This window comes from Ruegeria sp. CG3 (assembly GCF_056537205.1).
Genome location: NZ_JBQFRC010000004.1, coordinates 113,849 through 171,519 on the forward strand (window position 1 = coordinate 113,849; position 57,671 = coordinate 171,519).

A 57,671-nucleotide genomic window follows, 5' to 3' on the forward strand; every position below is an offset into this window, starting at 1 on the left:
TCGGAAGCCATGTCCGCACTGACGACACAGATCGACCAACTGACAGAGGTGGCGGATGCGCGCTCGACTGCGCGGCTGGCCACGCTCAAGACCCGTATGGAAAACTTCACCGCCAGCGTCACCTTCGTCGGCCAGGTGAAGGCGGGCAAATCTTCGATCGTCAACATTCTGGCCGGTCGGCCCGGTCTGCTTCCGTCGGATGTGAACCCGTGGACCTCGGTTGTGACCACCCTGAACATCAACACCCGCATGCCCGGTGAATACAGATCCAAGTTCACCTTCTTCGAGCAGGAAGAATGGGACAATCTGATGGTCGGCGGTGGCCGTTTGGGCGAACTGGCCAATCGCGCAGGCGCCGACGACGAGATGGAGGACATCCGCCGTCAGATCGCGCAGATGAAGGCCAAGTCCGAGGAACGCCTGGGCAAGCACTTCGACCTGATCCTGGGCCAAAGCCACCAGTACGACTACTTCGACGAAGAGCTGATCCAGCGCTATGTCTGCTTGGGTGACGAAGACGATCCGGACATAAATCCGAAGACGGGCCGGTTCGCCGACGTGACCAAAGCAGCGGAATTGTACATGGACATTCCGCAGTACCCGATCGCGCTGAAACTGTGCGACACGCCGGGCGTCAACGACACGTTCATGGTGCGCGAACAGATCACTCTGCGCAGCCTGCGCGGATCGGAGGTCTGCGTCGTGGTCCTGGCGGCAAGCCAGGCGCTGACCACGATGGACATGGCGCTGATGCGGATCATCGCGCAGTTCGAGAACCGGCAGATTGTTCTGTTCGTCAACCGGATCGACGAACTGACCGACCCGGTCAAGCAAGTCCCCGAAATTCGCGACCGAATTCAGGATACGCTCAAGCAAAACGGTATCGACACAAGCACCAGTGTTGTTTTCGGCAGTGCGTTGTGGGCCGAGGCCGCGCTGACCGGCAACCCGGACATTCTCACCGACGATTCCCGCCAGGCCCTCAACACGTTCTATCTGGCCGCCGGTTTTGGTGATCAGGCCGCATCGCTGGACAAGATCTGGGCCCTTTCTGGTCTGCCTGACCTGCTGTTGGCCATGAACGAACGTATCGCCCAAGGCGCAGGCACGCGCCTTCTGGACCGTGTCCGTCATCGCGCCCGCAACATCGCAAGTCAGATTCGCGCCACCTCGGTCGCCAAGAGCCTGTCGGGCGGAGACGGTGTTGTTCGCGATCTGGACGGCGTATCACCTGAAGATGCGATCGCCACCGTCGCGGCCGAATATGACAAGAAAGCTGCCGCCCTGACGACGTCCCTGCGCGACAAGGTGTTGGAACGTTTGGCTTCGGCCGAGGCAAACTTCGTCAAACGTGCAACGGACTCGTTGATCGCGCATCTCGAGCAGAACGGCGAACAGGGCACCTGGCAATACGACCCGGCCGGGCTTCGCACCCTTCAGAAGGCCGCCTATTTCAGCTTTGCCCGCGCAATGCGCAAGGACGCCGGCGCGCTGTATTCCGCAGCCGCCGCGGATGTCGAGGTCCTGTATCAGAAGCTTCTGGGTAATCACTTGGGCGAATTCAGCATCGAGGCGCCCATTGTGCCGCGCGTACCGCCGCCATTGGGCATTGGCCGAACGATCGCGCTGGACCTTCAAAGCACATGGTGGCGACGCTGGTGGCAACGCCGGAAAGGGTTTGAAGCCTATGCGGCGGACTACACCCGCCTGATCGCATCAGAAGCCAATTCGATCACCAAGGATCTCGAAGAAACCCAGATCGCAGCCGTTCTGGAAAATGTTCGGGCCGTCCTGTCGGATTTCATGCGCGAGCAGCAGGAAACCCTTCTGAGCATCTCGCAATCCGCAGAAAAGGCACCGGGCACCGCCCCAGACCTGATGGCCGGACTGGAGCCGAAGAAATCTCGTGACGAAATCCTCGGCGACATCCTCAAAGACCTCAGCAACGAAGCAGCGTAAGAAAGCCATGGCAAAAGATTCACAAATCCGCTTCGTCTCTCCTCGGGCATGGGAACGCATCGAGCAGTGGTCCCGCCGCAAACCGGTTTTTGCGCTGATGGGAGAGTTCAGCGCCGGAAAGTCCACGCTCATGAACTTCCTGCTGCGCAAGCAGGCCCTACCGACGCAGGTGACGGCCACCCAGCTGCCGCCGGTCTGGTTCAGTTGGGGCAACAAACCGGCTTACGTTCAGCGCCATGACGGGACCACTTCTCCGATTGGTTTGGACGAATTGGACAAGGTGGGCGTCAACGACGCGCAGTTCATCCGCATCTATCTTGAAGCGGACATTCTCGAGGCCGTCGACCTGATCGACACGCCCGGCATTTCAGACCCCAAAATTCAGGCCGATGTCTGGCGCCGTGCGGTGGGTCAGGCCAACGGGGTGCTGTGGTGTACCCACTCGACCCAAGCCTGGCGTGAGACCGAACGCGCCACGTGGGTTTCGTTGCCTGAACGGCTTCAGCACAACTCGCTTCTGTTGGTCACGCGCGCGGACGCATTGGATCTGAAAGACCGCCAGAAAGTGCTGCGCCGCATCAACCGCGAAGCGGGGCACCTGTTCAATCGGACAATCCTGTTTTCCGCCCGTGACGCGATCATCGCGCGTGACAAAACGGGCGACGCCGAGCTGTGGTCGCGCAGCGGCGGCGGCAAGATGATCGACAGCTTTCTTGAGATCACCGAGCAGATCATGGACAGCCGTGCGGAAAAGCTTGCCCGCTACCAGATCGACAAAAGCCTCGCCGGCACGCCCCCGGTTCAACCGGTGCGGCCCGAACGATCCGATCGCCAGACCGCGGCCGAAGAGCCCGCGCCTTTCAAATTGACCAACCCGCTGGATCAGGATGATGGATTCGAGGCGGTCCGGAACTCGGACGATGTGATCGCAACCTTCCCGGTTCGACCGGCCCGAGTGGAGCGCCGCGGTGAGTCAACCGAACGCGAGCGGATCAACCCGGATGACGCCGACCGTTTGCGCGCCGAAATGACGCCGGTGCCCGATGACGATTTGCGAGCCCTGTTCCGGGACGAGGATGAGGATCGGCTCAGCGTCGCGGCAGCTTCGACTGCGGTGACTCCGCTGGACGACGAAGACTTTGACGATATCGATGACGATACGCTCGACGTCGAGGACGACGAAATGCTGGTCGCAGACGCCGATGACCAGACCAACGATCAGGGTGCCCAGGACGAAGACCTGCTGGCCACGCTGTCAGAACGTTTGGTTGGCGAGCCCCCCGCGCCGGCAGCAGACGAACAGGACGAGACCCCGGCACCCAGTGTCGAAGACTCGGTCTCGTCCATTGCTTCGCTGTTGTCCCAGCAACAGGGTGACGATGCCACGACCTATGAACCTGAGCCGGAATCGAACGGCTTGATTTCGGCCCAGACCCCTGAAGACCAGGAACCCGAAGTGCCTTGTGAGCAGGTCGGCGAAGGCGAAACCTCGCTGGAACACCTTTTGAGCGTGCCGGCAGGAGCTCCGCTCAGCGCGGCGGCGATGTGGCGGGAAATCGCGGCCAGTGAAGATATCCCCCAAGACGTGGGCGGGCTGCACGCCGTGTTCCAGGCCTTTCTTGAGGAGTTCGACAAGATCGCTCACGAGCACACCGGGCGCGACGAACAGGACAGGATTCAACCGGTGCCAAATCCGAAAGACAGGGCGGAGTGGCATGTGTTGTAACCGGGCCTCAAGGGACACGCGGGAAACGATAAACCGTTTCCCGTCCCGAACCGCAATGATACTCAGCGGCGCGACGGTTTCGAACCGCTGCGCCTTTGGGATTAATAAGGGATAACAGAGCTTTAGATGACGATTGACGCCGCATTGACCACCGCCATGGAGACCATTCCCGACTGCATCGCAGCGGGATATGTCGACATGGAAACGGGCATGCTTCTGGGCATGTCGGCAGCCGGGACCGAGGATGGCGCGGCCTTGGAAACCCTCGCCGTTGCGGTGGCAAATCTGTTTCAGGGCCGGGGCGTTCAAGCATTCGAAGCGCTGTTGGCCTCGGCCGGACTACAAGATCCGGAGAACCCGGGATTTGGGGAAATCTCGGTGTTTTCGAACGACCGGCTACACATCTTCATGCGGACCCGGGCCTATCCGGAACACGTGGTCTGCTACATCTGCCGCGACAGCGCGAATATCGGGCTGACGCTTACGAAATCACATCTCAGCCTGGGGCCGGTAGCGGCCGCAGTTTAGACGGGACCAGAGGGGGTCACGGCATGATGGCGACAGACATAATCGACATGCTCGAAAACATCGGGCGGTCTGCGACGCCCCGTTTGTCGCCGGCCGTTCGGTTGACCGGGGACACGGCCGAGGCCCGGCGGGCCAGCATACTGAACCTGATCCGGGGAACGGTTCTTCCAAGACGCTTGGAGTTCAACGCCCAGAACGGAACGATCCTGGCGATCGAGGTGAACAGCTCACGGATCACGGATGTTTATTCGGCAAGCACCGGCGCCCTTCCGGATTTCGAAACCGAACCGCGCGAAGCGCTGATCGAAAAGCTGGCGCGGCTCGTGTCCGACCTGGCAGCGATCGCCCCTCCGATCGAAGTGGTGTCTCTGAAACCGGACGGGCCGCTGGAGGCGGATGACGTCGGCATCACTTTCAGCGAGATGCAGAAAGCCTGTGCCGAGCTCGTTCTGCCGTCAGAGCCGCGGGTTTCGGTTGTCCCGGATCCCGTCGAGGACACGAAAGAGCAGGACAGCGCTGAAAGTGCAGAACTCAGTGTAGCCGCGGCTTTCTTCGACGGCGCCGAGCGGTTCGCCATGGGACGTCTGCTGACAAGTGCCGAGGGGGCGACCCACCAGTTCGATGGCCTGTGCGCCGATGGCCAGCCTCTTCACCCTTCGGATGATCTGTTGACCCGGTTCGCACAGGACCTGGCGGGATGGGATGCGGACAATACCGGGCTGCTCGAACAGCCGCAACTGATCGTCATGCGGCCGTCAGGTGGCAAGGGCGCGGGTGTCGCTCTGGTCCGGGATGGTCGCAATACAGCCGCCGCCGTACATGACGCGCGCAAGCTGGGTGCCGTCGTCAACCTGTGGAAATCTCTGCGGGAGTCGGTCTGATGACACCGCTTTCGCGACAGTTGAAGTTAAGTTTTAAGCAAATCTTGGGTACCAGTTTTTAGGGTAGTGTTATGAGTGAAACCAACCGCCGGGAATTGATCCGGATCGCCAGCGAAATGAAAGAGGTGAGCAATGACGAGACCTGTCAGTTCATCTCTCGCATCGTTGACGATCTCAGCGGCCTGAAACCATCGATTGCATTCGTCGGGCAGATCAAGGCCGGGAAGTCCCGCCTGATCAACGGCTTTACGGGACAGGCAGAATTTCTGCCGTCGGACGTGAACCCGTGGACGACCGTGATCACCGACATGCATTTCGGTCATCCCTCCGGGCGCACATCGGGGGCCGAATTCCATTTCTTCGACAACCGCCAATGGCAGGCGCTGATCGCCGAAGGCGAAGAACTGCGCAACATGTTCCCCGACGATGAGGACAGCTATAAGCGCGAGATGATCGAGGAGCAGGTCGAGGCGATGAAAAACCGCGCTCGTCTGCGCCTGGGTGACAGTTTCGAACAGCTGATGGGCCAGCATCACGACCTCGAAGAACTGACGTCTGATGACCTTGCCCGCTATGTCTGTGCCGGGGATGATCCGACCGACGAAGCCGAACATGATCCGGGCTCGGACCGGGGTTTGTACAGCGACATTACCCGCAAGGCCGAGGTGTATTTCGATCTGGGCCACTTCCCGTTCCCGCTGACCGTGACCGACACGCCCGGCGTCAATGATCCGCTGTTGATCCGCGAAGAGATCTCGCGCCAGTACCTCAAGGAATCCGACTTTTTCGTCGTGGTTCTGTCCGCGCACCAGGCCCTGTCGCGCGCCGATTTGAAACTGTTCCGGCTGATGCAGGCGCTTGAGCTGGGTCAGATCGTGGTTTTCATCAACCGGGTCGACGAATTGGGCGGCGGTGCGGAAGACGCGGCGAAAGTACGCGCCGACGTTTTGGACGGGTTGGAAAAGGCGCTGGGGAAGTCCAGCATCGACGTTCTGATGGGCAGCGCTCAGTGGGCGCATTACGCACTGACCGGGGACGAAACCGGCGTCAACCACGATCACATCCTCGCCTGGCTGCGGGCGCATCCCGAACAGATGAAGCAATACCTTGCCGGCGTCGAAGAGATCAAACGCGGCCCCGGCCCCATCAGTCGCGAGGCGGTTCTGCGGTATGCTGCGATGATTGCCTCGGGCTTGCCCGACCTGCGCCGGCATGTCACCACCGCGCTGACTGACGGCCCACGCAACGAACAACTGCGTATGGCGTGGCAACATCTGAACGGCTTTGCCCAGGGCGAGCTGGAGCGCAGCAAGGCCCGCCTCCGCGCGCTGGAAGAAGATGGCCAACCTTCGGACGATGCGGCTGGCGAGAATGACAAGACCCTCGCCGAGTTGCGCAAGCTGGTATCGGACAAAACCGCAGAAATCACCCGCGACATGGATGATGTTCTGGCAAACTTGCGTGGTGTGATGGATGACACCGTGGCCGAAGCCGTCGTATCGGTTGTGCGCGGACCCGACGGGCAATCCCCGTTGCTTGCCAAAGGTGGCGCAACCGAACTGAACTTTACACCGTTGCGCGAACGCATGCGCGAACTGGTGCAGGGTGCGACTCAGGTCATTCGCCAGCGGATGCTCAGCGAACTCTATGCCATCGACATGCAGGCCAACGCGTCTCTGCGGTCCCTGCCGGGCTGGCAGGAGCCGACCGACAGCCGTATGAACACCAGTGCCGTGCGCTGGTTCCGTCCAGACACCACCGCTCTGACCCGGGGTATTACGGTCGAGTTGCGGGTGAACTGGTTGTCGCGTCTGATTTCGCGGAAATCCGTCGTCTCTCGCGCCGAGCGCATGATCGTGCAGGAATTCGAGATGATCGGAGATGACCTGATCGATACCGCGCGCGAGAACCTGCTGGAGCGCTTGAAAACCGCTCTGGACCATTTCCTGGCCCTGCTCGCCGGGCATCTTGAAAACCGCACCGCGACGGGCGAGACATGCGAGCGCACCCAGGCGCAGGTCGATTTCGACCGCGCACGCCGGATCGCGGACGAATTGCAATCGACCTTTGGCGCTGAACACAGCGACGAACGACAAGCGGAGGCCGCCGAGTGATTGAATTTCCCGGAACCGAGACGGAAGTGCGTCAGCTTGACCGTTTTCTGACCGCAACCGAACGCCTTCCGTCCACGCCCGAGTTGGACGGCATGCGCGCGCGGGCACAGTCCCACGCCGAGCGGTTGTCAAACGCGGTCTCAATCGGTTTTGCAGGGGAATTCGGCGCCGGGAAGTCCAGTCTTGCCAACATGCTCGCCGGAGCTGACATCCTGCCCACGGGTCCGCAACATCTGAAATTGCCTCTGGTGATTGTCACCTATGCGGACACGCCTGAAACGACCGTTGGGTGGTGGGACCGCGAGCCAAAGGTTTATTCCGGCATCGCCCTGGAAAAGGCCGCGGCCGACAATCCTGATTTTATCTCGGTGGGGCTGAACACCCCTGCCCTGCGCGAAATCTCGTTGTTCGACCTGCCCGGCTCCGGTGCGCTGGACGACACTTACAAACAAACGCTTGATTTGTTGAAATTCGTCGATTGCGCCATCTGGTGCACGAACGGAACCAACGCTTGGCGCGAGACCGAGCGCCATTTGTGGGCACAAGTCCCGCAAAACCTGCGCGACAACAGCTTGCTAGCCGTCACTCACACGGACCTGCCCCCTGTCCGCGACGCCCTCGATCGCGTTCTGTCGCGGTTGGAGAAGGAGAAGTCGGGCATGTTCCGCGCGATCGTACCGATCGGGACACCAGTTGCCGTTCGCGCCATGGCGCAAGAGCCGGAACCGGACTTCGCCTTGTGGGAAACCTGCGGCGGCCAGAACCTTGCGGAGAAGGTGCTTGAAATTGCATCGCATCGCCGCCGAACGGATCTGGAGGCCGCGCGGCAGGACCTTGCCGCTGACTTCCTGCCGTTCTTGGAGACATCGACCGGCGCGGGCGAAGCCGCAGCCTCGGACACCAGAACGGTACAGCCCAGTCTGGAATCTGCGCTGCCGCCGCTGGACAACCCGATCCTCGAAGACTGGCTGGCGGCGATCGCCAGCATTTACGAAGACCTGCGCGACAGTTCGGACATCGAACCGGCCGCCTTCCTGCAAAGCTGTCAGGAAATTGTCGAGGATTTTGCTGAACGGCTGGAAAACGGGTCCGAGATCGATCCCGAAGCCGACTGGATTCCGGGCGAGTTCGAAAAGGCCACCGACCTGCTTCTGCTGCTTCAATTCGAGAGCGGCGAAGGGCCACTCAAGGATGCGATCAGCATACTGGCGCAGCTCAGCGACAACCTGGCGTGGGCCGGCAGCACGGTCGCTTCGGCCCCTCCGAAGACCGGAACCTGAGTCATTCCCGCAAAGATTGAGCCGCGGCGCGGCGAATCGTTGACACTGGAATCATGATTCCATTGTTTCGAATCCGTGGACCATGGGTCGTCTGGCGCCCGGACTGAATCCTTTTTGTTCGCCGGGAAACACTACATATATGTACTCTATCAGCTTTTGGATCAATATATTGATCTGCGCCCGAAACCGTTCTCAGTGAAGCCACGAGGCGGCCCCATTAAAGTCAAATTTGAAACGTCTAACCGTTCTCAAGTGTCCTGCGGTTGTGTTGGTTGTGTGTTCGTGGGCTGATTGCCCGGTTATTTTGGCCGCAAGTTTTTGGAATGATGGGCGGGAAGAAATGAACCACAACCAGGCTGTCGGTGCATCGCACGACGAACCTCAAATTCAAGGTCTGCAACCGGGCGCGAAACTGCTGCGCGGCCAGTACGAAATTCTTCGCTTCCTCAGCAATGGCGGGTTCGGCATCACGTATTTGGCGCGTGACAGCCTGGAACGCGATGTGGTCATCAAGGAATGCTATCCGGGTGCCTTGTGCCGCCGCAACGGCGACCTGGTCGAACCCAATGATCCGGCCTTCAAGGACGACCTGCGCGCGATCATCGACCTGTTCATTCAGGAAGCCCGCAACCATGCTCGCCTGGTCCACCCCAATATCGTCGACGTGCACCAGGTCTTTGAAGACAACGATACTGCATATATCGCGATGGACCTGATCCGTGGATGCGATCTGCTGGATTACATCGAGGACCCCAAGACCGAAACCGGCCCGGACTTTATCGTCCAAGTCACCGAAAAGATGCTGTCCGCGGTGTCGTTCATCCACCAAAGCGGGATGCTGCATCGGGACATTTCGCCAGACAACATCCTGATCGACGAAAACGGCGAACCGATCCTGATCGACTTCGGCGCCGCGCGCGAGCAGGCTGCCAACCAATCGGCGGCCCTGTTGACGCTTCGGGTGATCAAGGATGGGTACTCGCCGCACGAGTTCTACGTGCGCGGCTCCGAGCAGGGTCCCAGCAGCGACTTGTATGTGTTGGCCGCAACGCTCTACCACGCGATCAGCGGCGAGCGCCCGATCGACGGCCAATCGCGCCTGAATGCCTTCAACAACGGACAGAAAGATCCCTATCAGCCGCTCACCGGCCGCTTCCAGGGTTACCCCGATGGCTTCCTTGAGGCGATCGACAAGGCCATGGAGGTCCACGCGACCGACCGCCTTCAATCCGCACTGGATTGGTTGCGGATGTTCCGCGGCCCCGGTGTCGAATTCGACAGCTTTGCCTATCGCCCCGTTTCGGTAATCGTGGCCTTGGACCGCAAGGACGAAGAGGCCGAAAAGGCCCGCATCAAAGCCGAAAGCGAAAACGCCGAAGCGGTTGTAACAGCCCTGCTTGCCGGCAATTCCGATCTGGCTCTTGGGCATGGCGAAAAAAACGACGACGGTCCGGCAAGTTTTGCCCAGAAGGACGAGCCCGCAGCGGCGGTGGATACGGTCGTCCAAAAAGGATCGGGCGGCAACGGCAAGTTGATCGCGGGTGTCGCCGCAATCGCGATTCTGGCCGCTGGTGGCTTCTTCGTGATGTCCGGCGGCTCGACCGAGACGGACCCGACACCGAGCCAGACCGCGACGCCCACCGAGACGGCCGAACCTGCCGAAACGCAGACGGCCGAACCAGTGATCGCGCCCGAAACAACCAAGGCAGAAGAAACCGCAGCAGCAACCGAAACAGAACAGCAGGTGGCAGAAGACCAGCCTGTCGAGCAGGCCGCAGCGGCTGTCACACCGCCGGCGGTGGAAGCACAGGAAGAAGCGGCTCAGCCCGAAGAACCCGTCGAAGTGGCGGCGGTTGCACCAAGCGCTCCGGTCAATCTGGCCGAGACCCAAGTCAGCTATGCCCATTGGGATGTCAAAATCCCGTTCTCGACTTCGCAGCGGCGCGCCTCGACCGGAAACATCATCGCCATCACCGGTGTGGATGCCGACCAGGACATGTCCACGATCGGTGAATGGGTTCAGCGAGGCGCAGCGATCTATACCCTGAACGGCAGCCCTGTGCGCGCCGGAACGACGCTTGCCGCACAGGTTCTGGACAACCTTCAGGTTGACCCGGACGGCTATATCCGTGTCGCGGCGCGGTATCGCCCCATCGGACAGACCCGCGCGCAGAACGGCCTGCTGGCCCTGCCCGCAATCCGCGAGTTCGGGCTGGCCAACGGTTACTCGTTCGAAGCCCGCGGCGCCGATTTGCCCGAATGGCAGACGGTTGTTGCCGGAGCACCGGCCGCAACGGCAGGTGGCCTGCAGACCGGCGACATTCTTGTCCGCGAGACTGTCTCGGGAACTGAGGTGATTGCTGCCGACAGTCTGGATACCGCGCTGAACGCGTTGGTTTCCGAAAACAAGCCCGAAGCACGGTTGGTTGTGCTTCGAAACGGGGCGGAAACAACCGCCGTGATGCCTTTGGCGCGGGAGTGATCAGGCCGGTACGTATGTGATCCGCCAGTTTGTGTTTGCTGAGGAGGATGCCGCGTTTTGGCCCTCCTGGTGGGGACCGGCCCGCCGCGGAAGATAAGAGTGTTTCAGGTTTCCAACTTCATAAGTGCCGCTGCGCCATGCGCAGAGGTTCGTAGCAGCCCCACGGGTCACCTAAGCCCGTGCAAGTAGTCAAAAGGTGTCGACACCATGTTCAAATACAAAAGCCCACTCAGCCGGCTTCTCGAGGGTGCCGGCAAAACCAAAGAAGCCGAAGGGTCGGAACCCGAAGTCGAAACGACAGACAAGGCCGAGCCGATTGCGGACTTCAATGCACTGCGCCAAGCTCTGGCTGGTGGAAACCTGAGCACGGACAGCTACGAGGAAACCGACGAGCTGATTCCGGAAGAGAAGATGCCCGATTTCGCCGAGACCGAACAGACGGTGGAAGAGGCAACAGAGAGCGAAGAAACAGCCGAAGCCGCGCCTGAAGCGCCGGAAGAAGCCGAACAGGTCGTGACGCTGCACGTTGCGGCAACCGAAGAAGAAGAGACCATCCAGTCGGTCATGGCCGAAACTGCCGAACCCGATCTGGAGGAAGTCCAAGAGGAAGAGGCCTCGGCGCCGACCCCGTTCGAGTTGCCGGAACCCATTGCAATCGAAACTGCCCCGGACGAAGCAGCGGCAGATGCCGAACCTGTGGCCACCGAGCCCGAAGAACGCGAAGCCGCCCCGGAAGTCGCCGAAGCGCCGGCCTCGGATCGTCGGTCGCGCGTCAAGACCACCTTCCTCGGGTTCGAGCGCCCTGACACACATGTGCAGGAACTGATCGAAACAGCCGAGCCGGTGGCCAAGACCGAAACCGCAGGCGCAACATTCCCGGTCGGTTGGCTGGCAGTAACCAGTGGCCCCGGGCGGGGGTCCAGCATCACGCTGACCGAAGGGCTGATGCAGATTGGCCGCAACGATGACCAGGCGATCCAATTGGATTTTGGCGACACCGGGATTTCACGGTCGAACCACGCCGTCATTGCTTATGACCCCGAAGACCGCAAATGCTATCTGGGCCATGGCGGCAAGGCAAACCTTGTGCGCCTGAACGGCAAACCCGTCCTCAGCACCGTGCCGCTGTCCAGCGGCGACCTGATCCGCATCAGCGAAACATCGCTGCGGTTCGTGGCCTTCTGTGACGAAAACTTCGACTGGCGGGACGCATAACGGATGCTGGCTACTCCGGCATATGACATTGCACTGATCCTGGATCAGGGTCAGCGCGACACGCAGGAAGACGCGGTTGCCTCGCGGGTCTTTGATGCCGCCAACGCCGGTTATGTCGTGGTGGCAGACGGCATGGGCGGTCACGCCGCGGGCGAAGTGGCTTCGGATCTGGTGGTCAAGTCCTGGTGCGAAGTGCTCGACGCAGTTCTGGAAAATCCGGAATTGACCGAGAATACGCTGCTGGATGCGCTGCCCATGGCCGCAATGCAGGCCAACGCGGCCGTGGCGGGGTATGGCGACGACCAGCACCAAGGCTTCAACATGGGCTCGACCCTGCTGGGAGTTCTGCTGCTGGGCAACAAAGTGTTCTGGATCTCGATCGGCGACAGCCCTTTGTACCTGTTCCGCGACGGCGTTCTGTCTCAGATCAACGAAGATCATTCGATGGCCCCGGTCATCGACGCACAGGTAACCCGAGGGGAGCTGTCCGAAGCCGAAGCGCAGTCCCATCCCGAACGCAACCAGCTGACCTCGGTCATCATGGGCGCGGCGATCCCCAAGGTAGACTGCCCCGAAGACGCGCTGGAACTGACGACCGATGACATCCTCATCCTCGGCAGTGACGGGCTGCAATATCTGGGCAACCACGACATCCAGTCCATCCTTCAGGACAACACTTCGGCCCTCTCCCAGGACATCGCCGACAGCCTCCTCAAGGCACTGATCGCCAAGGGTGACCCGGATCAGGACAACATTTCAATCGCCGTCATCAAAACGGCCCGACAATAACAAAAGCAAAGCAACAGGACCCATGAGAACACACCTGATCATATCCAGCATTGCCCTGGCGGCAGCAACCGGGGCAGCCTCGGCGCAAGAGGCATGCTCGACCTACGAGATCCAGCGCGGCGACAGCCTGCGTGAACTGGCCATCAAGGTCTATGCGACCGAAGACTATCGCATCATCTACGACGCCAACCGCGACACGATCGGGTCCAACCCCAACATCATCCGCGTCGGCGACGTTCTGACCTTCCCCTGCCTCGAGGATGTCGGCCGCGCCGCGCCTGAACCGGAAACCGAGGCCGAGCGCATGGCCGCCGAGATGGCAGCCGAACTGGTCAAGGCCGCGGAAGAACGTGCCGCCAAGGCCATCGCCGAGGCCGAAGCCCGCGTTGCGGAGGCCCAGCAGGCCAGCGACAAGGCTGTCATCGAAGCCAAGGCCGCTGCGAAGAAGGAAATCGAGGCCGCCCGCGCAGAAGGTGCCGCGTTGATCCGCAACGCCGGTGACGGCACCCGCCCCGAGATCCGCGACCGGCAGTTGTTGCTGATCACCGGGGGCAACTACGCGCCGTTTACCGACGAAGCCCTGCCCAATCGCGGTCTGTACACGAACCTAGTCGAAACCGCGATGCTGCGGGCGGCGCCGGAACAGGCCTACAAGATCCAGTTCGTGAACGACTGGTCGTCGCATCTGGACCTGCTGATGCCCACCCTGGCCTTCGATGCCACGTTCCCTTGGTCGCGCCCGAATTGCGAAGAAGCCGAGACACTTTCGGAAAGCGACCGGAACCGGTGCGAGACCTACAACTTCTCGAACCCGTTCTATGAAGTGGTCGATACGTTCTTCGCCAAGGATGGCTCAGGCTACGAAACCTCGCTCAGCTACGCGGAATTCGTCGGCACCACGATCTGCCGCCCCGAGGGCTGGTCAACCTCGCACATGGACGCTGTAGGTCTTTATGAGCCTGCGATCACCATCTTGCGCCCCGTCGATCCGGACGAGTGTTTCCACGCAGTCATGGACGGGCGGGCTGACCTGGTCGCCATCGAAGCGCATCTGGCCGTCGAGGCCATCGGTCGGCTGGGCTATGAACACAAGATCATCGAAAACCCCAACCTGGCGGCGATCAAGTCGCTCAACGTCATGACCCACAAGGACAATCCGGATGGGGAAGCGATCCTCGAGACGCTCAATCAGGGTCTGGCGATCATGCAGCAATCGGGCGAATGGCGCGACATCGTCTCGACCGCCCTGCGGTACCAAATGGAAAACGGATAAGGGCCGGAAAGGTCTGACAAAACAAAAGTCTGGAGGAAGTGGACATGTTTGAAATCAATCTGAAAAAACTGGTGGCGGCAGCCACCGCAGTAACCGCCCTCAGCGCCGGCGCCGCCGCCGCTCAGGAGGCCTGTACCAACTATACGGTTCAGGACGGTGACACGATGGCAACCATCGCCATCGCGGCCTACGGCACATCGAACTACCAGCCGATCTTCAACGCAAACCGCAACGTCATCACCAACCCGAACTCGCTTGAGCCGGGCATCGTTCTGGCCCTGCCCTGTGAAGACGGCAGCCTGCCGAATGGCCGCAGCGCGCAGGAAATCATCGCCGCGGAAGAACAGCGCGCTGCAAGCGTGAAACGCTCGAGCGTCTATGAGCCGCCGATCAAACTGGTCACCGGTAACGGCTGGGCGCCCTTCGCAGATGAATCGCTGAACGGCGGTGGTATCATCCCGCGTCTGGCAACCACCTCGCTGCAGCGGGGCGGCAACGCCCGCGACTATTCGGTCAGCTTTGTTGACGACTGGAACTCGCACCTGGAAACCCTTCTGCCGCTGGGCGCGTTCGACGTGTCGATGGCATGGAACATGCCGGACTGCACCAACCGCAGCTACGAATGGTCCTGGGAAACCGAGGTGCGCTGCACGCAGTTCGACTCGTCGGTCCCGGTCTATGACATCGTGGTCGGTTTCTACACCCTGCCCGAAAGCCAGTTCGCCAATGCGACCACTTTTGACGAGCTGAAAGGGTCGACCATCTGCCGCATGGACGGCTGGTTCATCCACGATCTGGAACAGCAAGGTCTGATCAATGGCGACACCATCACCTTGATGCAGCCGATCACCGCGCGGGAGTGTCTGGATGCCGTTCTGACCGGCACTGCAGATGTTGCAACCTTCGAGGTTCAGCTGTTCTCGGACACTATGGTTGAAATGGGTCTGAACCAGAACGACCTGATCGAGAACCCCTTCGTGACCTCGCTGTCGTCGCTGCGTTTCATCGCGCACCGTTCGAACCCGTTCGGCAAGCAGTACCTGGCCATGCTGAACAAGGGCCTCAACGAAATGCGTGAATCCGGCGAATGGTACGCGATCGTTTCGGACTCGCTGCGCGAGCACAACGACAAACTGATGGCCGCGTCGAACTGATCCCTCGGTTCCGCGAATGACTGGGGCTGGTCGACTGACCGGCCCCTTTTTTATTCTCCGATCAACTGATCCAGCCGACCCGCAAGGCCGCCTGCGGGGATCAAACCCTCGACCTTGCGCAGAAGTCGCGCGCCGCCAAAGTTCAGCCACTGAGACTGCCGCAACGCCCAGTAAGCGGCTTTGGCAGTTCCCAAAGCCGTGAGCTCGTCCCGTGAAACCATGAATGACGGAGGTTCCACGATCTCATAGGGATGCAGATAAACTTGCGGCGGTATGCCGGCCTGTTCAGACCGTTCGATCAATGTCCTCGCCAGACCCGAAGTCATGAACTTCAGATAGCTGCCTCCCAGACGCACCATCGGCCCCCTGCCCGCCAATGGCGTCATGAACAACGGCAAGATCCGGAGCGTGGTCAACCCCATTTCCCGCGAAAACCGATCACATTCCTGCTCCGAGGCGAAGAATGATGAACAGTCGTAGTCGAAATGACGTTCAATCAGGCGGTACTGTTCAGGCGTTGCGCGGTTCAATCGAAAGCGCGGGGCGCGAAACCCTCGAACAAGGGTATTCCCGGCCTCTTCCAAAGCTTGCCGCGCCTGACCCAGCATACGGTCTATGGTCTCCGCAGACTGCAGGTCCATGCTGTCATGAAAATAGTAGTGGCAAGCAACCTCGTGGCCCCGCTTTGCGATTTCGGCCACCAGATCAGGCGCATCGCGTGCCACGACCCCCGTGCAGAAGAACGTTGCGGCGCAACCCGTCGATCCACCATGTGAGCGAAGGAAGCCATCAATGGTTTCAAAGCTTTGCCACAGCTCCTCAACTCTGAGGGGTCCGGTTTCCCAGACCCCCAGAAGGCGTTTCAGATCATGCGCAAAGTCTTCGAAATCGACGCTGAGAAACAGCCGGGTCACGCGACAGCTTGGGCCCGGGCGCTGTCATCCTTCAGCGCTTCGCGCAGTACGACGTAGTCACCGATCACCAACGCATCCACTCCCGATGCCGCAAATGTCGCGCAAGCATCCAGAGGCGAATAGACGATGGGCTCCTGGATATTGAACGAGGTGTTCAACAACACAGGCACTCCGGTCTTTTCGCCGAACCGGGTCAACAAGGCGTGGTACAGCGGGTTCGCCGTCTGCGACACCGTATGTACGCGTGCCGTCTGGTCAGTATGAGTGATCGCCGGAATGTCTGCCGCCCGATCGTCACGCACACGAGCAACGATGTTCATGTAGGGGCTGGTCTGATCGATCTCGAAAAAGGTCGAGGCCGCCTCCTCTGCAACGCTGGGCGCAAAGGGCCGGAAATGCTCGCGTTTCTTGATCTTGACGTTCAGATCGTCGCGAATGCTGTCCTTGCGTGGGTCTGCAAGGAAGGATCGGGCACCCAGAGCACGCGGGCCAAACTCTGCCCGCCCCTGGAACCAAGCGATGATCTTGCCTTCGGCCAGGAGGTCGGACACACGGTCCAGAAACTGATCAACAGGCAGGGCCTGCTGCGGTTCCGCACAATACTGATCCAAGGCAGCGGTGATGTCGGCATCTGCCCAATCGGCACCCTGATATGGGCTGCGGACCGAGGGCAGATCGACTTGCCCGCTCGGAATGCAGGCCAGCGCTGCGCCAACTGCACAGCCAGCATCATGTGGGGCCGGTGGAATGATCACCTCGTCAAACGTGCCGTCCGCGATCAGCGTTCCATTCGCCGTGACATTCAACGCGCAACCGCCGGAAATTACCAATTTGCGCAGGTCCGGATTGGCTTTGCGGACCGGCTCCAGAATGTGGTGCAGGGCTGCCTCGAACGCGGCTTGCACGGATGCCGCCAGGTCCACGTGGCGTTCGTTCGGCGCGGTGCCAGGCTCGCGCCGGGTGCCGAACAGTTCTTCCATACGTGGATGGAACTCGCCGCGCAGGGCTGAGTGATAGTCGCACAACGCGGTGTTCACACGGTAACCGCCGTCATCGTCCAAGATCAGAATTTCGCGCAAGATGGCGTCGCGGTAGATGGGTTTGCCGTACGGCGCCAAACCCATCATCTTGTATTCACCTTCCAGCATCTTAAAGCCAAGAAAACCGGTGAAGGTCGAGTAGAAATGACCCAGCGAGTTGGGCCAGCGATGATCCGCCAGACCTTCCCGCTTGCCGTTCCGCACAACTGACACGATGGTCGAGCTTTCCTCGCCGCCACCGTCATAGGACAGCGAAACGAAGCTGTCCCAGTCACGCATCGCTTCGGCGTACAATTGATGGGTCAGATGGTGGTTGATGTAGTGCAACTTGAAATCGGCCGGACCATGCTCGGCCGTCAGGATCTTGCGGATGCGGAACAGGTCCATCCAGCCGCTGTCCTGTGACTCTTCCGACGAGGTATCTGACACGAACAGTGCCCCGATCCGCGCCGTTACGCTTTTGGCGGCCGAGGGTCGCTGCAAAATCTTGCGCATCGTGCCCATTCCGCGGCCGACCATACGCCAGGGCTGCCAATAGACCGCAACCTCATCGATGTCCGAGAACTTCAGCCCGGCAATGCGCAGAACCTCGGCGATCGCCTGATGGGGAAATGCCCCGTCATTCTTGACCCGCGTCAGCCGCTCTTCTTCGATTGCGGCAACCAGCTTGCCGTCCTTGAACAGCGCGGCAGCGCTGTTGCTCATTGTAGCCAAACCCAAAATTACTGACATAACCTAAAACACCCTTGGCCAAAAAACTTGCCTGATAACGCGGCCACGTTAACGGTCAGAGGCTGGTAGGTGCAACCCGGATGAAGGTGCCGCTCGATCAAATTTCAGCCTTTCCCGGCCAACCGGAAGCCATGCAAGTGTGATTCACCGGACTTGTCAGCCTGTTGCACCGGTCTGGTGCCGGGCACTGCGTGGGATACGCAATGCCCACCCAGTGAACAATCGCGCCAAAAGTGCTCTTTCGTTCACGAATAGCCACTGCGTTTAGCCCGACGGCAGCCGGTTGCGAACTTGGGTTCCCCGAAACACCGAGCTTCTGCTAGGCTTAATCGTGGCATTTGTTTTGGTATTCGTGGAATGGATTTGCGGTCAATTCGATCCGTCAACGCCCCGGCATTTTTGACCCGTCGGACTGTCACATCTGTTTGCGAGGCACCTGGTCTTTGGACCGTGACTTGTCGAGGGAAGGGCTATTCATGAAAATCCTGTCTTTCAAATCCGGACATGACGGCACAGTTGCAGGTGTCGACAGCACCGACGGGCGTCTGCTGTTTTCCTACGAGGCGGAAAAGAACAGCTTCCCCCGGTATACGCCGGTTACGCCTGACACGTTCATCGACGCGGGTCTATGGTTCAAGGATTTGCCGGATGTCCTGGCCCTCAGCGGGTGGTCAAGCAACGGGGCCGACCACGTTACAACTTCGGGGGCCGGATACTTCGGTATCGGCGCGGGGTCTGAAACAGCTGGCAAACGAACCTTTTTTGGCAAGTCGGTCGATTATTACTCTTCAACTCACGAACGGGCGCATATCTGGTGCAGCTATGCCATGTCCCCCTTTCGTCAGGGCGAGCCCTGTTATGTACTTCTGTGGGAAGGCGCATTGGGAGATTTCTACGAGATCGACAGCGACCTGACCATTCATCACCGAGGGCAGGTGATGACGGCCCCGGGCACACGCTTTGCGTTTCTCAATGCCCTCGCCGACCCCGACTTTCCGGTCACGGGCAACTCACCCCGGCCACAGGATCCCGGCCGCCTGATGGCAGCCTGCGCATTTGGTGAAGACGGTCCACCAGATGCGGATGAGACGGAACTGATCAACCGGTTGCTTTCCTCGGACCTGGGCGGCGACGCACTTCGCAAAAGCGATTTTGTGACTTCACCCTTCTTCAACATTGGAACGGACAGCCAAAAGCTGAAGAACATGGCCACCAAGCTGTCCAAAGCGATATTCCAGATGTTTCGCGACTATGCGGAACAGAACCTGCCTGAAAAGCATCCGCTGCTGATCGCCGGCGGGTGTGGCTTGAATGGACACTGGAATACCGCGTGGAAGCAAAGCGGGCTCTTCCGTGAGGTCTTCGTACCGCCGACGACCGGCGACTCGGGATGTGCCATTGGAACCGCCGTGGACGCGATGCGCCACTATACCGGCCAAGCCAAACTGGAATGGTCGGTCTATTCCGGCCAGTCCTTCTGCGACGACCGCATCGATACGCAGGGCATGACCGCAACTGAACTGAACCTCAACAGGATCGCCAAAGACCTGCTGGACGGAAAGATCATTGGCTGGACCCGCGGTAATTGCGAGATTGGGCCGCGCGCTTTGGGAAACCGGTCGATCCTGGCCGCGCCATTTTCCCCGGAGACACGTACGCGACTGAACCGGATCAAGGGACGGGCCAGCAACAGTCCAGTGGCGCCGTCTTGCCTGGAAGAGGATGCAGCACTGCACTTCGACATCAGCGCGCCCTCGCCATACATGATGGACTTTTACCGCGTTACCAATCCGGACCTGGCCGCAGTAACCCATGTCGACGGTTCGGCGCGGGTACAGACAGTCAACCGCAACCAAAACCCCTATTTTTACGACCTTCTGGCCGCGTTCAAGGCGGTGTCGGGGGTGGGTGTGCTTTGCAACACCTCGCTCAATTTCAAGAACTCCGGCTTCATTAATACAACCCGGGATCTGGCACATTACGCCCGCCAGGTCGGGTTGGATGGATTCGTCGCGGGCAATACTTATTACACTTTCGACAACCCGGGTTGTTGACCGAACAAGCGATCAAGCCAGCAACCGATCATAGATCTCGCAAACCCCGTGCACATGAATATCCAATCCGAAATTTGCACGGGCATAATTCTTTGACGCTTGTGAAATCTTCTCGAACAACGCTCTGTCCTGATGCAACTTGCGCACGGGTTCCACGAATGCCTGCGGATCGTCCGGGTCGACCAGCACACCGGTTTCCCAGTCCGTGATCGCTTCGATGTTGCCGCCGTGACGGGTCGCGATGACTGGAGTTCCCAAATACATCGCTTCGATCAACGTACGGCCAAACGGTTCGTCCAGAGCGGTCACCAGATTGGCATCCATTGCGGCCATGTACCCATCGATCGGCTGACGGAACCCCATCATATGGATATGCTCGCTGATCCCCGCCTCTTCTGCGATGCGAAGGCAGGTCTGGCGCAACGGTTCGTCCCGCTCGGCCGCGCTGCCGAACAGCAGACCATGCACCGGAGTGTCGGGCATCGCATTTTGCACAGCCGCGATGACCCTTACAAAATGGTCGGGACGCTTGCGCGTGACGAAGTTTCCGAAATACCCGAGAAGCAGCGCGTCATCGGGCAATCCCATCTCGGCGATTACGGCTGCTCGGGCTTCGGACCTATCTGGTAGGTCAGGGTTGAAATCAAATGGGCTGCGGATCACGGTAAACTTCTTGTCGACCGACCGCACCGGGTTGCTGGGCTTCGAAAAATGCGAAACGCTGATAATGTGGTCGGAAAATAGCGGCGCCAGTTTGTTGATCCCGAACGCGGTCGGATCCTGCCGGTGGTGCCAGATGTGTTTCCTGCCCGCCAGACGGGCCGGCAGCACCCAGTTGGCATGCATCCGACCTTCGTTTGTGTGAACGATGTCGGCATCGATGCGCTTTAGGACACTTGCCAGCCTCCATGCGCTAGAAGTCAGGTATCGCCCCGGGCCACAATCGCGCGGATAGCTGAGCCCGCCCGGAGACATCAGGCTGGGATCGTGCAGGATTTCGACGTCCAATCCCAGCGATCGGGCATACTCCGCCGCCGGGCCGGCCTCGTAGTGGACCAGGATATGGGGCACATACTTCGACCGGTCCAACGCCGCCGCAAGTTTCAAGGCTGACACGTGACTGCCGCCAATAACGGTGTCACCTTCGAAGGGAAATAGAATACGTCTTGGCATGGATGGTCTCAAAATACTCGTGACTCAAGGAATTTAGGGACAGGGCCGGGAGATCACCAACCCATCATGTTTCGTGTTTTCTGGCCAGATAAGACCGGATGGCGAATATGCAGCCCACCGTCCAGATCACATTGAACAACAAATGGGCCAGGGCAATCCCCTCGATCCCCATCCAATACAGCAACGGCAGAAATGAGGCCGTAAAGATCACCGTCGCAACAATCGTCGTGCGCACAAGCGCGCTGTCCAGCCCCATGCTCAGCAAGGCGGGGTTCAACACCAAGCCCCCCAGATACACGATCGCGGCATACATCAAGATCGTCATGACGGGCGCTGCGCCACGGAACTCTGGCCCGAACAGCAGAACGGCCAACTCTGGCATCTTCAGCGCCAACGGAATGGAGACCAGGATCGACACCCCGCAAACCGAGAGCGACACCAGCCGTACAAGACGCCAGAACCGGCCGAAATCGCCGACGGCCCATAGGCGGGTCATCTCGGGGTACAGGACTTGCCTGACGGGGCCGCCAATCCGAACAACATTGGCCATGATGCGCTTGCCCACCTGATAGAAGCCCACCGATGTCACGTCCAGCAGGGCGCCGACGACAAGTATGTCCAGCCGCTGAGTGGATTGTCGCAGGATTACGTTGAAATTCGAATTCCAAAGGAACCGCAGATACCCGGGGTTATGGGCAAAAGCCCGCCGCAGCGGCTGGGACAAAAACCTGTGCAAGTTGCGTTTTTTCAATTCGGTCAGTGCCAGAAAGAACGCAACCAGCCCGGTCAGGATCTGATGCATCAGCAACAGAGCCACAAATGCCCAGATCCCCAAGTCCAGCAGAAAGGCGATGATGACTCCGACAAGCCGAAGGCCGGCGATTACCATGTCCGAGATCGCCAGCACGTCGAACCGGTCGAAAATTCGAAGAACTCCAATGCCGGTTGGTCGGAGCGATAGAAACAACCCAAAGGCAACAAGCGTGATATAGGACGCGCCTTCAGGTTCAGACAGCCCGATGAACGGAGCAAGCTTTGGCGCCAGCATTATCGCCACCGAACCAGCCAGCAGCCCGCCAAGGCAATCGGTCACCACAGACATCTTGATCAATTGTCGGAATCTGTTCGGATCCTCTTCGATCAGAGCCTCGCTGCCGTACTTGATGGTTGCCTGCCATGGCTCGAGCCGGAACAACCTGTCCATCACCTGAATGTACGCGTCCACCAGCGCCAGAATCCCAACCGCAGCCGGCCCGATTGCGCGAGCAGTAAAGATGAGGCTGGCCAAACCGAACAGACCAACCAAAATCTGCGACAAGAACATCCATGACATGTTCTTGGCCAGCCGCTTCAACAGCGGCTTCGAGCTTGGCTCACTCATCGGTTCACGCGAAACCACGCGGCACTATCCACGCGGCGTTCAGGAAGCGGGTCATCAATTCACCCATGCACTCGGTACAATTCAATACGTTTCCAAAATTTGTGGCGGGTTAAGTCATGTTTCCGGTTGTTTCCGTTTCTATCATTTAGTTGTCTTGGATTATATCGTTTTACGAAAGCGCAGTTTGCCGATTGAATCCAGTACTGATTGTTGAAAGGGCTTTTGAAGTTGCGACAGAAACCAATTCTTGTTCGGAGCACCTGTCGGGGTGCCAACCGGTCCGGGTCGGATGCCGACCGGGCCCGGAGCCAGACTGAAAATATCCGGTCCGAAGGCTGAATACCCCGTCATGACCCGTGCACCCGTTCTTGTCCATATCGGCTATCACAAAACCGCTACGTCGTCCCTGCAACAGCAGCTGTTCTCGGCGCCGGACGCACCGTTCGCGACTCCGCATGGCGATCGCAAATACATTCTTTCAAACCGGATCGTACTGCCGCAGCCGATGACCTATGATCCCGCAGAAACTCGCGAGATGTACGAGAGTTTCCTGAAAAAATCGCAGGATAGCGGGCAGGTTCCGGTGTTCTCTCACGAGAGATTCTCTGGTTACCCGGCCAGCGGCGGGTTCGACAGCACCATCATTGCCGACCGTCTGCAACGCACGTTTCCCGACGCCTACATCTTGGTCGTATTCCGCGAGCAGTTGTCGTCGATCCTGTCGATGTACAGCCAGTACATCACCGATGGCGGCCACGGATCGCTCAAGACATATCTGTCCGAACCTGAACCGAACCTGCGACGTGCGCCGATGTTCTCGGAGGAGTTTTACCGGTACCACCGCTTGTTCAAGTTCTACCAGGACAAGTTCGGCAAGGATCGTGTGCTTGGATTGGCCTACGAACAGTTCATTTCCGAGCCGGATTCTTTTGTGGAAACCCTGTGCAATTTCGTCGGCGTCGAGCACAAGAAGCGCGAATTTGAAGTCACTAACGAGAAGAGATCGGAGTGTTTTCAGATTCTGCAGCGATTTGTTAATTTCACACTCAGCGACAACCAACTGAGCAAGGGCGCATTGTTGCCATTTCCGAATGCAACGCGCAGATTCGGAAAATTGAGCCGGCCGATCGGACGCATCTTTCCCGGCAAGTTGGATCAGATGCTCAAAGACCGGCTGGTCGGCAGAATTCAGTCCCGATTTGACGGTGCCTTTGCTGAGTCAAACGCCGAACTCCAATCCTTGACTGGCCTCGATCTAGGTCAGTTCGGGTATCAGCTGCCTTCGACCACAAGCACAGACTGAACTGCGCTTTTCTGCCCCCAAAAAACAAAATGACCAGCACCCCATATGCTGGTCATTTGTCGAGTGAGTGGTCGGGCCAACGGCCCCACCGGTCGAATTTCGTTGTTAAAATAAGGTTAGCCAGTCTCAGGCGGCCTGGGAATTAGGGGTTTCCCGTAGTTTCTGCAAATTCTTTCAAATATTCCCGTTTATCATTAAATAACAAATGCTTGGCGGAGCCACCACCCCTCAATTTGCCTCATCATCCCGGGTTTTGGTCGAAAATCCCATCTTGCCGAGAAGGATCGCATTGATCCGACGGACATCGAACGAATCCTCGGCACGTTTCCGCGATGCCTGACCCATTCGTTCCACCAGATCAGGACTCTCGACAAACGAGGCCATGGCGCGGCTCAGGGCCTCGGGGTTCCGGACCGGCACGACGTAACCAGTCTCGCCGCTGATGACCGGATCAGCGCAACCCGGCGCATCCGACGTGATGATAGCCCGCCCCGACGACATCGCCTCGAGGATCGTGCGCGGTATCCCCTCGCGGTAGGCCGACGGCAGCACGAAGACCGAACACGCTGCCAAATAGGGCCGGACGTCCGAAGTTTCTCCCAAGTATTCGATCACGCCTTCGCGCGTCCATTCGTCGATCTCGCGTTGGCCGATGGAATCCGGGTTGGCGTCCATCGGACCAAGCAATTGGCATCTTGCTTGGGGGTGCGTTTCTTTCAGTAAACGGGCAGCCTGAACGAAATCAAACACGCCCTTCTCGCGCAGCAGGCGCGAGATCATCAGAAATACAGGCGGCCCAGCTGGCGGATCGGTAAATCCGTAGCGATCCAGATTTACACCAGACCCGGGCACGATGCTGAGCTTGGCATCTGGTGCAACAAGGCGCCTTTCTCGGAACTCTTCGGCATCTGCGCGGTTGTAGACCAGCACCTCGTCCACACCTTTCAGCGCAATACGATACAGAACCGATGACACAGCGCGAACCGCACGCCTCCGAAAAGTCAGGCCATGGGTGCTGTAGACATAGCCCAACCCGGTGTTCATGGCATAGATCCGGTCCACTCCCGCCCATTTTGCAGCCAGGCAACCATAGATGATTGGCTTCATGGTGTAGGCAAAGACAATGTCGGGTTTGAATTCCTTGAAAACGCGCACAAGAGCACGCAGCGTGCGCATGTCCTCAACCGGGTTCATCCCGGCACGTGACAGCGGAAACTGCACGAACTCCACACCGATTTCTGCGAGCGCAGTTTCCGTCGCTTCATGGCGCTCGGGACCGCAGGCGACGACCTCAGCCCGCTCCGACAACTCCTTCAGCAGGTCATAGCGAAAATTCAGCAAAGACGCAGTCAGATTGGCGACAACCACGATCCGTGGTCGCGCCCGCGTGGGGAGGGAGACCTGCGGTTTCAACTTTTGCAACAATGCCAACTCCTGATGGCAGAGCAGGCGCTGCGGCCCGCCTGGTTTGGTTCAACTCTCCCGGCGGCAGCTGCTATGGCCATGTTCGCCCCCCGCTCCAACCCTGCGATGAGCGGCATCGGCAATGATCCGGTCCCATTTCTCAAGAATACTGCCGGGAGCCAGCCAGTCCCTGTTGTGTTGGTATCCTTGACGCATCTTGTCCAGCAATTCCGGATCATCGCTCAGCTGCAGCACTGCGCGGGCCAGTTCCTCCGTGTCTTCAGGCGCAACAAGCAATCCGTTCTCACCGTGTCGGATCAATTCTCGTGGTCCGTAGGGGCAATCAAAAGACACAACCGGCAAGCCTGCGACGGTCGCCTCTGCCACCACATTGGGAAACCCCTCGAAGCGGGAGGAAAACACCAGTATGTCTGCGCCATCCATCCACGCTCCGGGTGTGTCGCTCGCGCCCGGCAGGGAGATGACGTCCTGCAGACCCAACCGGTCCCTCTGCGCCTCGAGCGCGGCACGTTCCGGGCCTTCCCCGAAAATCGTCAGGCGCGCGTCCGGGTTATTCTGGATGATTTCCGACATTGCGTCGATCAACAGATCGAACCCCTTTTGCGGATCCAACCGCCCCACCGCGACCAGCCGATTGCCACCCGAGCCAAGGAGCGTGGCTGCACCATCGATTGGCGCACAGGGATTTGGAATGACCCGCGCCTTGCTCCGCAATGATGGCGGCAGGTCCTGGCGCACCCGCTCAGTCTGCATGACCACGGTGCTGGCTCGATGTCCAAGGATGTTTTGAGCGTGGCGCCAGACAGGGTTGGCGTTTTGCACGATCGGGTTGTTCCGCTCTGAAACGATCACCGGAACATCCCGCCCCAGGGCTGCAGCGAGCGTCAGGACATTGATTTTAGTCAGAAAGGATACCACCACGTCGGGGTTCTCGTCCCGGATGAAGCGACGAATCCGGCGCAGGCGGGCCAGCTGTTTCAGCCCCCTGAACCCGTCGTTTCCGCCTTCGGCTACCAGCAGGCTGACGCCGTCAGGGAAAGAAAAATACGACCCGTCCTCGGGCATGGTCATGCCCGCAACCGAGACCTGATCGCCAAGGCCGATCCGATGGGCTGCAAGAACCGAGACAATCTTTTCGGCACCGCCAGCTCCGAACCCACCCTGAACGATCAGTATCTTCACTGCGCCCGCTCCACCATTTGCGTGCTGTCGGCACGGTTCTGTTTCCCAGACGTGTTCAATTGTTCCACCGGGCCATTCAACTCGGTTTCGACCACGGGCTGGTTAAGGTTTTTGGCCTGCAGAAAAATCCGGCCGACATATTCCCCAAGGATGCCAAGGAACATCGCATTCAGGGTCATCGACAAGAGCAGCAGGATTGTTGTGGTTGCAAAACCTGCGGGCCAATCCTGGCCAAAGAACAGCTTGCCGACAAGGTAGCCGATCATCAACAGGAACATCGACAGCCCTACTGTAAGGCTGATCAGCGAAGCCAGGCGCAGCGGGAGCAGGGAATGGTTGATCAACCCGTCCACAGCCAGCGCCAACATCGCCCGGACCGGAAACTTGGATTCACCCGCTGTCCGGGCCGCGCGATCATATTCGAATCCGACCTGCGAAAACCCCATGCCGCTGATCAGTCCACGAACATAGGGCGAGCGGTCATCAACCCGGCGCAATTCGTCCAATATCCGCCTGTCAGTCAGACGAAACTCACCCGCGTTTCGCGGCAGATTATCGTTGCTGATCAAGTCGATCAGTGCATAGAACCCCCGCCGTGCAGCGGCAACGACAGGGCCATCGGGCAGGCTGCGGCGAATACCATAGACGACATGATTCCCCTGCCGCCACAGATCCAACATCTGAGGGATCAACTCGGGCGGGTCCTGCATATCGCAATCGAGCTGCACCGCGCAGGCCCCGGTCGCCGACCTGTATGCTGTCAGAACCGAAGCCTGGTACCCCATGTTCCGCGCAAAGCGGATCACACGGACCCGAGGATCCTCCCCCGCGATTTCGGACAGGATTTCAAACGTCCGATCCTCGGAATGGTTGTCGGTGAAGATGATTTCAGGCTCGTACCCATCCAGTTTGTCGAACACCGCCAGCACGCGCTCATAGGCCATACGGACGTTGTCTTCCTCGTTGTAGGCGGGGATCAGAATGGAAATGACCGTCATGCGTTTTGTCCTGCCATGTTCTTCCGCGCATCCAAAGAGATGGCCCAATCGACTGTATCCCGCAGGCCGTCCTCCAACCCGATCCGCGCGGTCCAGGGATAAAGGGAATGGATAAGTCCGGGATCGTTGACCAGGTGCATCGGCTCACTTGGCGGGTCGGCATAGTCGAGCTGACCGGGTCCGCAACCGGTCAGCTCAGCCAGGATCGCGGCCGCGTCACGGACTCGAGTAGCCACTCCGGTACTGACATTCACCAGCGGAACGTCAACCCGCGGTGCATCGGCCAACATCAGAAGGGCACGCACGGCATCGCCGACATGCAGAAAATCCCGGATATCATCGGGGCGTCCGATGCGCGCGGCATCCCCGTTCAGCAACGTGCGGATCAGATACGGGACCAACTGGGGCCCGGTCTGACCCGGACCATAAGTCAGCGAAAGCCGTGCCGTCATAGCCGTGAATGGCAGGCGCGGCCGAAGCATGGTCAAGTACTTGGTCCCTGCCAGCATAGATGCCCCATAGCTGTCGCGCGGCATTTCGCATTGGGTTTCAGTGTAGGGAGAAGGAACCTCACCGTATTCGGCAATGGTTCCAAGACGGATGAATACATCCGGCGGTGCGTCGCAGGTCGCAGCGGCGCCCAACACAGCCATCAATGGCACAAGATTGTCGCTCACGCTGGCTTCGGCATCTTTGAGGCCGGGCCGCGCTACAGCCCGGGTGTTTGCCGCCGCATGAAACACAACCTCTGGCCGGGACGTGTCAAACACGCGGCGCAAAGCATCCCTGTCGCTCAGGTCGACATGCTGCAATTCGACATCGGGCATTCCATCAGAGAGGAATCCGGGTCGGACCAAGGCCACGACCTGATCCCCCCTGTCTATACAGGCTCGGAGCAGATGCTGTCCGATGAACCCTCCGGCCCCGGTGATCAGGACGCGCCTCGTCATGACAACCCGCCGCCGGCCATGTTCTGGGCCAGATTGGTGAAACCCGCGCTTTGCGGGTTACCCGTATCATGATCAGTTGCCATCAGTTTCATTCCTGCGCCCTGGCCGGTCCCTTCGATACTATGGAATTTGGACCCCTTGGGATAGTTTCGCCAACACCGATCATTCCGCACCCACCACCCGCAGACGGAAAGCGGCCACTGGAAGACCTCGGATCAAGATGCCTTGCGCGGCATCCCGGTCAAATACGGCTTGAGGAATTCCTGCGTCTTTTCATGCATATAGTCGATATGAGCCTGAGTCAGCCCGTGATGGCATGCCAACAGAATGCCCCCGCGCATCACGGCATCGGACACAGGATAACCTGCGACATCCGCGCGATACTCAACATCTTTCATGGCCGGCTGGCGCAAAATGTTGCCGGTAAAGACCGGCCGGGTCTGGATGTCCGCCTTCTCCAGGAAAATCTGCATCTCGCGACGGGTAAACGGAGCGCCTTCTCGCAGAGTCAGCGGAAACGCCAGCCAACCGGTGCGTGCGCCCGGCAGCTGTTCGGGCAGAATGAACCATTCCTCATACTGCGCAAAGAACGCGCGATGCGCAGCAAAGGCTTCCTCGCGGACCCGAATGTTGTTCTCAAGCTTGCCCAGCTGCACCAGGCCGAAAGCAGCGCTGATCTCGGACGGTTCAAGATTGTAGCCGAGCGCCTCAAACAGGAACTTGGCATCATATTCGATCCCATCCAGCTGAACGTTGAAGCGGTTCTCGATGGCCTCGGATTCGACGAACAGAGACGAGCTACGCCCCCACGACCGCATCAGCAATGCCTTGCGTGCCAACTCATCATCATTGACGCACAGCATTCCGCCATTTCCTGCGCCGTTGATGACATGGCTGCCGTAGAAGCTGGTGGTCGAAACATCCGACCAGACGCCCGTGCTGGTACCGTCGATCGTAGCACCCAATGTGTCAGCGCTGTCTTCGATGACCTTCAGGCCATGTGCGTCGGCCAGTTCCCGGATCCGACGCCAGTCCGGGAGGTTGCCAATCAACGAGGGGATCATCATCGCCGATGTCTTGGGCGAAATCATCCGCTCGATCTGTTCGACATCTATGTTGTAGGTGCCCTCGGCCGCATCAACGAAAGCGGGCACAAGCCCTTGCCGCACCAGCGGAGCGACCGTGGTGGCAAACGTCAGAGCCGGGGTGATCACCTCAGATCCTTTGGGAAGATCCAGGATTTCGACGGCCAGATAGTTCGCCGAGGACCCGGAATTGACCATGATCCCATGTGCCTTCGAAAACAGTGCAGCGACTTTCTGCTGCATCTCCCGGACTTTGGGTCCCATTTGGGTGGATGTTTTCAGAACCTCGACGACGGCGTCGATCTCTTCCTGGCCGTGGACTGTCTGTCCGTAATTCACTCTCATCAAATAATCTCCTGAAAATCTACTGTGCGGCCAGCCCGGTTTGGTCGCAACCCCTGCCGGACATGAGGTCTTGGTACGCGGCGACCTGCGACTGGGTGACCTTACCCATGTCGTCGCCCGCTGCGTGGGCCTTGTACCAGTCGGCGGTCAGTTCAACCGCTTGAGGCAGTTCAAGCCGAGGCCGCCAGCCCAAACGGGTCTGCGCCTTGGTGCTGTCCAACCGAAGTATGCCAGCTTCGTAGGGCGCCGTAGCGGACTCATCCGGGAACCGGAACCCGGGCGCGCCTGCCCCCCAGGCGCGCCACATCATATCCGCCAGATCCCGGACATTTACGGTGCCCGAAACGTTTGGCCCGAAATTCCATGCCCCGGCAAAACGCTGTCCGTCGCTCAGAATCTTCTGGGCCAGCAGCAAATACCCTGCGACCGGCTCCAGCACATGCTGCCATGGCCGAACGCTATCCGGGTTTCTGATGGTCACGGGCTGGCCATCATTCCATGCTCGAATGATGTCCGGTATCAACCGGTCTTCGCCCCAGTCTCCTCCGCCAAAGACATTGCCCGCCCGAACCGTCGAAAGCTGAGGGCCATTCGCGTCAGAAAAGAAAGAATGCGCATATGACTGGGCCACAAGCTCGGTTGCCGCCTTGGAGGCACTGTAAGGATCCTTGCCGCCCAAAGGGTCGTTTTCGCGATAACCCCACAGCCATTCCCGATTGTCATAACACTTGTCGCTGGTGATCACGACAACGGCCTTCAGCGACGGCATTCGACGCACGGCCTCCAGAACGTTGACCGTACCTTGGACATTGGTCGCAAATGTCTCGGCCGGTTCGCGATAGGATTTGCGAACCAGAGGTTGCGCAGCCATGTGAAACACCACTTCGGCATCCAGACCCTCGGTCGCCCGCTCCAAGGCCGCCGGATCGCGGATATCGGCAAAACGGCTGTCCATTGTCCGATCAAGCCCGCACGCCTGATAGAAGGAAGGCCCGGGCTCGGGCGGCAAGGCAATGCCTGTGACCTGCGCACCCAGCCGGTTCAGCCAGGTCGAAATCCACCCGCCCTTGAACCCGCTATGCCCTGTCACAAGCACCCGGCGGTCGGTGAATTGACCGCCGAAGATCTGATCGGACTGACCAGTCATTTGTTCCTCAGATCGCTATGGCGGGGTAATCAGAGGAGGGCTTGGCATCAAATTGCAGCCAAGGCGGGGTATCATCCTCGCAAAGTGCCTCCAACGCGTTGCGGTCACGGATCGTATCCATCGGATGCCAGAAACCCTCGTGACGATAGGCCATCAGCTCACCGTCGCGGGCCATCTGAGACAGCGGTGACTGTTCCAGCGGCTCCATATCGTCGACCATGTAATCCATGACCCCCGGCTCGAATACGAAATACCCACCGTTGATCCAGGTTTCGCGGCGGCGCACCTTTTCGGTGAACGCGTCCACGCGGTCGCCCTTCAACTCGATGTTGCCGAAACGCGCGGGCGGCTGAACCGCCGTAACCGTCGCCAGCTTGCCGTGCGACTTGTGAAAATCGATCAGCGCGTTGATGTCGATGTTCCCCAGGCCGTCAGAATAGGTGCACATGAAGGTTTCGCCCGGATCCAGCCATTCCTTCAGACGCCGGATGCGCCCGCTTGTCATGGTATGAGCCCCGGTATCGACCACCGATACGTTCCAACCGCCGGGCGCCGAAGGCACCAGCTTGAGCTCTCCCGTATCCAGAGCGACCGAGATATTGTTGGCGATGAGGTGGTAATTCGCGAAGAACTGCTTGAGCAAAAGCGCCTTGTATCCGGCGGCTACGACGAAATCGCGGTGCCCGAAATGGCTGTAGATATCCATGACGCGCGCGATGATCGGCCGGCCGCCGATTTCGACCATCGGCTTGGGGATCGAGACTGTTTCCTCGGCCAGCCGAGACCCCAGACCGCCAGCAAGCAGTATCGTTTTCATTCGTGCCACTCCCTCAAAATACTTGTTAACAAAATCTGCATGTCTGCGTGGGCCTCACACCGGCCGCTTGACGAACCGGCCACCAGAGACCGCGGATCGAATTGGGCTCATTCCGTTGCTCCCGATGGCTTCAAGTATACCACACCTTGCCCGTAGCGGTTGCCCAATCCCGAAATTTCCACGGGCTGGTAGCCGTTTGTTTCCGCATAGCGCAACAATGGCTGCTCAAGAGCCGGATCATATCCCAGCAGGAAAGCGGAGGGAGGATTGGAATCAAACACTGCCTGCAACCCGGCCGCTTCCGCCATCACGTATTTCGCGGCCAAGTCAGGTTCCGTGTAAGGCGCGATCCGATAGGCAAAGGGGCCGGTAGACAGTTCGGCATAGACCGGCAGTTGCGCTTCAAGCGGGTAGATCGGCATGATCGTCGCCACGGGTCCGTCCGGATGGGCACTCTCGGCAAGCGCGGCCTTCAACGCCTCGCCACCCTGCGCCACTCGGGTGGTCGTGAAGCCGCCGGGATCGCTCAGCGCCGCCAGACCGGGAACGAGGCGCGGCGCACCCAGTACTGCCAGCAGAACGAAACCCGCGGCAAGGACCGGGGTGACCTGCGAACGCTGCTCTGACCCAACCTTTCGGAAGACCAATGCGCCCAGCAGAGGGATCATGACCAAGGGCTGAATGTAGTACTGCGGAAACCCGGGCGACGGCACAAAGCTGAACGCGGCTGTCACGGCGATCAGAACCAAAACCAACAGTGCCGCGCCGAGCTCGGAGAGCAGCATGCCGCCCGATCTGGCCAAAACTGTCAGATAGGCAACGACGAACAGGCAAACCAGTGCCGCTCCACCCAACCAGACCGAATAGGCCAACTGCACTTTGCCCCCAAGGCCCAGAGCCAGATCGGGTTCAGAGGCGGCGTTGGCCTGCCAGTAGGCCACGTGCGGACCCGTATGGAACTTGAGGACATGCGCGATGAAAACCGCCGGATCAACGGCCATGTACCAGAACAGCGGCAAGGCACCCAGCAGCCCACCCACCAGCATCGGCAGGGTCACCCGTCGAACACGTTCTGCAAACGCCATATGCCCCGGCATCAGAAAAGTGGCAATCGCGACGGGCGGAATGAAAACCACCGCGCTGACTTTCATCCCCGAGGCGATCGACAGGCAGACTCCAATCAGTACAAAAACAACTGGCCGCGGATGGTCGCGCTGGGTTTCCAGCAGAAAACCCCCGACACCCCATACGACGAAGGGCAATGGCAGCAGGTTGTTGCTTGCGGCCATTCCGGCCTGGGCCAGAAGTGTTCCGTCAACCATCAAGACCGTGATGAAGAATGCCGCAAGCAGAGCCGATCCGGACAGGCGCCAGGTCACCCAACCGGTACCGCCGATCAACGCAATCCAGCCAAGAAACACACCAAGGCGCGCTGAGCCCAGCAGACCCTCCTGACCCATGATCAAATAGAGACCGCGGAAATACCACGCCGAATCCGGAACGTGATTGTAGAAGAAGTCCTGGTACAGGCGCCATTGGCCCAACAATTCTGCCGGTGCCACGAACATCAGTTCGTCCCGACGCAAACCGAACGACATGATCCGGCCGAACAGAGCCGCCAACATCACGGCCAGCAGCCCCCCAAACAAGAGCCACAGCACCGCGCGACGCCGACCAGACCCGGCCTGAGAAACGGCCCGGTCACGCATATGTTCGGCCTCAGCCGTCATATCCCTCTCGCTTCGCCCGTTCGGACCGGCCCGCCAAAATCTGCAGGTTGCCGTAACCCCCAAGGTCGCAAATAAACATCAACGACATGCTCCGAAGAGCCCTTTTGAAATCGTAACCCGCGGCGGAAAATGCCGCTCACTTAGATGTACTTTTGACAAAATTTTAGCGACCGGCGTTAATCGTCTCCAAGTTTTTCTGCGGTGCGAAGTTTGCAATCCGCTTGGGCGTCGGCACAGGTTTGATCTGCGGCTTGCCGGTGCGCGCGGCCAGCTCTTTGCCATCGATCGGGCGCAGACCGTTTGCACCATAACCCGGCACCAGATCCTTGAGCAGCTTTTTGACCCCAAGATCATTGCCGTCCTGAGCAGCCTGTTCCAGCTTGAGGATCAGCGCCCGCAAACGCGCGGCAGAGACGCCTTCGGGAATTGCCGAGGAAACGCCAGGAATACCGCTTTCGCGACGCTCTTCGGTCACGTCGAACAACTCTTCGTACAGCTTTTCACCCTGACGGATCCCGATGAATTTGATGTCGATGTCCTGATAGGGCTCGAGGCCGGCCAGACGGATCATGCGCTCGGCCAGGTCCACGATCTTGACCGGCCGACCCATATCCAGAACGAAAATCTCGCCGTGGCTGTCTTCAAGGTTCAGACCCCGCGCGGCGGCAACCAGCGTCAGCTGCACGGCTTCACGGATGGTCATGAAATACCGCTCCATCTTCGGATCAGTCACCGTCAGCGGGCCACCTTCCGAGATCTGGCGCTGGAACAGCGGGATCAGCGAACCGGACGACCCCAGCACGTTACCGAACCGAACCGAGAAGAAGCGGGTCTTCTCATCGGTTTCGTTTGTCACACGGTCCTGCGCCTGAACGTAGAACTCGGCCACGCGCTTGGTGGCGCCCATGACGCTGGTGCTGTTCACGGCCTTGTCCGTCGAGACTTGCACCATGGCGATTGCACCCACATTGCGGGCCGCGTCCGCAACATTCCGGGTTCCGATCACGTTGGTCAGAACGCCTTCGCAAGGGTTCAGCTCAACCATCGGCACATGCTTCAGCGCAGCAGCATTGAAGACCAACTCGGGGCGGTGACGTTCAAAGATCGCGTTCACGCGGGACGCGTTGCGAATGTCGGCCACGTAGATCCGGCGTGCGACATCCGGGAAGTTTTGACCCAGATCCATGTCGATGGAATAGGCGTTGTATTCCGTGTTCTCGATCATCACCAGCTCGGCCGGCTCGAACGAGGCGATCTGGCGTGTCAGCTCGCTACCGATCGACCCTCCGGCGCCGGTGATCAGGACGCGGCGGCCCTTGAACATCTCGCGCAGCATCGAACGTTCGACCGCTTTCTGCGGACGGTCCAGGATGTCTTCAGGATTGACGGTCCGGATGCCGTTGCTCTCGGTGCCAAGTTCTTCGAGTCCCGCCAGGCGCGACACCGGGATGCTGTTGGCCTCAGCCCAACGGGTCAGCTTGCGAATGCCATCGCTTTCAAAATGGGTAACGGGCTCAGTCAACAGCACGCGCTGCGGCAGTTGGTCATAATACTTCAGACGCTCGATGACAGCGTCTGCATCCAACAGCGACCCGATGATCTTCACATCGTGGAAATACAGGCCTTGAGTGTTCCGCGCATCATCGATGATGCCGACGGGTTCATACTTGGACTCCTGATTGTGCAGAGACCGCACGAACAGGTCGCAGCTGGCGCCGGTTCCGACCAGAATAACCGGGATTTTCCCGTTGGATGCATCCGGGCAACGGCGCGCCGGATCGCTCGTCAGCTCGGTGCTGCGCGCCAAAACGCGCAGGGTGCCAAAGGCGGGCACCAGCAGAAGGAACTGAATGACATAGACCGCCAGCGGCACTTGCGCGGTAACCGGCAGGGCAGCGCCCAGCAATGCCAGCAATACAACCGACAGACCCGCAGCCCGGACAATCAAAGTGACATCGCGCAGCGAAGTCGACCGCGTGTGGCGTTTGTAGATGCCAGAAAGCGGCAAAACCGCCAGTGCCACCAGGCAAGTCATCACCACCAACGGCAACAGAACGGATCCGAACTGTTCAGGAACAATGCCACCATTGGCCAGAACGACGGCCACCGCCACGGCTCCGGCGGATGCGAATACATCTCCGATCAGCAGGCGCCGGTTGGCGCTCATTTCGGTCAGCTTCTGTCGCAGCTTCGACTGGACGTCTCCAAAGGCGCGATCTTGTTCGATCGTGCTGTCTGCATCCGGTCCACTTTTGAGCTTAACCAACTCTTGCTCGTAAATACTCATAAGAACCCCCGGCAAAAATTGCCACTTACCACTCGACTGAAATGAGACGGGCCAAACACACCCGCTCCACCACTAAAAAGCCTCAATTCCCGATCGACACCACATGGCGCCGACCGGCAAACACATTGCTTCGCTAAAAGTCCCCCACGTGATTCCGGGCGCCTAGAAACCTCCGCCCTGAACCAAACCCCCTTTTAACTCGTCAACTCGTTACACTACGCGTGGTCTGGCCCATTACACGGTCCCGACCACGAACCCACGTTTTTAACGCTACCACACCAACATGGGTATCAAAATCCCCTTTCCACCACTTGGACACCATAAAATCACAGAAATGCCATTTTTTGAAGCAGGTGACCGCTGTCGTAGTTTCAATTGCTGTATCCCCAGGGCCCGATCGTCCCGGTTGATCGTGCACGCACAAAGCCCTAAGGCGTTTTTGTTTCCTGAATGGAAACCAAATTCTGGCTTCGATCATGACATGGCCTGCGATTCGCTTCTGTGAACTGCATCCGAAACCGTCCAATTCCGACAGAGTCCCGGATTGCGGCGGGCAAGCCATTCTACGTCGGCCGCATAGAACTCGGTCATCTTCGCCTCCAACTCGGGCGACAGGGCCGGGTAGGTCACCTTCCGAGCGACGGCGTTTCGGATGGACCGTACCGGCCAGGTGTGACGTACAGGGTCCAGAACAGCTCGAACCGGCTTCAGCACACGGCGCAGCGACAGTGGCACCATGGGTGTATTCTTATCTTTGACTTTCTGCTGCACCGGCGGCTCCAGCTGTCCGTCATATCCAATATGGCCGGCCACCTTCTTCAGGTTCCCATGAGGGTTCACGCGGACATCCTCATAGGCCAAGAGCAGGATCTGGTCCTCTGGGAACAAGTCGTAGAACCGCTTCAGATGGTGGCCATATCTCCCATCGGACAGAAAACGCTGGTCGGCCGCGACCGCCGGATCCAGATAATCCTCGATCCTTCCCGAAACCTCGCCGCGGCGGTACAGCATGCAATAGTCGGAATAGGCGCGCTGAACCGGGTCCCGCATCTGCAGGATCAACCGAGTTTCAGGGAAATGCTCCCGAATGCGTCGCGCAGCAAGGGGTTCGGTCAGGTACGAATTCGATTTTTCACCGATCAGATCTGCGCCATCGCAGTCTCCGAACTGGTCACGATACCAGTCCAGTCCGTTTGCGTAATTCCGAGAAAAGAAATGCAACTCGGGACCCGGCATATGGATGGCCGGCGTCTGCATCAGCGACTTTTGCAACCAGGTGGTTGCACATTTCGCGGCGCCGAAAATCAGAAAGTCGACCGAACGACCGTCAGGGAGAGACATTGGAATACTCGTGACCTTGCGAACAGACTAATAAAAACAAACCCGGCAAACCCCGCGCCGGAAAACTCAATTCGACGTGACAATGGTTCTTCGTACGACTTCTATGGTGTCCCCGGGCTGAACCGCCTCGGTCCCGTCCATCTTGCGTGGCGCCGTGCCACCCGCCCGTGTGACGATGTAGTCAATAACAACTTCACTGGCGATATCATCTTCGCTGAGCAAACCAGCGGCAGCCAGTTCTCCGTGCAGGCTTGCCGCGGTATCAAGACGCGTCCGAAGCGAGGCCAACTCGCGTTCGACCGCATTCAACTGGACCAGAGCATCCGAGCGCGCCTTGTCATCCAGTTCCAACTCGTCGCGCTCGGCGCGGTTCAGCTCCTGACGAGCCAGCATCAGCGCAACCTCCTGATCCAGACGCTTGGACTCCAGATCGTTCAGAAGATTGGTCATGGTCGTCACCCGGTTCGATACGGTCAGACCCTTTTCCTTGAGCTGGTTCAGGTTTTCCAACTCCCGGCTGACATTCTCGATCTGGGTTTTGCGAAGTTCCAACTGAATGGTCAGGCTCGAGATCTGCTCTTTGAGCATCTCCTGCAGATCCCGAATTCGTTCACCCAAACCCTCGCGGGCGTTCATTGTCGCCTCGAGGATTTCACCCTCGAGCCCTCCGGGAGCGTCAGGCGCCGCGTCGGTGCCGGTCTCAATCCCTTCTTCCTGCAGGCTCGCAAGGTCAGCTTTCAGCCTTTGCCTCTCGTCTTCCAACTCATCTATCTGAGTGGATAGCAGCCGCATTTCGCCGCCCATCCGCATGATCTGAAAATCATTGTTTGCCCCAAACTGGATCGGAGGACGGATCGGACCACCTGCAAGGGCCAGAACCTGCTGGGCGGTCATCCCGGGATGGTAGGCATAAGCGCCTGGCGAATTGACATCTCCAAGAACAAAGACCGGAAGGTGGCTGATCACTTCAAGCGCGACCTTGGGCGGCTCGGCCATGCCGGTCTGGCTGCTCAGCTCAAGCTCCAACATCTGCGACAGTTCCAGCGTGGTCAGCCCGGCCGCCTCAACCTGTCCCACCAGCGGAAACATCAGCGTTCCGTCACCGGCCAGAGCGAACTCGCCGGACACGCCATCCCAAATCATGTAACTTGCGGACAATGGGTCCCAACGCATGGCACGAACCGACAGGCGATCCTGAGGCAGCAGGCGATAGCTTTCGGCCAATGCCGGCAGAGCGGCCAGCGCAAACAACAGCGTCGCCAGAATTACTCGAATGAAGCTGCGCAAAACCTTGCCTCCCAACTCTTAAACACCAACAAGCCGGGCGTGGGTGCCGGGCACGATACTCAAATCTCGAAAACACAAACCGCACCCACAGCGCAAGTCGGTCGTCAAAAGCAATTTCGGTCATCGACGGAACAGAAACGATCCCGCTCGGCAAATCATAGGCGCTTGGCCTCAGGCTGACAAGCAAAGCCAATGGCGCATCGCCTTTGGTGCTGGCTTTCCTGTCGACACTGACCTGTCAGCGCCTGGGCCACCGCGTCGGCCGCGTTCACAACCCCCTGTGAATGCAGCCCGAAGGCTGGGTGTTTTGCGCGAAACACCCGATCAGAACACCCCGCCTTGTTTCGCGGCAATCACGGCGCGGCTTGGGCTCCTGCTTTTCCTGACTGGCAACAGTTCACGGCTTTGGCTCGAATCGTTTACGCAACACGGAAGGCAAATCAGCGTCATCGTCTAGTCAGCCCAGCATTCTCAGCCCCCGCATCCCGCGGCGGCATCGACGGCTTGCAAACAGAATCCGTTTCGACCAATCTTGCTGCATCGCCGCTTGTCGACCCGGGTTGTCGGTATTTCAGTCGCGGTTGCTCGGGTGGCGTGTCGCGTCCCTTTGTATTGGTTGATTTTTTGTGTGTCGCGGGACCCCGCGTGTTGCGAGTTGGATTTGATTTGTGAACCGGTTGCTTGAAATCCTAATCTGCCTGCTGCTGGGCCTGCTCGCGCTTCCCTTCTTTGTCATTGCGTGCGTCGTGGTGCTTTTGTCCATCGGCCGTCCATTGATGTTTTCGCAGATCCGAGCCGGACGACAGGGTCGCAATTTCCGGCTCTACAAACTGCGCAGCATGAAAGAGACACGCGCGGCAGATGGTTCGTTGCACCCCGACGCGGATCGCCAGACGCGCGCAACGGCAATGATCCGACGCCTGAGGCTCGACGAGATCCCGCAACTCCTTCTGATCCTGCAGAACAAAATGGCCCTGGTTGGGCCTCGCCCCTTGCTGCCTGAAACGATCAAAGACTTCGGGCCCGCCGGACAATACCGATGTTCCGTTCGGCCGGGGTTGACCGGGTGGGCGCAGGTCAGCGGCAACACCAACCTCAGCAACAGTGAAAAGCTGAGTCTTGATCTATGGTACGTGGCGCATCGGTCACTGGCGCTGGACCTGCAGATCTTGGGCGAAACGGTCGGAGCGGCCCTGCACAACGAACCCCGCCGCGACGACCGGATCGAGGCGGCCCGGAAATGGATGGGCTCGAATGGCTCGCTGGCCCAGGACATGCAGGAGATGAACGCGTGAATATCGTACTTGTCGGCGCCGTCGAGACCACGCTTGCAGCCCTGATGTCGATGTGCGGCGCCGGGCATGTGCCGGCCCTTCTGGTAACCCTGTCGCCGCGCCTGTCCGCGCGGCATTCGGATTTCGTCGACCTGTCACCGGCGGCCGAGAAGTATGGTGTCCCGGTTCTGCATATCGAGAAAACCAACGACCCCGCGACTCTCGAACAGATTGCCAAGGTCAAACCCGACCTGATTCTGGTGCTCGGTTGGTCACAGATCTGCGGCCCCGAGTTTCGGGCGTTGGCGCGGATTGGCTGCATCGGATTTCATCCGTCGGCCCTGCCCCGCCTGCGGGGGCGCGGTGTCATCCCCTGGACGATCCTGTTGCAGGAACGAAACGTCGGGTCCTCGCTTTTCTGGTTGGGCGAAGGTGCCGATGACGGCCCTATCGCCGCTCAGGCCATCTATGCGGTCGATCCCGAAACCGTCACCGCCCGCGAGTTGTACAATCGAGCTTTGCGTGCCGTCTCAGGACTGCTGCCGCCTTTGTTGAACCAGATTTCCAATGGCGACATCCCAGCCGAACCGCAACGCACCGACGGGATCAGCCTGTGCGCCCGCCGCCGCCCCGAGGACGGCCTGATTGACTGGACCAATCCTGCTGCGGACATCCACCGCCTGATCCGTGCTTCAGGTCCGCCCTACCCCGGCGCCTACACCTATGGCCCCGATGGCGTGAAACTGGTTCTTACAGGGGTCAGATATACCGAGCCGGAGGGCTACTTCATCGGCTTGCCCGGCCAGATCCAGGCCATCGGCAACGGCGGCTTTACGGTGGCCTGCGGCGACGGGCGCTGTCTGGACATAACTGAATGGTCAGGGGCCGACACACCCCCTGCCCTTCACGCGAAACTGAGGACACATCCATGATCGCTTCCGACCTGACCACTGGCCACGCCGGCCCCGCGCTGATCGTCGCTCCGCATCCCGATGATGAGGTTCTGGGCGCCGGCGGCACGATGGCCCGCATGGCCGATGCTGGGCGCGAAGTGCATGTGGTTGTCGTCACTCGTGGCAAACCCCCGAAGTTTACCGATGAACAGGTCGCAACCACACGGCGCGAGGCACTCAATGCGCATCATCTGCTGGGCGTCACCGAAACACATTGGATGGACTTCAATGCGGCGGAGTTGTCAGAACATGCCCATTCGGACCTGAACGGCGCGCTGGGAAAGCTGGTCCGCGACATCGCCCCCAGCCTGATCCTGGCTCCGCATCCAGGCGACATCCATATGGATCACCAGCTGAGTTTTCTGTCCACGCTGGTGGCAAGCCGCCCGCATCAACATGACTATCCGGCCAATATTCTGGCCTACGAAACCCTTTCCGAAACAAATTGGAACGCCCCCTATCTGACCCCGGCCTTCGTGCCAAACGTGTTTGTCGACATCTCGGACACGATCGAGCGGAAGCTGGAGGCGTTCGGCAAGTTCGAAAGCCAGGTCAAACAGGCGCCGCACGAACGATCGGTCGACAGCTTGCGCGCACTGGCCACCCTGCGCGGCGCGACGGTGCACCGGTCGGCGGCTGAAGGCTTTGTTCTGGTCCGATCGGTGATTTGACAGGAGGTGCGAAATGCAGATGTGGCCCATCTATGATCAGGAACAGATCGACGCCGTAGCGCAAGTTCTGGCCTCTGGCAAAGTCAACGCCTGGACCGGCCCAGATGTTCGCGCATTCGAGGCCGAATACTGCGCATATACCGGAGCCAAACACGCGATCGCCATGGCCAACGGGACAGTAACGCTGGACGCCGCGATGCTCGGGCTAGGCCTGCAACCAGGTGATGAGGTCATTGTAACGCCGCGCAGCTTCATCGCCTCGGCCAGCTCGGTGATGCTGGCGGGCGGAGTTCCGGTCTTTGTCGATGTCGATCCCGACACCCAGAATATCACGCCCGAAACCATCGCCCCGGCGATCACGCCGCGCACCCGGGGGATCATACCCGTGCATCTGGGTGGTTGGCCCTGTGACATGAACGGCATCATGGATCTGGCCCGCGCCCACGACCTTTGGGTCATCGAAGACTGCGCCCAGGCCCACGGTGCGATGATTGGCGACCGCCATGTCGGAACCATCGGGACCTTGGGCTCGTTTTCCTTCTGCCAGGACAAGATCATGACCACAGGCGGCGAAGGCGGACTGCTGCTGACCGACGACTCTGATCTCTGGAGCCGCATCTGGAGCTACAAGGATCACGGCAAAGGTTATAACACCGTGTTCAACACCGAACACCCGCCCGGCTTTCGCTGGCTGCACGACTCGGGACCCGGCACCAATCTGCGGATGAACGGCCCTTCGGCGGCACTTGGTCGAATACAGCTGAAACGCCTGGACGCATGGCGCGCGCACCGGACGGCAAATGCGGATATCCTGCACAAGGCCCTTGCGGCCTGCCCGGCCTTTCGCGTGCCAATGCCACCTGACGGCGTTACCCACGCATTTTACCGCTTCTACGCATTTGTGCGGCCGGAAACACTTGCGCCCGGCTGGAGCCGGGACCGCATCATCGCCGAGATCGCCGAGGCCGGCTTTCCCGCCTTTTCCGGCAGCTGCTCTGAGATTTATCTCGAGAAAACCTTCACCAGCCGAGGCCTGGGACCCAAGGAACCGTTGCCCGTGGCGCGCGAGCTGGGCGAAACCAGCCTTGCCTTCCTGGTCGACCCAGCCTGGTCCACCGAGAACGTCGCTCGTCTGGCAAAGGCCATTGTTGATGTGGGCCAAAAGGCGACGGCCCGCCACATGGCGCAGGGCTGAGCGCGAACTGGTGATGTGTGGCCGATCAACATACAGCTTGAGTCGAACACCCACCGGTGAGCTGCGGAGGGAGACCCGATGATCTTGCATGTCACCACTGATTTCTCAGGCCAAGGTGGCGCACAAGCCATGTTGGCCCGACTTTTGGCCCATTCCGGCGAACGGGCCTGCGTCGTCGCCCTGACCGAGGTTTCGGACCGCTGCCGCGCAATGGCGGCGAATGACAAGGTCGAATACGTTTCGCTGCGTGCCAGATCGCCGTTGGCCCTGTTTCGCGCGGTTTGGCAGATCCGACGTTTGATCCGGACCCATCAGCCGGATGTGGTTCTGTGCTGGATGTACCATGCGATGGTCCTGGGCCTGATTGCCGGCAAACTTGCCGGGCGGCGCGTTCCCGTCGTTTGGACCGTGCGGCAAGCGCTGGACGACCCGGCTGCCTTCACCCGCAGCACCCGCGCTGCGGTGGCTCTGTCGAAGGTGCTTTCCCGGTTCTGTCAGGGGATCCTCTACAACTCGACCCGCGCTCAAACTCAACACGAGAAATACGGCTTTGCCGGGGACCATTCCACGGTGATTCCAAACGGGTTTATCCTTCCGCCCGATCCAACGGCGCGGCCGGGACCTGCCCGCGTGCTTGGAGTGGCGGCAAGGTTTCACCCGCAGAAAGACTTCGAAACTTTCTTCCGCGCCTTCTCGATTGCGCGCCAGTCCGTCCCGGACCTGCATGCCCGTCTGGCCGGAGACGGCGTAACGCTGGAGAACCCTGAGATCCGCGCGATGCTGGCCGACAACGATCTGCCCGAAGACAGCGTGACGTTGTGCGGCGACCTGCACGATATGTCCGAGTTCTACGCGAGCATTGACCTGCTGGTTTTGGCCTCGCGCACCGAAGGCTTTCCGAATGTGATCGCCGAAGCCATGAGCCACGGCCGCCCGGTCGTGACGACTCATGTCGGCGACAGCGCCAGAGTGGTGGACTCGTGCGGCTATGTCGTGCCGCCACGTGATCCGCAGGCATTGGCAGAGGCACTGGTCCAAGCTGCCAACTGGCCGCCCGAAACCTACAAAGCCCACAGTCATGCTGCCCGCGACCGCATCGCCACACACTACTCCCTCGACGCGATTGCCCGAGCCTATGATCAGGCCCTGAACCAAGCTGCCAACCCTGCGCCACCCATTGCGCCCCAAGTCGAATAAAGGACCTGACCCATGTGCGGTATCGCCGGATTTCTGACTTTTCAGCCCATGGGCGCCGACTCGGGCCGCACCACGCTGCAGGCCATGTGCGACGTTATTCAGCACCGGGGTCCCGATGCCGACGGGTTGTTTGTCGATCCAGACGCCGGTGTGGCTCTGGGCCATCGCCGCCTTTCGATCGTCGACCTGTCGGAGACCGGGGCCCAGCCAATGACCTCGCCCAGCGGCCGGTTCACCATCGTCTACAATGGGGAAATCTACGGCTTTCTGGCCCTGCGGCAAACGTTGCTGGACAAAGGCGTCACGTTTCGCGGCACATCAGATACCGAGGTGCTACTGGCGGCTATGGACCTCTGGGGCATCCGCAAGACATTGGAACAGGCGCACGGCATGTTCGCCTTCGCGGTCTTGGATCGCAAACTGAACCGGGTGGTTTTTGCACGCGATCGGTTGGGCAAGAAACCCCTGTATCTAGGCCTCAAATCCGGCCAGCTTTTGTTTGGTTCCGAACTCAAGGCGCTGCGCGCGAACCCCGCATTTGGCTCACCGGAAGCCGACCGGCGTGCTCAGGCGCAGTACGCCCGCTATGGATATGTGCCGGCACCACTCTCGATCTATCGCGAAGTTATGAAGTTGCCCGCCGGATCAATGGTCGAAGTCCGCTTGGACCAACCGCCCGGGACGGCTCAGGACCTGGTAGATGCCATCCGGACGTTCTGGGACCTTCGCGACTGCGCGAAACAGGGACTTGCCGCACCAATCCAAGACGAAGACCGGGCGCTGGCTCGTATTGAAGAGGAATTGCAACGCGCCGTGCAGGAGCGCATGGTCGCAGACGTCTCGGTGGGGTCCTTCCTGTCCGGGGGGATAGACTCGACCCTGATCACTGCCATGATGCAGGAACAAACCAACGGCAAGGTCACCAGCTTTACAGTCCGTTTCCAGGAAGAAGGGCTGAACGAAGCAGACCATGCCGCCGCAATCGCTGCACATCTGGGCACGGACCATCACGAGGTCACTGCGACACCCTCCATGGCGTTCGAATTGCTCGATGACCTACCACACGTCTATGACGAACCTTTTGCCGACCCGTCCGGTGTTCCAACCCTGCTGGTGTCCAAACTGGCCCGCGATCAGCTGACCGTCGTCCTGTCGGGTGATGGCGGCGACGAATCCTTTGGCGGGTACGAACGCTATGCCCGAATGATGGCGATGGAACGCCTTGGCCGAAAGCTTCCCCGGCCGGCTGCGTCGATTTTGGCAGCATCGCCTGATGCCTTGCGTGCAGCCGTTGCGCCGATCCTGCGTAAACTCGTTTCAGGCACCATGCGGGACCAGATCACTGCCGACAGGATCTCCAAAGTCGCCTCGGTCATCGCGCAGCCTGATTTCAGAAGCCGGTACAATACCCTGTTCAGTCTTTGGGACCCGTCCGCAGCGCTGAAGGACGTGAATGACGGCGGGGTTTATCAAACACTCGGATTGCCCAACGGCCTTGATGAAATCGACACGATGCTGCTGCTGGATTCCTGCCTGTATTTGCCCGAAGGCATTCTTGTGAAAGTCGACCGAGCATCGATGGCCGTCGGTCTCGAGGCGCGCGCGCCCTTGTTGGATGACCGCGTCGTCGCCGCCGCTTGGCAGGCGCCCCGATCCCTGCGTTTCGACGGCAAACAGGGCAAGGTGGCCCTAAGGCGCCTCGTGGACAAGCGCGTACCAAAGGCCTTGTATGATCGCCCAAAACAAGGGTTCGGAATTCCCGTCAACGACTGGCTGCGTGGCCCGCTGAAGCCTGTGGCAAACGAGGTTTTTTCAACAGGACAAGGGGTCGAGTACGTATTCGACACAGCCACCTTGGCGCAACGATGGCGCGAGCATCTCAGCGGGCGTCGCAATTGGGGGCCCCATCTGTGGACGGTTCTGATGTATCATTTCTGGCAGAAAAAATGGCTGGTCTGATCCTCGAAGCGCGGACTTCTGTTCACCAAATTCGCACAAAAGGACGCAATTCAGCCGATTGTCATGCGAAACAGAGGTGCACGCCCCTATTGTTTGTCACGCGCCGCACCGACGTGCCTAAGTCTGTTCATGACTGAACTGATTGCATCCTGCTCGGGCCTTTGGCGCGATATCCGGTCCGAATTTCGGTCTCCACACCCCCCTGCAATGAGACGGCAGGCGGGCCTCGCGCTACTGCTTCTGTTTGGCGTGGTCTTTGCTTTTTTCTATTTCCGGCTGGAATTCGCGCGGCAGTTTCTGGACATGCCCGCACCGCCGGGCAAACCGTTCTACAACGACGACTGCATCCTTGCCTCGGACCCTGGCCGTTACTCGCATGGCTTGTTTCAGGGGCACTACCTGGCTTTCCACCTTGCGCGCCACCCGCTGGTGGTGATGCTGAATGCCGCCATCGCCGAGCCGTTGACCTGGCTGGGCATCCGGCAGCCTGTCGCGATTTCGATCAGTCTCGCATTCTGGGCTGCCATGTCGTCTGTCACGATTGCACTATTCCTGCTGCGCCAACACCTGTCGCTCTCCGTTTCCATTCTGGCGACGCTTGCTGTTCTCCTGACCTTCGGAACCGTCACCACGCTCAGCGTTGTCGAGACCTACAGCGTCTCACTCTGGGCGATCGCCATGTCATTGTTGATCATGGCCGAGATGGCCAGACACTGCGCCAAGTACCCGGCCCTTACCAGCGTGATCGCTGGCCTGGCTTGCGGTGTGCTGGCCGGATGGTCCCATTTGCCGGCGGCTGCATTCTCACTGGTTTATGCTGGATTTGCATGGGCGTCTCTCAACGGAGGTGTCGGGCGGAAACTAACTTTCGGACTGGTGGTTCCGTCGGTGATTGCCGTAATCTTCATGATGGCTCCGGTCGTTTTTCTTGGCATCGTTCTGGACGGTGATCCTTTCATGGAACCGACCGAGATGGTTGGCCGGTACGCGGACGCCGCGAACTTCACCAACCCGGAAATCATCAAAGATTATGCCGCCGGCTTCTTCCTGTTTTCGTGGGTCGCGCCGGCCGAAACCGTTCAGTGCCGCTTTTTGCTGAATCGGCTATGGGAGATTCTCCGCGATCCAAGCCGTTTGGCCCTGACAATTCTGGCGACAATCCTGGTCGGATGGGCAATTGTTTCCGGCACAAGAACACCTGACCGCGCCCCGCTTGTGCTGGCCGTGTGGACGTTGGTGGGCACGTTCTTTGTGTTCTACCTGTTTTTCAACCCACTCGAAGTGTTGCTTTACAGCTCTCACTGGACCACGGCCATTATCCTGGGTTCGGTCGTTCTGCTGAGGGAAAAGCCGGGTCTTGTCTTACTGTTGAGTGGAATTGTGGCGCTCAGCCTGTATGTAAATGTACCGCCTCTTGCGGATCCGGCTTCATTCGATCCGGCGCAATGCTGTCCGCACGGAGGTCGAAACTAGGCCGGTCCGAGCGGCGGCTGTGCGGAAACTTGACAACAAAAGTGACCCTACCTAGCGTTCTGGGTCATCGTCTCCGCCGGTGAAAAATTATGGATACGCCGAATTCGCAAACTGCTAATTGCGCCATTCGGCAATGTTTCACGCTGTTGGTTGTAAAAGTGTTTTTTGGGTTGAATTCATGCGGCAGTCCACCGAACTGAAGGTCTTTTTCTTTTTCCTCGTTGCTTTTGCAACCGGGCTATTTGCCGCCGGCACATGGCACGGAATCGGAATGCGTCCGGATTCTATGGCCTATCTGGGGCTGTCCCCCGATCGGTTTCAACAGGCGCCAACCTATACCGCGCTGATTGATCTGCTGGCCGGAATGGGTGTCCAGCCCGTGCTTGCGGCCACCGTACTGAATATCCTCAGCCTGATCCTGAACATCGCTTTGATGTTCTTGATCCTGAACGACTGCAAGGTTCGGCCACGGATGATCTTTCTGGCAGCACTTATCATGGTCCTGAGTCCCCAGTTCATGTACGCGCATGTCACGATCCTGTCGGAACCGCTCACGACAAACTGCTTGCTGGGCACCTATTTCTTCATGTCCCGTTACCTGCGCGGCGACAACGTGTCCGCCTTTGTGTTGGCAAGCTGTCTGGCCGCCCTGTGCGTGCTGACCCGGTTCGCATTGGTCCCACTGATCGCGGCCTGCTCGCTGACAATCCTTGTTTATGGGCACGGTGATCTGCGCCGTCGACTGGTTTCGGCGATTGTGTTTGGCCTGATCGCATCCGCAATCATCATCGGGTGGTACTTGTACAATCAAACCTCCGGTGGGACCGGCATCGGGCGTCAAGCAGCGTTACTTGGGGATCCCGACACCGAGACCTTCCGCGCGGCACTGACCACGCTATCAGCCTACGTGCTGCCAAGCTCTCTGCCGCCGATTATCACGTTGACCGCTTTGGTTGTGGTTTTGGGATTCGTCATTGCTCTGATCGGCACAGCTTTGAAGGTTCAGACCAACCCTGATGACCTTCCCGGTCTGCCAGTTGCGCGTACGATCTCATTCTTTTTGCTGGTCTACGTTCCTTTCCTTGTTCTGGCCCTGTTTATCGAGGCCAATCTGACCATCCATGCCAGGTACCTGTTGCCAGTGTTCATTTCGACTCTGGTTCTGGGGTTTGCTCTCGTTGGCGGTCAGCCCGGAACGGATATGATGAACCGGCTGCGTCCCGCAGCTCTCATACTTGCGCTGGCGTTGACCGGAACCTATGCCGTACGTACGGCAGCGATGACCCGCACCCACATGACGGAGGGGAATTTCTATGCCTCACCGGTCTGGAAGAACTCTCCGACTTTGGCGCATCTGGACAATCTGCGGGACGGTGTCGTGGTTTACTCAAACGGCTATGATGTCATTCGGCTGGTCAAGGGTGTGGATGCGCTCAAGTCCCCTGAGTTGTTCGAGCGCAGAACCGGCAGGCCGGACCCTGGTACGTCGCCAGAAAAAGAAATTCAGGAGGTCCGCAAACGCGTGGCCGACCAAAACGCGGTTGTCGCCATCCTGAACGAGATCGACTGGCGGTTCTATCTGGTCGATGAGGAACGGCTGATCCGCGAAGCTGATCTGACCCTACTCTATGAGGAGGCCGACGGGCGGATCTATGGATCTCCCGCCAGTTTCAAACCGACCGAATGAAGGATCGTATGTCATGAAGCTTGTTCCAACACTCGGGGCCGAACAATGATAGGATCGATGATATTCAATCGGGTGGCTCTGCATTCACGCCCTGAAGGATTGATTGATGAAGTTTGAAGACCTCAAACACGTCTCGGTTCTGGTCGGTCGCTATTTCGTGACCGGGTGCACGGCCGTCGTCATCCATTTCTCGGCGATGGCGTTCTCGGTCGAGGTCTTGGGCATCTACGAAACGATCGCTTCGGCAATCGGGTTCCTGATGGGGGCCACATTCAATTACTGCATCCAAAGACTATGGGTGTTTCGGTCCAGCGTTCCACATCGCAGTGCCCTGCAGAGGTTCATTTTGGTCACGGCGACGACGTCGGCGATAAACGTGGCGCTGTTCTCTCTTCTCTTTGCGTTGTTGCCTTTCCACTACTTGATCATTCAGGCGTTCGTGACCGGGTGCATATTCCTTCTGAATTTTACCCTGAACTGGAAAATCACCTTTCGCGAGCCTGCTGCTGAACCACCGGAAGCCCGGGCGCAGGACGCCCGAAGGTAGGTATGCCGGACCAAACCCACTGTGTCGTATTCGGAAACAACGCCGACAACCAAGCGATTTGTTCACGATTTTAAGACCTCGAAAAGGCAGCTCTTCGCCCGACGCCAGAATGGCCAAAAACTCTCTGCTCTCGGATTTGCATCGCTTTTTTTGCCCGCCAAACGCACAGGGACGGCCTTTTGGCCTGATATGGCTAGATAAATCTATCGAGCCGATCAAAGTACAGGTAAAACAATATGATAAATAACAGTTCGATTCTGACGCTGATTTTAAGCCGTATTCACGGTCCGAAAAAAATGGAGAACACTCGTGCAATCCGGTGACGACGTAATTGCCAACCAGCATGAAACCAACGATTTCATCAATATCTGGTTGCTACTGCGCCGGAACCTTCTGGTCATCTTTCTGTTGGTCGTCGGTGCGGTCTCGGCAACAGCCTTCTACATGTCGACCATCCCCGACCAGTATCGGTCGGACGCACAGATGGTTTTGGCTCTCACGGAAACAAGATTCAGCGAGTCGACCGGACAGCTGGAAACCTATGAACTGAACCGGTCGAGCGTGGAAACCGAGTTGGCCCGACTGCGGTCTCGCGACTTTGCCGAGCAGGTGGCAGACCGCCTGGGTCTGTTCGACGACCCCAGCTTTGTGCGCCGTGCGCCCGGCGCGGACAGCGAGGCGGATGAAGAGATTCACCGCGCTGCGGTCACCGACAAGGTTCTGGCCTCTTATTCCGTCTCCCGCGCGGGAGAAAGCCTCGCCATCAGCATCGAAGGCCGATCCACATCGCCGGTGCTGGCTGCAGCCCTGCCCAATACCGTCATTGCCGTCTATATCGCGAACGAGCGCGACGCACGGGTCAATCGCTTGATGACATCGATCGACAATCTCAAACGCCGGGTCGGTATCCTCGGCGAAGAATTGACCCAGGCGGAATCGAATTTGGCCGAGTTCATCCGTGAGGACAATCTGGATGACGAACAGGTCGTGACCCGGCTGCGGGCCGAGGTAGAGCGGCGCAAGGCCCAGCTGCGCATCGGCATCGAACGCAACCTGCCGGAAGACGAAATTCTGGCCCTCCAGGAACAGCTGGTCACATCCGAGCAGGAGCTGGAGGCCCGCACCCGTCTGGAGCTGTCGTTGCTGCGCCGGGAACGCGAAGTCGAACTACTGCGAACCCGCTATCAAACCACGATCGACAACCTGACCTTGCTGGAAACTCGCATCGGCCAGCTTGAGGACGGCACGATTCAGGTTTCCAAAGCACGAATTCCGGTTGAACCCTATGCCCCCAGCAGGTCATTGATCACGGTGCTGGCCGGCCTGTTCGCAATGATCGTTGGCTTCATCATCGCGCTTGTGCGCGAGGGCCTGGACAGAACGGTGCGCAGCGAAAACCAGATCTTCCGAATGACCGGCCTCAGCAACCTGGGATATATCGCCCGTCAGCGACGCAGCAAAATGTTCGCCGGTGAGAACAAGGCGATCGAAAACCTGTTGCAGAGCCAGAAATCGCCCCTAGCCGAAGCCGCCCGGGGCATCTTGACCAATTGTATCAAGTTCCAGCATTCTAAGGTGATCCTGATCACCTCAGGCCTGCCGAACGAGGGCAAATCCTTCGTCAGCAGCGTTCTGGCGACCTCGGCGGCGGTCGACGGACTGAACGCTCTGCTGATTGATCTGGACACGCACCGTCGTGGCGCAACGAAGACGTTCATTCCGGACATGGATGAGGTGCAACTTTCGGAAATCTATTCGGACAGTGTCACCCTGCAGCATGCTCTGACCACCGAAACCAAGGGGTCACTGGATCTGATCACCGCAGCCTCGCCTACGCACGAGCTGTCTGATGCCGCGTCAAACAAGCTCAAGCAACTCAAAGAAACGCTGCTGGATCAATACGATATCATTATCGTGGACACACCCCCGGCACTGGTGATGGATGAAGTGTACCGCAACGACATTCTCGCCGACGCCGTTCTGCTGGTCGCGCGCTGGGGAAAAACGCCACAGCATGCGTTGCAAGCCGCGGCAAAACGGCTTCAGTCATCCGGCTTCAATGTACTGGGTACGATTCTGAATGACGTCGACCCCAAGAAATACCGCTGGACCACCTACGAAGGGTATTACGGTACTTACGACGACTACTAGAAAATCCGGCGACCGCGCCGTTCCGGCCACCGGGGATGTCTGGTGGCCGAGTCTGTGCTACCATGCAGGCACCGGATGCTGCGCGCGGGTACTGACCGACGTGCGGCGCGGTCGGAATACCTGACTTTGCTTGGAGTGGGTTTTGGGGAAAGCTTCTTCAAGGGCAGATGAAAACGGGGGGCTCATAATCATCGCGCTGGCACTGGTCCAGGCGGTGATTCAGACGGCTTTTCCCTTGGTTGACGTGAACTTCTCCAGTGACTCGGCGGACTACGTTCAAGCCGCAGCATATCGCGGCTTTGCATATCCTTTTTTTCTGGACCTTTTCGACGGGTTCGCGGACCCGCTGCGCGCCGCTGTTGTAGGCCAGATCTGGGTATTCTCGGCTGCTGCATGTCTGTTGTCGGTCACGCTGGCCCGGGCCACTGGCCACTCCGGTGCCGGTCTGGTCCTGCTTGGAATTCTGATCATCAACCCGATGACGATCTACTTCAACTACAGCATCCTGTCCGAGTCTCTGTTCCAGAGCGCGACATGCGTCTATCTTGCCTGTCTGGTGCAAGCGATCCACGGCCCCAAGCCCTGGCACTTTGCAGCCCTGGGCATGACAGTCGGCGCCATGATCGCGATCCGTCCAGTTGGTTTTGCACTTTTGCCCATCCTTATCGTGGTGGTTCTTTGCGCGAGCTATATCAATGGCAGGCGCCCGTGGGCTGGGCTGGCTCTGGCAGTTCTGGGCGTCACCTTCGTGCTGCTTGCAGACCGCGCCGCTTACGATCTTCGCCACGATGAACCTCGCGAAAGCGTGCTGGGGAACGTCTTATTCGCAAAAAGCGCCATGTTCGCTGCAGGCCCAAGCCCCTATGCCCCCGATGACCCACGAACCGAAGTCTGGATTATTCTTGAAGAAGAGGGTCCGGCAGACGCACGCGAGGCGATTTCCCGGGCGCCATTTGGACCGGTCTCCTTCTTTCTGATGCACAGCTACGAAGCCAGCTTGATATTTCTGTACGAGAAGGACCGGTTGCAGTCCATTGCCGACCGAATTGGCATTCCAAAGACTGAACTCATGGCCGAAATCGGTTCAAGACGAATTCTGGCGAATCCAACGGGGTTTCTGCGGTTGCCGCTACAACACTATGCCGCCCTCTGGCAGCCCTTCTACCATGCCGTGACCGCGAACGACATCACCGCCTACATCGCGCAGAATGGGCCGTTCCCGATGGACAATGCGCTCGGCTACATCACCCGCGATGTATATGATCCGCCGCATGCACGTCTTATCCATTCCGCGCTTGCGATAGGTTGGCTGGCTTCGATCTTGATCCTGGCGGCCTCAATCCTTTGGCTGCGCCGAAACTGGCCCGGACGTCAGATGCTGACCCTGGCTGGGTTGGGGGTGCTGAGCCTGCATGCGTTATTGTTTCTGTCTGCAACACTATCCATTGCGTCGGTAAGGTATCTTGCAGCACTTTGGCCTATCGTCGCAGTGGTCATATGTGCTAGTTTCCTTGTGGTTTTGAAGCTTTTTGATCGCCGGAAGAAGCACGCAAGGCGCAGTCTGGAAATCTGACATGCCGCCCGTATTGTTCTGTTTCCCGCCTTTTCGGGTCCGGCAAATGTTGTTGTGTCGGTGAAAGTGGTTGCAATGGTAAAAGCCGGATTCAAAGACTATCTGTCCATTGCGCGCATCGACCATTGGTTCAAGAACATCTTCATTCTGCCGGGTGCCGTTCTTGCGGTCATCATGGGTGCCGAGTTCACCGGTCGGTCGGTAATCGACCTCGCCGTCGGGATCTTTTCGATCTGCCTGATCGCATCGGCCAACTATACCATCAACGAGTGGTTGGACCGTGAGTTCGACCGACACCACCCGAAGAAGAAAGAGCGTGCCTCGGTCGTGACCGAAATCGACGGCCGGATCGTCTGGTTGCAATGGCTGGGTCTGGCGATCATCGGTCTGGGACTCGCGCTGCTGATCAATACGCCGTTCTTCCTGACGGCGCTGTCCCTGCTGATCATGGGGATCATCTACAACGTCAAACCAATCCGGTCCAAGGACCGCGCCTATTTGGACGTTCTGAGCGAGGCCATCAACAACCCCATCCGGTTCTTTGCGGGCTGGTTCATTATGGTTCCGCCGATCGTGGCACCATCCAGCGTGTTGATCTCGTACTGGTTCGGGGGCGCGTATCTGATGGCGATCAAGCGCTTTGCCGAATATCGTACCATTGACGACCCGGCGCTTGCCGCGCGGTACCGCGCATCTTTCAAAGACTACGACGAGTCGAAGCTACTGGTTTCGGCGCTGGTCTACGCAATCTTGTCCACCGCTTTCCTGGGCGTTTTCCTGACAAAATACAAGGTCGAGCTTCTGCTGTCTCTGCCCTTCGTGGCGATGTTGTTCGGGCGCTATCTTGCCGTCGGGCTGGCCCGGGACTCGATCGCACAGGCCCCCGAAAATCTGTACAAACAACGCGGCCTTGTTTTTCAGGTTATTCTGCTGGTGGTGGTCATGTTCGTTCTGCTCGAGATCAAGCTTCCGTTCTTTGAACAGTTGCTTGAAATCCGGCCAGTCGGGTCATAGGTGCCGGGCAACGGACCGGCTTGCTGCCAGACTGGAGGTGATGCGCGCATGATGAACCAGCCTTCAGATGATGTTGTTTCCGCACCGGCCCGGCGATGCTGGCTGTGCGGCACCGGCGGCCTCAGGAGGATAAAGGAAAGCACCCTGCGCGGGGATCCGACGTCGCGGAACTTTGAAATTTCGAATGCCGACTACGGTACAACCGCCGCGATCGACCAATGCGTCCGCTGCGGTTTTTGCCAATGCACGGATATGGTCGATGTCCTTAAATTCTACGAAGACCTCGAAGACCCGGCCTATGAGATGACGCGCCCCCAAAGGGCGCGGCAGAAGCGAGTACTGCTGAACAGGCTGCCAAGACCCACTGCCGGCGCGAACCGGCTGTTGGATGTGGGGGCTGGAACCGGTATTCTGGTCGAGGAGGCCATCGCCTGTGGTTACGACGCGATCGGGGTTGAGCCGTCACGACGGTTTTGCGCCCGCGCAAAACATCATGGCCTGCCGGTGGTCCAAGGCGTTCTTCCACATCCCGATCTGACCGGCCCCTACGATGTAGTCACTCTGGTAGACGTGGTCGAACATGTCCCGGATCCGCTGGACCTGATCACTCACGCTGCGCGGTTGCTGGCCGATGGCGGAGTACTGGTCGTCGTTACGCCCGACCGCTTGTCCCTGCTGGCGCGTATCATGGGAGACCAATGGTGGCACTATCGTGTTGCGCATATCGGCTATTTCGACCCTGAAACACTGCGCTTTGCCTTGGCCAAAGCTGGCTTGCAGCAAACCGAATTTCATCGTCCAACTTGGTATTTTCCGTTAGGATATCTGGTTGAAAGAGTGCATCGTTATCTACCCAGATGGGCGCGCTTCAAGGTTCCGGCACGGCTGTCTGACCTGGTGATCCCAGTGCACCTGCGGGATTCAATGATGGTCTGCGCGACCAAAGCCCAACCCCGGGAAACCGCGCCCTAGACCAAAGGCAGAAGAATTTTGACAACAACCAAGGTTTTTAGAATGCCCATTGCAAAAAGGCCAAGACTGCTCGCCGTATTCCAAGTATCGCTGTTTGCGACTGTTCTGGGGATTGGCAGCAGCCCCGGTACGCTGCTGGCCGAGAACGCGAACCGGTCCTTTTCGGCGCAACTGCCGGATGGCTCCCAAAGAGCTTTTCCCAGCGCCGAAGGGCATGGCGCCGCGGCCAAAGGTGGGCGCGGCGGGCGCGTGATTTATGTCACCACTACCGAAGAATTCGGGCCCGGCTCTCTACGTGCATGCATTGATGCCAAAGGACCTCGAACCTGCATCTTTCGGGTCAGCGGAACGATTACACTGGAAAAGGCGTCTCTGATCGCAAACAGTCCTTTTCTGACCATCGCCGGAGAAACCGCTCCGGGCGGTGGGATTGCGATCCGAAACGGCCCACGTCAATTGCGCCCATCACTGGAAATCCGGACGCATGATGTCATCGTGCGCCATGTTCGGTTCCGGCCCGGGCCGCACGAAGTAGAATCCTGCTGTTCAGGGGCCATTGGCGTCTACACCAAAGCCGCGCGTGACGTGATCTTCGACCACATTTCCGCCAGTTGGGGCAGCGACGAGACGATTGACTCAGAAAACGCCGAACGGCTGACCTTTCAGTGGAGCATCGTCAGCGAGCCGCTCTTGCATGGCGGACCAGGCAAAAGCAACCGGGCCCGGAACATGCTGCTGACAAAGGGCGGCAACTTCAGCATCCATCACAACCTGTTCTCTCACGGGATGTTCAGAAACCCGCAAATTGCGCCCCAGACCCCGGGGACCACGACCGAGATCGTAAACAACCTGATGTACTCACCGATCTGGCAATATGTCGTTTCGCTGGACAATCGCTGGACCGAGCTGGACGCCAATATCATTGGCAACCTGAAGCTGTCCGGTGAAAGCATCGATTCCAATCTATTGGTGCACCTGTTCGACGGCTTCAAGAACGGCTACCGATTGTACCTTCGGGACAATCTTGATGAAGACAACCGCAACAGCCTGGACCTTCCCGAGGAACTGGTCCTTGCCCCAGAACATCGTGTCTATGTCGTTGATGAGCCGGTCACCCCGCCTTTGGTCCAGGCCGATCCGGTCTCGACAGTGTTCGAAACGGTCCTGCAAAACGCTGGAGCGACACGCCCATCTCGCGACGCGGTGGATCAGAGGGTTGTTCAGGAGGTCCGTGACCGATCCGGCAAAATCCTAAAGAAGAACCCTGAAAAGGTCGGCGGTTGGCCCGAGCTTGAAAGCGCCCTGCCCTATGCAGACAGCGATGTTGACGGGATGTCTGATGAATGGGAAACGCAATGGGACCTGAATCCCACGGACCCGATGGACGCAACCGCGGATTCGGACGAAGATGGCTGGACCAACCTCGAGGAGTTCCTGCACGAATTGGCTGGCGACGGGACCGGGATGGGACAAAGCAACCCGTGACGTGAAAAGCTAGCGGCGCCGGTACCGATCGGACGCAGCCAACAGCCCCAATGCCACGATCCACGGGATCAGCATACCGCGCTGGTAAACATGGGTGTAGTTCATGGACAGCGCCGCAAAGGTCAGCGTGACCGTCACCACGGTCGCGCGCCCGTACACCCTGTTCGGCACATTATGCCGGGCCATTACGGCGTAGACGATGGCGGACCCCAAAACGAAGCACAATCCCAGCAAGGCTAGAATACCCCCTTCGTTGGCCAGCAACAGGTACAGGTTGTGAACGGGAATGCCTTGACTGCTCAGTTCGCGATACTGTCCCGCGCCCATACCGACCAGAAAGTAATCCGGCAGAAACTGCCAGGCCTCGATCATGAGATCCGCGCGGTCCTCGAATGTACCCGCGTGACTCAGGTCCCCCTCGAGCAGAGGTGACAATACCCGGTTGCGGAACGTCGGCGGAAAGATGAACTCAGCCCATTGGATACTGATCCAAGCCATCGTCGTCACAGCTGTTCCCCAGATCATCAGCACGCGCTGATTTCCAACCAGCAGCAGGAACAAAGCACCGCAGATGACCGCACCAGCAAGGCTGGAATTCGAACTTGCGTAGATCAAAGTGATGGCAAGCAGCCCGAAGAGGGCCAAGAATGGCAGTTTTCTTAGCGCACCCGTCAGCCCAAGATACCACAATACCGGGAACCAAAGCACGATCAGTCCAGCCAACCCGTTTGGATTATCCACCAGTCCCGCCACGCGGTAATTGCCGCTGACCAGCATGAAATACCGGGATTCGCCACCGGAATAGCCCACGCCATAGGCGATCATCCCGACAAGACAGTTCAAGGCAATCGAGATCACGCCGACCTTTGCAAGAGTAACAGCCTCTTCATATGGGCGACCCAGGATCGCCAGAGGCAGAAGAACAAAC

Annotated in this window: 43 protein-coding genes (2 of these 43 running past the window's edge); 27 read left to right on the forward strand and 16 right to left on the reverse strand. The window is 59.1% G+C overall.

The genetic code is table 11. The features are described 5' to 3' along the window. The 11 genes from ACR0NB_RS16205 to ACR0NB_RS16255 form a co-directional block, all read left to right on the forward strand. Positions 1-1,959, forward strand: the 3' portion of a protein-coding gene (locus ACR0NB_RS16205) for a dynamin family protein (protein WP_480776235.1). It extends 54 nt beyond the left edge of the window; 1,959 of the gene's 2,013 nt are visible here — the last part of the coding sequence; its start codon lies off the left edge, out of view; the stop codon is at positions 1,957-1,959. A 7-nt stretch (positions 1,960-1,966) separates the two neighbouring features. Next, a complete protein-coding gene (locus ACR0NB_RS16210) occupies positions 1,967-3,685 on the forward strand; it encodes a dynamin family protein (protein WP_480776236.1) in 1,719 nt (572 codons plus the stop codon). Between the two features lie 126 nt (positions 3,686-3,811). Beyond that, positions 3,812-4,213: a hypothetical protein gene (locus tag ACR0NB_RS16215; protein ID WP_170359570.1), complete on the forward strand. Its 402-nt coding sequence runs from the start codon at positions 3,812-3,814 to the stop codon at positions 4,211-4,213. A gap of 26 nt (positions 4,214-4,239) precedes the next feature. Continuing rightward, the gene (locus ACR0NB_RS16220; RefSeq protein ID WP_254438866.1) at positions 4,240-5,094 is read left to right on the forward strand and encodes a hypothetical protein; all 855 of its coding nucleotides are present in this window, start codon (positions 4,240-4,242) and stop codon (positions 5,092-5,094) included. Positions 5,095-5,165: 71 nt separating this feature from the next. Continuing rightward, entirely contained in the window at positions 5,166-7,208 is a 2,043-nt protein-coding gene (locus ACR0NB_RS16225) for a dynamin family protein (RefSeq protein ID WP_480776237.1), read from the forward strand. Next, positions 7,205-8,488 (forward strand): dynamin family protein, encoded by a 1,284-nt coding sequence (locus ACR0NB_RS16230; RefSeq protein ID WP_480776238.1) that lies wholly within the window; start codon positions 7,205-7,207, stop codon positions 8,486-8,488. The genes ACR0NB_RS16225 and ACR0NB_RS16230 overlap by 4 nt, the downstream gene beginning before the upstream one ends. A gap of 340 nt (positions 8,489-8,828) precedes the next feature. Further along, entirely contained in the window at positions 8,829-10,970 is a 2,142-nt protein-coding gene (locus tag ACR0NB_RS16235) for a serine/threonine-protein kinase (RefSeq protein WP_480776239.1), read from the forward strand. Positions 10,971-11,177: 207 nt separating this feature from the next. After that, on the forward strand, positions 11,178-12,185 hold the full coding sequence (locus tag ACR0NB_RS16240) for an FHA domain-containing protein (protein ID WP_480776240.1): 1,008 nt from the start codon (positions 11,178-11,180) through the stop codon (positions 12,183-12,185). 3 nt (positions 12,186-12,188) lie between these two features. Next, entirely contained in the window at positions 12,189-12,974 is a 786-nt protein-coding gene (locus tag ACR0NB_RS16245; protein ID WP_170367232.1) for a PP2C family protein-serine/threonine phosphatase, read from the forward strand. Between the two features lie 22 nt (positions 12,975-12,996). Next, complete coding sequence (locus tag ACR0NB_RS16250) at positions 12,997-14,247, forward strand: transporter substrate-binding domain-containing protein (protein WP_170341687.1); 1,251 nt, start codon at positions 12,997-12,999, stop codon at positions 14,245-14,247. 44 nt (positions 14,248-14,291) lie between these two features. Further along, positions 14,292-15,401, forward strand: coding sequence for a transporter substrate-binding domain-containing protein (locus ACR0NB_RS16255; RefSeq protein ID WP_170341645.1), 1,110 nt, complete (start codon positions 14,292-14,294; stop codon positions 15,399-15,401). Between the two features lie 50 nt (positions 15,402-15,451). Here ACR0NB_RS16255 and ACR0NB_RS16260 read toward each other — a convergent pair whose 3' ends face one another. Beyond that, positions 15,452-16,315, reverse strand: a complete 864-nt coding sequence (locus ACR0NB_RS16260) for a polysaccharide deacetylase family protein (protein ID WP_480776241.1) — start codon at positions 16,313-16,315, stop codon at positions 15,452-15,454. Beyond that, positions 16,312-18,087: a carbamoyltransferase family protein gene (locus ACR0NB_RS16265; RefSeq protein WP_480776242.1), complete on the reverse strand. Its 1,776-nt coding sequence runs from the start codon at positions 18,085-18,087 to the stop codon at positions 16,312-16,314. Before ACR0NB_RS16265 ends, ACR0NB_RS16260 begins: the two co-directional genes overlap by 4 nt. 476 nt (positions 18,088-18,563) lie before the next feature. On the opposite strand from ACR0NB_RS16265, the gene ACR0NB_RS16270 reads away from it, so the two are divergent. Further along, positions 18,564-20,141 carry a carbamoyltransferase C-terminal domain-containing protein gene (locus ACR0NB_RS16270; protein WP_480776243.1) on the forward strand — a complete coding sequence of 526 codons (1,578 nt, stop codon included), beginning with the start codon at positions 18,564-18,566 and terminating at the stop codon, positions 20,139-20,141. Between the two features lie 12 nt (positions 20,142-20,153). On the opposite strand, the gene ACR0NB_RS16275 is transcribed toward ACR0NB_RS16270, so the two are convergent. Together ACR0NB_RS16275 and ACR0NB_RS16280 are read right to left on the reverse strand one after the other, a co-directional pair. After that, on the reverse strand, positions 20,154-21,314 hold the full coding sequence (locus ACR0NB_RS16275) for a glycosyltransferase (RefSeq protein WP_480776244.1): 1,161 nt from the start codon (positions 21,312-21,314) through the stop codon (positions 20,154-20,156). Between the two features lie 64 nt (positions 21,315-21,378). Further along, complete coding sequence (locus ACR0NB_RS16280; RefSeq protein ID WP_480776245.1) at positions 21,379-22,695, reverse strand: lipopolysaccharide biosynthesis protein; 1,317 nt, start codon at positions 22,693-22,695, stop codon at positions 21,379-21,381. A gap of 349 nt (positions 22,696-23,044) precedes the next feature. On the opposite strand from ACR0NB_RS16280, the gene ACR0NB_RS16285 reads away from it, so the two are divergent. After that, positions 23,045-23,998, forward strand: coding sequence for a sulfotransferase (locus tag ACR0NB_RS16285; protein WP_480776246.1), 954 nt, complete (start codon positions 23,045-23,047; stop codon positions 23,996-23,998). Positions 23,999-24,226: 228 nt separating this feature from the next. On the opposite strand, the gene ACR0NB_RS16290 is transcribed toward ACR0NB_RS16285, so the two are convergent. From ACR0NB_RS16290 to ACR0NB_RS16340, 11 genes are all read right to left on the reverse strand, one after another. Beyond that, the gene (locus ACR0NB_RS16290; RefSeq protein ID WP_217353973.1) at positions 24,227-25,420 is read right to left on the reverse strand and encodes a glycosyltransferase family 4 protein; all 1,194 of its coding nucleotides are present in this window, start codon (positions 25,418-25,420) and stop codon (positions 24,227-24,229) included. Between the two features lie 51 nt (positions 25,421-25,471). Continuing rightward, positions 25,472-26,605, reverse strand: coding sequence for a glycosyltransferase family 4 protein (locus tag ACR0NB_RS16295; protein WP_480776247.1), 1,134 nt, complete (start codon positions 26,603-26,605; stop codon positions 25,472-25,474). Continuing rightward, on the reverse strand, positions 26,602-27,603 hold the full coding sequence (locus ACR0NB_RS16300; protein ID WP_170341704.1) for a glycosyltransferase family 2 protein: 1,002 nt from the start codon (positions 27,601-27,603) through the stop codon (positions 26,602-26,604). The genes ACR0NB_RS16295 and ACR0NB_RS16300 overlap by 4 nt, the downstream gene beginning before the upstream one ends. Then, the gene (locus ACR0NB_RS16305; RefSeq protein WP_480776248.1) at positions 27,600-28,553 is read right to left on the reverse strand and encodes an NAD-dependent epimerase/dehydratase family protein; all 954 of its coding nucleotides are present in this window, start codon (positions 28,551-28,553) and stop codon (positions 27,600-27,602) included. Before ACR0NB_RS16305 ends, ACR0NB_RS16300 begins: the two co-directional genes overlap by 4 nt. Before the next feature lie 215 nt (positions 28,554-28,768). Next, positions 28,769-29,983 (reverse strand): DegT/DnrJ/EryC1/StrS family aminotransferase, encoded by a 1,215-nt coding sequence (locus ACR0NB_RS16310; RefSeq protein ID WP_480776249.1) that lies wholly within the window; start codon positions 29,981-29,983, stop codon positions 28,769-28,771. Between the two features lie 19 nt (positions 29,984-30,002). Next, a complete protein-coding gene (gene rfbG, locus ACR0NB_RS16315) occupies positions 30,003-31,130 on the reverse strand; it encodes a CDP-glucose 4,6-dehydratase (protein ID WP_480776250.1) in 1,128 nt (375 codons plus the stop codon). Positions 31,131-31,137: 7 nt separating this feature from the next. Then, complete coding sequence (gene rfbF, locus ACR0NB_RS16320; RefSeq protein ID WP_093963249.1) at positions 31,138-31,947, reverse strand: glucose-1-phosphate cytidylyltransferase; 810 nt, start codon at positions 31,945-31,947, stop codon at positions 31,138-31,140. Between the two features lie 107 nt (positions 31,948-32,054). Continuing rightward, positions 32,055-33,677: a hypothetical protein gene (locus ACR0NB_RS16325; protein WP_480776251.1), complete on the reverse strand. Its 1,623-nt coding sequence runs from the start codon at positions 33,675-33,677 to the stop codon at positions 32,055-32,057. A 163-nt stretch (positions 33,678-33,840) separates the two neighbouring features. Then, positions 33,841-35,964, reverse strand: a complete 2,124-nt coding sequence (locus ACR0NB_RS16330) for a polysaccharide biosynthesis protein (RefSeq protein WP_170452634.1) — start codon at positions 35,962-35,964, stop codon at positions 33,841-33,843. A gap of 474 nt (positions 35,965-36,438) precedes the next feature. Then, the gene (locus ACR0NB_RS16335) at positions 36,439-37,305 is read right to left on the reverse strand and encodes a sulfotransferase family protein (protein WP_480776252.1); all 867 of its coding nucleotides are present in this window, start codon (positions 37,303-37,305) and stop codon (positions 36,439-36,441) included. A gap of 66 nt (positions 37,306-37,371) precedes the next feature. Next, positions 37,372-38,592 (reverse strand): polysaccharide biosynthesis/export family protein, encoded by a 1,221-nt coding sequence (locus ACR0NB_RS16340; protein WP_480776253.1) that lies wholly within the window; start codon positions 38,590-38,592, stop codon positions 37,372-37,374. Between the two features lie 668 nt (positions 38,593-39,260). Here ACR0NB_RS16340 and ACR0NB_RS16345 point away from each other — a divergent pair. The 14 genes from ACR0NB_RS16345 (at position 39,261) to ACR0NB_RS16410 (ending at position 56,743) form a co-directional block, all read left to right on the forward strand. Beyond that, the gene (locus ACR0NB_RS16345; protein WP_480776254.1) at positions 39,261-39,887 is read left to right on the forward strand and encodes a sugar transferase; all 627 of its coding nucleotides are present in this window, start codon (positions 39,261-39,263) and stop codon (positions 39,885-39,887) included. Then, the gene (locus ACR0NB_RS16350; protein WP_170359610.1) at positions 39,884-40,798 is read left to right on the forward strand and encodes a methionyl-tRNA formyltransferase; all 915 of its coding nucleotides are present in this window, start codon (positions 39,884-39,886) and stop codon (positions 40,796-40,798) included. The genes ACR0NB_RS16345 and ACR0NB_RS16350 overlap by 4 nt, the downstream gene beginning before the upstream one ends. Then, positions 40,795-41,490: a PIG-L deacetylase family protein gene (locus ACR0NB_RS16355; protein WP_170391568.1), complete on the forward strand. Its 696-nt coding sequence runs from the start codon at positions 40,795-40,797 to the stop codon at positions 41,488-41,490. The genes ACR0NB_RS16350 and ACR0NB_RS16355 overlap by 4 nt, the downstream gene beginning before the upstream one ends. A 13-nt stretch (positions 41,491-41,503) precedes the next feature. After that, positions 41,504-42,685 carry a DegT/DnrJ/EryC1/StrS family aminotransferase gene (locus ACR0NB_RS16360; protein WP_480776255.1) on the forward strand — a complete coding sequence of 394 codons (1,182 nt, stop codon included), beginning with the start codon at positions 41,504-41,506 and terminating at the stop codon, positions 42,683-42,685. 78 nt (positions 42,686-42,763) lie between these two features. After that, positions 42,764-43,882, forward strand: coding sequence for a glycosyltransferase (locus tag ACR0NB_RS16365; protein WP_480776256.1), 1,119 nt, complete (start codon positions 42,764-42,766; stop codon positions 43,880-43,882). 12 nt (positions 43,883-43,894) lie between these two features. Then, positions 43,895-45,841, forward strand: coding sequence for an asparagine synthase (glutamine-hydrolyzing) (asnB, locus tag ACR0NB_RS16370; RefSeq protein ID WP_480776257.1), 1,947 nt, complete (start codon positions 43,895-43,897; stop codon positions 45,839-45,841). Positions 45,842-46,276: 435 nt separating this feature from the next. Continuing rightward, on the forward strand, positions 46,277-47,314 hold the full coding sequence (locus ACR0NB_RS16375; protein ID WP_480776258.1) for a hypothetical protein: 1,038 nt from the start codon (positions 46,277-46,279) through the stop codon (positions 47,312-47,314). Positions 47,315-47,492: 178 nt separating this feature from the next. Then, complete coding sequence (locus ACR0NB_RS16380) at positions 47,493-49,001, forward strand: ArnT family glycosyltransferase (protein WP_480776259.1); 1,509 nt, start codon at positions 47,493-47,495, stop codon at positions 48,999-49,001. Between the two features lie 106 nt (positions 49,002-49,107). Further along, the gene (locus ACR0NB_RS16385) at positions 49,108-49,548 is read left to right on the forward strand and encodes a GtrA family protein (RefSeq protein WP_170341738.1); all 441 of its coding nucleotides are present in this window, start codon (positions 49,108-49,110) and stop codon (positions 49,546-49,548) included. Between the two features lie 309 nt (positions 49,549-49,857). Next, on the forward strand, positions 49,858-51,699 hold the full coding sequence (locus ACR0NB_RS16390) for a GumC family protein (RefSeq protein WP_170341739.1): 1,842 nt from the start codon (positions 49,858-49,860) through the stop codon (positions 51,697-51,699). Between the two features lie 142 nt (positions 51,700-51,841). After that, positions 51,842-53,272 carry a hypothetical protein gene (locus ACR0NB_RS16395; RefSeq protein WP_480776260.1) on the forward strand — a complete coding sequence of 477 codons (1,431 nt, stop codon included), beginning with the start codon at positions 51,842-51,844 and terminating at the stop codon, positions 53,270-53,272. A 75-nt stretch (positions 53,273-53,347) separates the two neighbouring features. Next, positions 53,348-54,286, forward strand: coding sequence for a UbiA family prenyltransferase (locus ACR0NB_RS16400; RefSeq protein ID WP_480776261.1), 939 nt, complete (start codon positions 53,348-53,350; stop codon positions 54,284-54,286). Between the two features lie 252 nt (positions 54,287-54,538). Then, positions 54,539-55,258, forward strand: a complete 720-nt coding sequence (locus ACR0NB_RS16405; protein WP_480776262.1) for a class I SAM-dependent methyltransferase — start codon at positions 54,539-54,541, stop codon at positions 55,256-55,258. A gap of 42 nt (positions 55,259-55,300) precedes the next feature. Further along, positions 55,301-56,743: a hypothetical protein gene (locus tag ACR0NB_RS16410; protein WP_480776263.1), complete on the forward strand. Its 1,443-nt coding sequence runs from the start codon at positions 55,301-55,303 to the stop codon at positions 56,741-56,743. 9 nt (positions 56,744-56,752) lie between these two features. Here ACR0NB_RS16410 and ACR0NB_RS16415 read toward each other — a convergent pair whose 3' ends face one another. Then, positions 56,753-57,671 carry the 3' portion of an O-antigen ligase family protein gene (locus ACR0NB_RS16415; RefSeq protein WP_480776264.1) on the reverse strand. Its footprint extends 317 nt past the window's final position, so 919 of the gene's 1,236 nt are visible here — the last part of the coding sequence; its start codon lies beyond the right edge, outside the window; the stop codon is at positions 56,753-56,755.

Excerpts from the sequence above, each read along its gene's own strand:
- ACR0NB_RS16210 (WP_480776236.1), top strand. The coding sequence starts at position 1,967 with ATGGCAAAAGATTCACAAATCCGCTTCGTCTCTCCTCGGGCATGGGAA.
- ACR0NB_RS16215 (WP_170359570.1), top strand. The coding sequence starts at position 3,812 with ATGACGATTGACGCCGCATTGACCACCGCCATGGAGACCATTCCCGAC.
- ACR0NB_RS16220 (WP_254438866.1), top strand. The coding sequence starts at position 4,240 with ATGGCGACAGACATAATCGACATGCTCGAAAACATCGGGCGGTCTGCG.
- ACR0NB_RS16225 (WP_480776237.1), top strand. The coding sequence starts at position 5,166 with ATGAGTGAAACCAACCGCCGGGAATTGATCCGGATCGCCAGCGAAATG.
- ACR0NB_RS16235 (WP_480776239.1), top strand. The coding sequence starts at position 8,829 with ATGAACCACAACCAGGCTGTCGGTGCATCGCACGACGAACCTCAAATT.
- ACR0NB_RS16240 (WP_480776240.1), top strand. The coding sequence starts at position 11,178 with ATGTTCAAATACAAAAGCCCACTCAGCCGGCTTCTCGAGGGTGCCGGC.
- ACR0NB_RS16245 (WP_170367232.1), top strand. The coding sequence starts at position 12,189 with ATGCTGGCTACTCCGGCATATGACATTGCACTGATCCTGGATCAGGGT.
- ACR0NB_RS16250 (WP_170341687.1), top strand. The coding sequence starts at position 12,997 with ATGAGAACACACCTGATCATATCCAGCATTGCCCTGGCGGCAGCAACC.
- ACR0NB_RS16255 (WP_170341645.1), top strand. The coding sequence starts at position 14,292 with ATGTTTGAAATCAATCTGAAAAAACTGGTGGCGGCAGCCACCGCAGTA.
- ACR0NB_RS16265 (WP_480776242.1), bottom strand. The coding sequence starts at position 18,087 with ATGTCAGTAATTTTGGGTTTGGCTACAATGAGCAACAGCGCTGCCGCG.
- ACR0NB_RS16270 (WP_480776243.1), top strand. The coding sequence starts at position 18,564 with ATGAAAATCCTGTCTTTCAAATCCGGACATGACGGCACAGTTGCAGGT.
- ACR0NB_RS16275 (WP_480776244.1), bottom strand. The coding sequence starts at position 21,314 with ATGCCAAGACGTATTCTATTTCCCTTCGAAGGTGACACCGTTATTGGC.
- ACR0NB_RS16280 (WP_480776245.1), bottom strand. The coding sequence starts at position 22,695 with ATGAGTGAGCCAAGCTCGAAGCCGCTGTTGAAGCGGCTGGCCAAGAAC.
- ACR0NB_RS16285 (WP_480776246.1), top strand. The coding sequence starts at position 23,045 with ATGACCCGTGCACCCGTTCTTGTCCATATCGGCTATCACAAAACCGCT.
- ACR0NB_RS16300 (WP_170341704.1), bottom strand. The coding sequence starts at position 27,603 with ATGACGGTCATTTCCATTCTGATCCCCGCCTACAACGAGGAAGACAAC.
- ACR0NB_RS16305 (WP_480776248.1), bottom strand. The coding sequence starts at position 28,553 with ATGACGAGGCGCGTCCTGATCACCGGGGCCGGAGGGTTCATCGGACAG.
- ACR0NB_RS16310 (WP_480776249.1), bottom strand. The coding sequence starts at position 29,983 with ATGAGAGTGAATTACGGACAGACAGTCCACGGCCAGGAAGAGATCGAC.
- rfbG (WP_480776250.1), bottom strand. The coding sequence starts at position 31,130 with ATGACTGGTCAGTCCGATCAGATCTTCGGCGGTCAATTCACCGACCGC.
- rfbF (WP_093963249.1), bottom strand. The coding sequence starts at position 31,947 with ATGAAAACGATACTGCTTGCTGGCGGTCTGGGGTCTCGGCTGGCCGAG.
- ACR0NB_RS16325 (WP_480776251.1), bottom strand. The coding sequence starts at position 33,677 with ATGACGGCTGAGGCCGAACATATGCGTGACCGGGCCGTTTCTCAGGCC.
- ACR0NB_RS16330 (WP_170452634.1), bottom strand. The coding sequence starts at position 35,964 with ATGAGTATTTACGAGCAAGAGTTGGTTAAGCTCAAAAGTGGACCGGAT.
- ACR0NB_RS16335 (WP_480776252.1), bottom strand. The coding sequence starts at position 37,305 with ATGTCTCTCCCTGACGGTCGTTCGGTCGACTTTCTGATTTTCGGCGCC.
- ACR0NB_RS16355 (WP_170391568.1), top strand. The coding sequence starts at position 40,795 with ATGATCGCTTCCGACCTGACCACTGGCCACGCCGGCCCCGCGCTGATC.
- ACR0NB_RS16360 (WP_480776255.1), top strand. The coding sequence starts at position 41,504 with ATGCAGATGTGGCCCATCTATGATCAGGAACAGATCGACGCCGTAGCG.
- ACR0NB_RS16365 (WP_480776256.1), top strand. The coding sequence starts at position 42,764 with ATGATCTTGCATGTCACCACTGATTTCTCAGGCCAAGGTGGCGCACAA.
- asnB (WP_480776257.1), top strand. The coding sequence starts at position 43,895 with ATGTGCGGTATCGCCGGATTTCTGACTTTTCAGCCCATGGGCGCCGAC.
- ACR0NB_RS16375 (WP_480776258.1), top strand. The coding sequence starts at position 46,277 with ATGCTGAATGCCGCCATCGCCGAGCCGTTGACCTGGCTGGGCATCCGG.
- ACR0NB_RS16380 (WP_480776259.1), top strand. The coding sequence starts at position 47,493 with ATGCGGCAGTCCACCGAACTGAAGGTCTTTTTCTTTTTCCTCGTTGCT.
- ACR0NB_RS16385 (WP_170341738.1), top strand. The coding sequence starts at position 49,108 with ATGAAGTTTGAAGACCTCAAACACGTCTCGGTTCTGGTCGGTCGCTAT.
- ACR0NB_RS16400 (WP_480776261.1), top strand. The coding sequence starts at position 53,348 with ATGGTAAAAGCCGGATTCAAAGACTATCTGTCCATTGCGCGCATCGAC.
- ACR0NB_RS16405 (WP_480776262.1), top strand. The coding sequence starts at position 54,539 with ATGGTCGATGTCCTTAAATTCTACGAAGACCTCGAAGACCCGGCCTAT.
- ACR0NB_RS16410 (WP_480776263.1), top strand. The coding sequence starts at position 55,301 with ATGCCCATTGCAAAAAGGCCAAGACTGCTCGCCGTATTCCAAGTATCG.